This is a genomic window from Pandoraea commovens (genome assembly GCF_902459615.1).
Classification (GTDB): Bacteria; Pseudomonadota; Gammaproteobacteria; order Burkholderiales; family Burkholderiaceae; genus Pandoraea; species Pandoraea commovens.
In genome coordinates, this window is record NZ_CABPSA010000002.1 from 288,358 (window position 1) to 346,028 (window position 57,671).

Consider the following 57,671-nt stretch of genomic DNA (forward strand, 5'->3'; position numbering starts at 1 on the left):
TGGGCAGTGTTCCATACCGTACTGCGGGACCACCCCCTTCTACGACGCGTATTCACAATTACGCTTTGCCAGGCATTCGTTTTGGGCTTTTACGACGCTTTGCTAGCCCTGTTTCTCAAGGCGAGGGGTTATCCCGACGGCACTTTTGGCAGCATCGTGGGATGTACCGCAGCGGGTGCCATCATTGGCTCACTGGCCTTCAAAAGCGCAATCAAGAGATGTTCTCCGACCACTCTGTTAACTGTGTCGTCGATACTCTTCGGCTTAACCGTACTGACGCCCGCAGCAATGGTGTTCGCACAAACCGAAGTGCCCGTCTTTGCGATGTTCTCGTTATGGATCGGCAACGGATTCGGGTATGGACTGGGGGTTATGTTGGTGATGCTCATGTTCCAACAATATTGTCCGCGCGAAGTATTGGGAACGGTCACGTCTACGGGCAGAAGCCTCCAATTGCTTCTGATGATCGTCGCGCCTCTGCTCGGGGGCGCTCTATCAAACGTGACTAGCGTTGAGTTTGTTTTCTTGTGCTCAGGCATGACCGCCATTGGCCTTGGGATATTTGCACGAATGGTCCCGGTCTCACGCTCTCCGTCGATCCACTGAGCCGCTTCCCTAAACTCGCCGATTGTCACTGGAGTAAGCGGCGCGACCAACAAAAAAACGACGGTGGAACAGCGAATCGTATCGCTTGCTCCACCGTCGTTTTCGTCTCAAACCAAATCATTCCTGCTGCGAACAGCGAAAAAAATTCTGCTACTTACCGCGACGTCACCACCGGAATGCCCTTAAGCGACTTCCCGCTGCTGCGCGCGTGAGCGAGGGCCTGTTCGACGGCGTCGCCGGTGGCCGGCGTCACGCCCAGACGGCCCGCAATCGTCGCTTCCACGCGCTTGGCCATCGCCAGGTTCGCCAGCTTCACGTGCCCGTAACCACGGATCTTCGCCGGGGCTTCGGCCAGCGCAATCGCGTCGGCCAGCGTGTCGGCCGAGAGACCGGCCAGCACGCGCTCCATCGTCGTGCGATAGTCGGCGATCAGCTGACGCTCCATGCGACGCTCCAGCGTGTAGCCGAAGACGTCGAGCGCGCCGCCGCGCAGACCACGCAGCTTCGCCATGCCGCGCAGCACCGGCCAGAGCCACGGTCCGATCGTCACCTTCTTCGGTACACCGCCGTCCTTGCCACGCGCGATGAGCGGCGGCGCCATGTGGAATTCCAGACGGAAGTCGCTGCCCGGCTTGCCTTCGAACGCCTCACCCAACGCATCGGTGAACGTCGTGGCAGCGTACAGACGCGCCACTTCATACTCGTCCTTGTAGGCCATGAGACGCGAGAGCTGCTGAGCTACGGCACGCGACAGACGTCCCGGCGCACCGGCCACACGCGTTTCCGCATCGACCACCTGCTTCACGAACCCCGTGAATTGCGAGGCGTATGCCGCGCTCTGGTACTGCGTCAGCAAGTCCACACGATGTGCGACGAGCGCGTCGAACGTCATGTCGTCGGCAACCGGTGCATGCATCGGCGCGTGCGTCGCCTTGGCGGTCGTTTCCGTCAGCGCAGCAGGATCGCCTGCGGCAAGACGACCGATCGCCAGCGCCAGATGGTTCATCGGCACAGCCACGTTGTTCAGTTCGATGGCGCGTTGCAGCGCATGCAGCGAGACCGGCACCAGACCCAGTTGCCACGCATAGCCGAGCATGATGATGTTCGAACCCATCGTGTCGCCGAGGAAGCGCTGTGCGAGGGCTTGCGCGTCGCAAGCGTCGAGCTTGTCGTTGCCTGCCGCGTGACGCATCTTCTCCAGCAGCGCCCCCGCGTGTAGATTCGCGTCCGGGTTCTGCACGAAGGTCGCATTCGGAATGGCGTGCGTGTTGACGACCACGCGCGTGCGGTCGCGGCGCACCGTCTGCAACGCATCGGCACTCGCGCCCACCACCATGTCGCACGCGAGCAGCACGTCGGCCTGCTGCGTGTCGATACGCACCTGATTGAGCGCTTGCGGCGTGTTCGCGAATCGCACGAACGACAGCACAGCACCGCCCTTCTGCGCGAAGCCCATGAAGTCGAGCACCGACGCGCTCTTGCCTTCCAGATGCGCGGCCATCGTAATCAGCGCGCCGATCGTCACCACGCCCGTGCCGCCCACGCCCGTGACCATGATGTCGAACGGGGCATCGCCCGCGAGCGCCACCGGCTGCGGCAGCGCGTTCAGACGTCCCTCGAAAGCGGCCTGATCGAATGCTGCGGCCAGCGCCTTCTTCAACTGCGCGCCCTTGACCGAAACAAAGCTCGGGCAGAAGCCGTTCACGCAGGAGAAGTCCTTGTTGCACGACGACTGATCGATGCGACGCTTGCGCCCCATCGCCGTTTCCACCGGTTCGACCGACAGGCAGTTCGACGCCACGCCGCAATCGCCGCAGCCCTCACAAACGGCTTCGTTGATGAACAGACGTCGATCCGGATTCGGGAATTCGTTTTTCTTGCGACGGCGACGCTTCTCGGCCGCACACGTCTGGTCGTAGATCAGCACGGTCGCGCCGGGAATCTCGCGCAGTTCGCGCTGCACGGCGTCGAGTTCGCTGCGGTGATGGAACGTCGTGCCCTTCGGGAATTGCCCTTCGTGGCCGATGTACTTCTCCGGCTCGTCGCTCACCACGACCAGCTTGGCAATGCCTTCGGCTTCCACCTGACGCGCGATCTGCGGCACGGAAATGGAGCCGTCGACCGGCTGTCCACCCGTCATCGCCACGGCATCGTTGTAGAGGATCTTGTAGGTGATGTTCGCCTTCGACGCGACCGCCTGACGAATCGCCAGCAGCCCCGAGTGGAAGTACGTGCCGTCGCCCAGATTCTGGAAGACGTGCGCACGCTTCGTAAAGTGCGAATGCGCCGCCCAGTCCACGCCCTCGCCACCCATCTGGATCAGCCCGGTTGTGTCGCGATCCATCCACGACGCCATGAAGTGACAGCCGATGCCCGCCTGCGCGATGGACCCCTCGGGCACCTTCGTCGACGTGTTGTGCGGGCAGCCCGAACAGAAGTACGGCACGCGACGCACGCCGTCGGCCGCATTCGACAGGATGTCGTGCGCGACGAGATCGACCACGCGCGCGCGTCGGTCCAGCGTCGGACGATGCTTCGCCAGCCAGTCGGCAAACACCGGCAGCACGCGCGACGGACGCAGCTCGCCCAGCGCGGAGAGCAACGTACGGCCTTCGGCGTCGGTCTTGCCGAGCACGACGGGACGCGTGCCCGTGGTGCGGTTGTACAGGTACTGCTTGATCTGCTGCTCGACGACCGGGCCCTTCTCCTCGATCACGAGGATTTCCTTCAGTCCGGCGACGAAGGTGTCCAGACGAGACATGTCCAGCGGGAACGACTGCCCCACCTTGTAAATGCGCACACCGGCCGCCGCGAGGTCGTCGACGGTGATGTCCAGACGGCGCAGCGTCTCCATCAGATCCAGATGCGCCTTGCCGCAGGTCACGATGCCGATGTCGGCGTCGGGTGCCGGAGCAATCCACTTGTCGATGCTGTTCACGCGCGAGAAGGCGCGCACGGCGTCGAGCTTGTCCGCAAGACGCGCTTCGAGCGCCAGACTCGGCAGATCGGGCCAGCGATTGTGCAGACCGCCCGCCGGTGCCACGTAGTCGAGCGGCTCGGCCCAGTCGGTGCGGATCTTGTCCAGATCGACGGTGCCACGCGACTCGACCGTCTCGGAGATGGCCTTGAGGCCCGCCCAAGCACCGGAGAATCGCGACAGCGCGTAGCCGTACAGACCGAACTCGACCAGTTCGCCGATATCGGCCGGATTGAGCACCGGCATGCTCCACGACATCATCGTGAAGTCGCTCTGGTGCGGCATAGACGACGACACGCAACCGTGATCGTCGCCCGCCACCACGAGCACGCCGCCATGACGCGATGCGCCGTATGCGTTGCCGTGCTTGAGCGCATCGCCCGCGCGGTCCACGCCGGGGCCCTTGCCGTACCACATGCCGAACACGCCTTCGACGGTGCGCTCGGGGTCCGCTTCGACGCGCTGCGTGCCCATCACGGCCGTGCCACCCAGTTCCTCGTTGATCGCAGGCAGGAACTTGACGCTCGCCGCGTCGAGCAGCTTCTTCGCCTTCCACAGTTGCTGGTCCACACCGCCCAGCGGCGAGCCGCGATAGCCGCTGATAAAGCCAGCCGTGTTCAGGCCGCGTGCGGCGTCGAGCTGGTGTTGCATCAGCAGGATGCGCACCAGCGCCTGCGTACCGGTCAGGAAAATCTGACCGCTACGCGCGGTAAGCGCGTCGGAGAGCTGGTATTCGGGATGGGCCAGAGGGTTGGCCGTGGGCGTCGCAAGAGCGGCGCGCATGGGGGCATTCATCGGGTATCTCCTGATCCCCGCGTCCGGCTGGCAACGTCATCGGTGTACCGACTCGCCAGCGGTGCTTCGGGGTTATTTGTTCTGTTCGTCTCGACGCCTTTGCGCATAGCGCGTGAACGCGTCGGTTATGGAAGCAGTGTATGGGGAGGCCCGAGAAAGATTTTTACTATTTCACTCCTTTCGGCGCACAATAAGAAACGTTCATTTCGCAAAAGGCGATTTAGGGAAATGGAATTACTCGACAACTTTGCGCGGCAGATCCTGCGTCTGCTGCAGATCGACTCGCGCCGTTCGGCACAGGAACTGTCTGAAAACGTCGGCCTGTCGGCGACGCCTTGCTGGCGACGCATCAAGGACATGGAGCAAAGTGGCGTGATCCAGCGGTACACGGTGCTGCTCGACCGGGAAAAGCTCGGTCTGCATGTGTGCGCCCTCGCCCATGTGCAACTCACGCGTCACACGGAAGGCGGCACGGAGCAGTTCGAGCGCGAGATCCGCACCTGCCCCGAAGTCACCGAGTGCTACAGCACCACCGGCGAGGCGGATTACATCCTCAAGATCGTGGCACCGGACATCAAGGCGTACGACGCCTTTCTGCATGAGCACATCTTCCGTCTTCCTGCGGTTTCTAACGTTAAAACCAGCGTTGTACTGCGTGAAATCAAGTTCGACACAAGTCTGCCCATCTGACGTCCGGCAATTTCCGTAGGCTTTCCGCAACTTCCCATACGTTGACATTGCGCAACATCCCCTCTTGACGGACCGGAGGATCTTCGCTAAAAATGCAAATGATTCTCATTTAAGTCTTTATCCAAGCTCTTCGTCTCAAGGCCGAACAATGCGGCCGGGTGGCGTGAGATTTTTTCGCCAGCCGCGCCTGCCAGCGTGTAGTGAAGCGTCGAGAGACGCCGCTCACACGCCGATTGCCACGAGCGCTCGCCAGCCAGCAACGGGTTTTTTTGCACTGGGAGCCAGCAGTGAAGCAGTCGTCTTGCGGCGGGGGCCGCGCCTTTGTCATGTCCATGCGTCGGGAACACGGCGCCAACGGTTCAACCAGCGCCATGCATGGCGCACGAACCGAAGCCTCGCGACGCCAACCGGCGTCCGAGTCACGTCGGCGTCTGCATCCGCTCGCAGGCGCGGTGCTTGCCGCGTTCTGGCTGCCTGCCGCTTTCGCGCAACAGGCCCCGGCCGACGGTTCGGCGCAGCCCGCCAAACCCGTCCAGTCCGCCCAGACGATTCAACTCGCGCAGGCATCGCCCAACGCACCGATTCAGCTCGCCGAAGCCAATCTGCGAGAGGTGAACGTGACGGCAACGCGCACACCGACGGCCAGCGAACGCACGCCGGCCTCGATCTCGGTCATCACCGATCAGGACATCGAGGAACAGCAGGCGCAGGACATCAAGGAAGCGCTGCGCTACGAGCCCGGCGTGACCGTGCGTCGTGCACCGTACCGTCCCGCCTCCGCTGCCGCAGGTGGCGGTCGCGATGGCAACTCCAGCATCAACATCCGTGGCCTCGAAGGTAATCGCGTCGCGCTGTTCGAAGACGGCATCCGCATGCCCTCCTCGTACTCGTTCGGTCCGCTGGAAGCCGGTCGTGGCGACTACATGGGCATGGATCTGCTGCGTCGCATCGAAATCCTGCGCGGCCCGGCATCGTCGCTGTACGGCAGCGACGGCCTGACCGGCGTCGTCAACTTCCTCACCAAGGATCCGCAAGACCTGCTCGATGTGTTCGGCAAGTCCACCTACTTCTCGCTGCGTCCGTACTACAACTCGATGGATCGCAGCTTCGGCATGACCGCGCAGGCCGCATGGGGTGGCGAACAGTGGCAAGGCATGTTGATCGTGGACGGCAACAAGGGCCACGAACTCGACGGCAAGGGCTCGAACAATTCTGCGAGCACCGCGCGTACGACGGCGAATCCGCAGGACACCAACGGCGACTCCGTCCTCGGCAAGCTCGTCTTCAAGGCCACGCCCTTCTCCACGTTCAAGCTCACCGCCGAAAACGTGCGCCGTCGCACCGATTCGGACGTGCTGTCCGCCGTCAATCCGCCCACGACGCTCGGCCTGCATACGAGCGATCGTCTGGAGCGCAACCGCGTCAGCCTCGATTACGACTTCAACGACGCCTCGCAGGCATACGTCCAGAACGCACATGCGCTGGTGTACTTCCAGGACGCGAAGAACAGCCAGTACTCGTACGAAAAACGCACGGCGGGCGACCGTACGCGCGACAACACGTACAAGGAACGCACCGTGGGCGGCTCGCTGCAAGCGGAAAGCAACTTCACCACCGGCCCGCTCGCGCACAAGCTGGTGTACGGCACCGATGCGAGCCTGGCCTACATCACGAGCTACCGTAACGGCACCGTGCCTGGCGTGGGCGAGTCGTTCCCGAACAAGGCCTTCCCGGACACGAACTACACGCTCTTCGGCGCGTTCCTTCAGGACGAAATCCGCTACGGCGCGCTGACCGTCACGCCGGGTATCCGTTACGACGCCTACTGGCTCTCGCCCAAGCAGAATGACCCGCTGTACGTCTCGCAGACGGCATCGGGCGCACGCGTGCAGCCGACGTCGTCGAACGACTCCGCCTTCTCGCCGCGCATCGCGGTGATGTACGAGATCGCGCCATCGCTGATTCCGTACGTGCAATACGCGCGCGGCTTCCGCACGCCGACGCCCGACCAGGTGAACAACGGCTTCTCGAATCCGATCTTCGGTTACATGTCGATCGCGAACCCGAACCTCAAGCCCGAGACGAGCGACACCATCGAGCTGGGTTTGCGCGGCCGTCTGGCGACCACCCTCGGCCCGGTGACGTACAGCACCGCCGTGTTCGCGGGTAAATACCGTAACTTCATCTCGCAGCAGAACATCAGCGGCTCGGGCCGTCCGAACGATCCGCTCATCTATCAGTACGTCAACTTCAGCCGCGCCAACATCCAGGGTTGGGAAGGCCGTGCGACGTGGGCGCTCAAGGGCGGCATTACGTTGCGCACCGCCATGGCGTACGCGCACGGCACGACGGAAGACAACGGCGCGGCGAGCCAGCCGCTCAACACCATCAACCCGTTCTCGATGGTTCTGGGTGTGCGCTACGAGCCGAACAGCACGTGGTTCGCGCAGGCCGACCTGATGTTCCAGGCCGCGAAGTCGCAAAGCCAGATCGCGAAGACGTGCACGGCCGGTACGCAGCAGAACCAGAACTGCTGGGCGCCGCCGACCTCCATCGTGTTCGACTTGTCCGGCGGCTATCACATCAACAAGCACGCCACGGTGTACGCCGGGATCTACAACGTGTTCGACCGCAAGTACTGGAACTGGTCGGACGTTCGCAACCTCGCCGACAACTCCAACGTCAAGGACGCCTATTCGGCACCGGGTCGCAGCGTGGCTGTGAGCCTGAAGCTTCAGTACTGATCCTTCGGGATCGGTCGTCAGAACCGCGCCGACGCAAGTCGCTCAACGTGTGAGCTTCACCCCGTCGGCGCATGCCAGCCATCCGCTATCGCCAGCAAACACGCTATTCAAGGAATCGCCATGATGAACGCTCAAAACGCCACTTCCACCGCCCGCCCGGCATTCCCCGCGCTCGCCGACGTCACCCGTCTGCGCAGCGAATTCCAACGAGTGAAGACGGAACAGAACCTGCGCGATCGCGACGCCGCCGCCGCGCTCGGTGTGTCCGAAGGGGAGACAGTCGCGGCATTCGTCGGCGAGCACGTCGTGCGCCTGCGTCCGGAATTCGTCGAGATCGTCGAGGCGCTGCCTGCGCTCGGACGCGTCATGGCGCTCACGCGCAATAACGCCGCCGTCCACGAGAAGGACGGTCAGTACGAAAAGCTCTCGCATCAGGGCACCATCGGTCTCGGTCTGGGCAAAGACCTCGACCTGCGCATCTTCTATCACCAATGGGCCTACGGTTACGCCGTCGAAACACCGGCGGAAAACGGCCCGCGCCGCTCGCTGCAATTCTTCGACAAGTCGGGCACCGCCGTGCACAAGATGTTCCTGCGCGATCACAGCGACGTCGCCGCCTTCGAAGCGCTCGTCGCCCGTTTCCGCGCGGACGATCAGACGCCGGGTCAGCACGTTGTCGCTGCCGACGCCCCGAAGGCCGAGACCCCCGACGCCGATATCGACGCCGACGCCTTCCAGCGCGACTGGCTTGCGATGACCGACACGCATCAGTTCTTCGACATGCTCAAGCGCCACGGTGTGTCGCGCGCGCAGGCATTGCGCCTCGCGCCCGCCGGTCATGCACAGCGCGTGTCGTCCGCCTCCGTGCGTACGCTGCTCGAAGATGCCGCCGGTACCGATCTGCCGATCATGGTGTTCGTCGGCAATGCGGGCATGATCCAGATCCACACCGGCCCGGTGAAGAACATTCGCATGATGGGCCCGTGGGTCAACATCCTCGATCCGGGCTTCAATCTGCACCTGCGCGAAGACATCGTCGACACCGCGTGGATCGTGCGCAAGCCGACGGCGGACGGCATCGTCTCGTCGCTCGAACTGCTCGACGCCTCGGGCATGGTGATCGCCATGTTCTTCGGCGAGCGCAAGCCGGGGCAGGCAGAACGCGAAGACTGGCGCGCGACGCTGGTGCGTGTGGAGGGTTCGCAAGGGGTCGCGGAGGCATCAGCGTGAAACCCGGCGTGAACAAACCTAACGACGCACGCGGCGCGCTTCGCCTCTCGCGTCGCACCCTGCTCGGCGGTGGCGCGACGCTCGCCGCCGGCGCATGGCTCGGCGCGCTGCTCCCGCATGCCCTCGTTGGCGCAGCGCATGCGGCGACGGATGCCTCCGTCGCCAAGGACGGCCCGAAGCGCGTGATCGTCGCCGGTGGCGCGCTGACGGAAATCGTCTACGCGCTCGGCGCGCAGAATCGCGTGATCGCCAACGATCTGACGAGCCTGTATCCGGAAGCGGCGACCAAGCTGCCCAAGATCGGCTACCTGCGCACGCTCTCGGCCGAGGGTGTGCTCTCGCTGCATCCCGATCTGTTGCTCGCGGGGGCCGAAGCCGGGCCGCCCAACGTGCTCTCGCAGATTGCGGCCGCAGGCGTGACCGTGCAGCACTTCAAGCACGGTTATACGGCTGAGCTGGTGCGCGACAACATTCGCGGTGTCGCGAGCGCAATGAAACTGAACGACGAAGGCATACGCGTGGCAGGCCGCTTCATGTCCGACTGGATTCAGGTGCGGGGCAAGGTCGAGGAGATGTACGGCATTCAGAAGCGTCCGCGCGTGCTGTTCATCCTCGGTCATACAGGCAATCAGGTCATGGTCGCGGGGCAGGACACCGCCGCCGATGCGATGCTGGCTTACGCCGGTGCCGAGAACGCGCTGCGCGGGTTCAACGGCTACCGTCCGCTGACCGCCGAAGCCGCTGTCGCGGCGCAGCCCGACGTGCTGCTCACGACCACGACGGGACCGTCGCCCGCCGACCCGGCCGCAGCGCTGCTCGCGCAGCCGGGACTCGCCAACACACCGGCGGGTCGTGCCAGACGCGTCGTCAGTTTCGACGCTCTGTATCTGCTCGGCTTTGGCCCGCGTCTGCCTCAGGCGGTCGCGGAGCTTGCCAGGCGCGTGCATACCGCCTGAGGGCCGCTGCGTGAGCGTGGCGTGACGTTGTGAGCGACTTCGTGACGTCACGCCAATCCCGGTCCTCCAGCCCCGAACCCGTCATTCGCCAGCCACTCGCCAGTCATCGTTGCCATGTCAGCCGCTCCTCCGATTCCGAAGCCCATGTCGTCACACACGTCGAGTTCTTCGAGCGCGTCCAGCCGCAGCCGTGCAGCGACGCCGAATGTCTCGACCGACCGTCCTGATGTGCCGCGCCACACCGGTGCTGCACGTCGGCGTCCGCCGCGCTGGATCGTCATGACGGTACTCGTCGGCCTGCTCGCCGCCGCCGTGCTGGCCGCGTTGTGTGGCGGCGCATATCGTATCGCTCCCGCCGACGCCATCACCGCCTTGTTCCGCGGCGCGACGGGCGACTTTGCGCAGGATCAGGCGCGCAACGTGATGTTGCAGATCCGTTTGCCGCGCATCGTGCTGGGCGTTCTTGTCGGCGCAGGCTTCGGCGCGGCCGGTGCCGCGTTGCAGGCGCTCTTTCGCAATCCGCTGGCCGACCCGGGGCTGATCGGCGTGGCGAGCGGCGCGGCGCTCGGTGCGGCTGGCGTGATCGTGCTCGGCGGCGTGTTGCTGCCTGCCGCGCTCGCGGCCTCGCTCGGCTTGTGGATGCTGCCGCTGGCGGCGTTCGTGGGTGCGCTGGGGGTTACGGCACTCGTCTATCGTCTGGCCGCCGGACGCGGCCGTCTCGCCCTGCCGTTGCTCTTGCTCGCAGGTATCGCAATCAATGCTGTCTCCGGGGCCGCCATCGGCTTGCTGACGTATCTCGCAAACGATACGCAATTGCGCACGCTCACCTTCTGGACGCTGGGCAGTCTCGGCGGCGCGCAATGGTCGATGCTCGCGGTGATCGTGTGGCCGGTCGCGCTGGGCATCGTCGCCCTCGCCTCGCAGTGCCGCTCGCTCAATGCGTTGCTGCTCGGGGAAGCCGAAGCGCTGCACCTCGGCGTGGCGGTGCAATCGGTCAAGCGGCGCGTGATGGTGGCGTGCGCGTTGTGCGTGGGCGCGTTGGTGGCGTCAAGCGGCATGATCGGTTTCATCGGTCTGATCGCGCCGCACATCGTGCGTCTGGTGGTCGGCCCTGACCCGCGCGCGGTGCTGCCTGCGGCGGCCCTCTTCGGCGCGATTCTGACGTTGCTCGCCGACCTCGTTGCCCGCACATGGGTCGCGCCTGCCGAATTGCCGTTGGGCATTCTGACGGCGCTGCTCGGCGCCCCCTTCTTCCTCATGCTGCTGTGGCGACGCCGCGGGCAGTTCGGTCTGTGACCGCCGACGACATCAGCCAACATCAGGACATCGCCATGCTCAGTGCCTACGACCTCACCATCGCCCACTCGGATTCGCCCGTGCTCGACGGCCTTTCGCTCGACGTCCGTCCCGGCGAGTTGCTTGTGTTGCTCGGCCGGAACGGTGCGGGTAAAAGCACCCTGCTCAAGGCGCTGGCGGGCGAGCCGTTGCCGCCGCGCACGCACATGAGCGGCGCGATCATGCTCAACGGTGCGCTGCTCTCGCAATACTCGACGGCGGCGCTCGCACGTCTGCGCGCCGTGCTGCCGCAAACGGCGCAGTTGTCGTTTCCCTTCAGTGCGCTGGAGATCGTAACGATGGGTCGTCTGCCGTTTCCGAAGGCGAGCCGCAGCGACACGGAGATTGCCGCACTCGCCCTCGAACAGGCCGGTGCGCTGTCGCTGATGCATCGCGACGTGATGACGCTCTCAGGCGGGGAATGGGCACGCGTGCAGTTCGCGCGGGTGCTCGCGCAGTTATGGCCCGACGGTCCGAACGAGAGCGCGTCGGCCCCGTCGGTGCCGCGCTACCTGCTGCTCGACGAACCGACGGCGGCGCTCGACCTCGCCCATCAGCATCATCTGCTGTCGCTTACGCGAACGTTGGCAAAGTCGTGGGGATTCGGTGCGATGGCCATCGTGCACGACGTGAATCTCGCGGCGCGTCACGCCGACCGTATGGCGTTGCTGGCCGACGGACGCATTCTCGCCACCGGCACGCCGCGCGAAGTGATGCGTGCCGATCTGATCGAAACGACGCTGGGCCTGCCGGTGCATGTGATTACACCGGAGACGGCAGCGGGATACCCGGTGCCGACGGGGACATCCGCCGGTGTGCCGTTCGCGTTGCCCGCTTAATGGCTTAGGCAATCAAGCGGCAGGCACACCATCCTTCGCAAGATTCGCGCGCGCGCACAGCACCGCCGCGAGATCCCACAGCGCATAGCCCACACTCTTGAAGAGCACCGGCCCGCTCGATCGAAAACGGTCGGGTGTGATGATGGCATCCATCAAGGGCGCGGCGCGTCCCCAGTCGATGGCGGCGTGCAGCAGATCGCCCGCCTCGTGCTTCACTTCCCACGTATCGACCACCAGCGTGCCGCGCACGGCGGCGTCGCGGCATAACTGCGGCGGCAACTCGCGCATGTCCGGGCGAAACGCGCCCACGCCCGCGACGAAAATGTCGTCGCGCCAGCGCGTCACGTCGCTGTCCGGCAGAACCGGTTCGCTGCTGGTCGTCGCCGTGATCACGATGCTGACGGTATTGAGTACAGGTTCGATGGCGTCGACCACGGTCGCTTCCACACCGAGCGTCGCGGCGTGATCGGCCAGCGCATGCGCACGCTCCGGACTGCGCGAGAAGATCATGAAATGACGCGTGCCCATGCCTGCCGCGAAGGCCTCCAGATGCGCCCTCGCCTGCACGCCCGCACCGACGATCAGCACCGGCCCCTTCGGGCGTGGCGCAAACTTTCTCGCAGCAAAGAGCGTGACGGCGGCAGTACGACGCCCGGTGACGGTCGGTCCGTCGAGCAGCATCTGGCGCTCGCCCGTGTGCGGGTCGAACACCATCACCTCGCCGATGATCGACGGTTTGCCCGCACGGCAATTCTCGGGATGCACGGTGATGTGCTTGGTCATCGCGACATCCCGATTGACGGCAGGCATCACCAGCAGCACGCCGGTGCGGCGGCCGCGTTCGGGTTCGGTCAAGGGAAAGTGCAGACGCTCCGGGGCGCGCGCGGTGCCCGAGCGCATCTCCATGAGCATGGCCTCGATGCCGTCGGCCAATTGAGGATAGGGCAACAACTGCGCGGTTTGATGCGCATCCAGCGTGATCATCGATTGTCTCCGCTTCGGGGCGTACGCCTTCGGGCGGCGGAGTTCGCACTCGTCGTCGTCACATTGCGTCACGCTTTGCCAAGTCTGATTTCAGTGTAGCGCGCATCGCGTGAACGCGTCTGCCACATCAAAATTTAATCGTGACATTTCGTGTCGTCGCGACGCGTCAGACCGTGCGCGATGTCAATGCATCATCGCGCACATGCGCTCAGCGGCTCGCATTGCGCATGCGTTTGCCGTCGTTGACGGTCGCACCGCGTACCTCGAAGCGAACACTGTCGCGCACCGCACCAGACGCGTCGATCAGCTCAAGCGTGTGACGTCCCGGCCACGGCAACCACCCCACACGCGACGTACCGGATAACGGCTTTCCGTCGAGTCGCCACGCCGCGCCTTTGGGCCACGCGGCGGCCACCTGAAACCACAGTCGCTGGTTGGCGGGCGGGATATCGGGATCGAGTGCGACGATGGTCCCGTCCGTCGGCCCGGCAATGCGCCAGAGCGGGCCGCTCGGGGCCTTCGTGGCGAGTGCGGACAACGCAATCGTGCTCTGCGACGTCCCTGGCAAAAACCACTCCTCGCGCGCGGGTTCGACGTGCTCGGCGTACTGCACTGCGACATGCTCTACACCGGGTGGAGGCACGGGCGGCAGGCTGGCGGTTCTACGATGCAGATAGTCCATCACGCGATGCCAGATCGGGGCGGCACCGGAGACACCGGAGACGTCCCACATCGGCGCGCCGTCTGCGTTGCCGACCCAGACACCCACGGTATAGCGACGCGAATACCCGACGGCCCAGTTGTCGCGCATATCCTTGCTGGTGCCTGTCTTCACGGCGGTCCAGTAGCGTGTCGAGAGCGGACTGTCGAGGCCGAACGTGCGCGTTCTCGCCTGCCGGTCTGCGATCATGTCGGACACAATGAAGCTCACCTGCGGCGAGAAGACCGGCGTGCCTGCCGCCGGGTGCGTGCGGTTGTCGTCCTTAGCCTTCTTACCCGCCGGTTTATCGTCCGTTCGCGCGCGCGACGTCGATGCGACACGCTCAGGCATGCGTTCGCGAATGCCGCTCGCCGTGCCGCCGTTCGCCAGCGCTCGATATGCGTTCGTGAGTGAGAGCAACGTCACGTCGGCACTGCCGAGCGCCAGGCTGAAGCCGTAGTAATCACCGCTTTGCGTGAGCGGCAAACCGAGCGAGACGAGCGTCTGCGCAAACCGGCGCGGTGTGACCATCACGAGCGTGCGCACGGCGGGCACGTTGAGCGACGAGCCGAGCGCGGTGCGCGCACTGACCCATCCCTTGAAGTGACGATCGTAGTTCTGAGGGATGTACAGACCACCGCCCGTAGGCAGATCGATGGGCGAATCGTCCAGCAGCGACGCCGCCGTCAGACGCTGCTCGGCAATCGCCTGCGCGTAGAGAAATGGCTTGAGCGTGGAGCCCGCCTGACGCAACGATGTCGCGCCATCCACCTGTGCCGCAGACGACAGCGCACCGGACGAGCCGACCCACGCGAGGATGTCGCCGCTCGCGTTGTCGATCACGACAATCGCCCCGTCCTGGACGTTGCGCGCACGTCCCGGCGTGCTCAGCTCGCGCAGCGTCTGCCCCAGCGTGTTCACCGCCATGCGCTGAAGATTCGCGTCCAGCGTGCTGGTGATGCGTGTGCCCGCTGGCGGACGGCTTTCGCTGAAAACGCGGCGTGCGAAATGCGGTGCGAGACTCACGGCGTCGCGCGTCGTCATCACGCTCGCGGGACGCGAAAATACCAACTGCGTATAACCTTCCAACCCGCTGCAATCCGCCCCTTGCCCCATGTCCTTCAGAATGCCGCAGGCGCGCTGGGAGACGCGCCCGGCAGGCGCATTGGGGGCGCGCAGCAACGCGACGGCAATCGCTGCCTCACGCGCGTCGAGACCGATGGGCAGCTTGCCGAACAGCGTTTGCGAGACGGCCGAGATGCCGACGAGTTCGCCGCGAAACGGCACGAGATTCAGATAGGCTTCGAGAATCTGGTCCTTGCGCCAGCGCTGCTCCAGCCAGAGCGCCGTTGCGGCCTGCCCGATCTTCTGCGTTACCGACCGGTTGCGCGCACTGGGGCGCAGGTCGTCGTCAATCAGGCCCGCCAGCTGCATCGTCAGGGTGGACGCGCCACGCGTGCGTGAATGCCAGAGATTGCCCCACGCGGCAGCGGCAACACCCCGCCAGTCGACCCCGCTATGCTCGTAGAAGCGTTTGTCTTCCGAGACGATCAGCGCCTCACGGAACGCGGGCGACACGTCGGCCAGCGTCACCCAATCGCCGCGTTGCGCCTGCATATCGGCGCGCAAGCGCTGCAACGGCTCGCCACGACGGTCCAGCAGAATCCAGTCGGATGCACGCCAATCCTGACGCACCTCTTCGAACGACGGCACCGCGTGTGCGACGACCGGTGCCTGAAGCAACCCGAGCGCCATCGCGACGCTCAGTACGACTCGACGCGCAACACCTCCACGACGCCCATCAGGCACTGCGCACATTGACTTCATCCTTTCTCATTCGACGACGGTGCCTGTCCGGGCGTGCGGATGGCCATGATGCCCGCCACGAGCAGCAACTGCGCGAGCGCATACAGAATCCAGATCGCGTACTCCTGCGCGGGCACCGAGCCAACGAAGCGGGTGGTACCGATGAGCGCATCCGATACGGCGAACAGCAGCACACCGACAGGCGCCCATTCGCCTCGGACGTCAGCCAGTAGCGCCGCCGAGGCCATCATGGCGAGCACGACGACATAGCACGCGACCGGTGCCTTCAACTCCCCCATGCCAGGCCAATACAGCGCGTACAGAAGCGCCGCTGCAATCCACACCAGGACGATGGCGACGCGATGCCAGCGCGGCACCTGCGCCCACGGCCGACGCACGCGCCAGAACAGCATGAAGTACGCGAGGTGCGCCACCAGAAATGCGCCCAGTCCGAACACGAAGCCCTGCGCAAGCGCCGGGAGCGCGAGCAGCACATCGCCCGCCCCCGAGAAGACGAGCGCCGCACAGAGCCAGACCCGCTCGCGTGGCACCCGGTGATACAGCGCCGCAAACAGCAGCAGCGCGCATAGGAACACTTTCGCGATGGCCTGATCCGCATACGGCGTGCCGCGCAACGAGACAGCATAGGCGGCCCCCGCCACTGCGGCGAGCCACCAGAAGCGGCGAGCCTCGCGCGGCAGCGCCGCCGCTGGCGCAAAGAAGTTCGACGTCATTGCAATCGGTCTCCCGTGCGTTATTGCTTGGCTGGCACAACCTGCACCGGCGCGTTCGGCGTCTCGCCATACATCGCCGGTTCGTACATCGCTTCTACGCGCGTCGGCGGCGTGGCGAACTTGCCGACGTTGTTCAGACGCACGGTGTACTCGATGCGATGCTGCCCCTTCGGCAGATAGTCGTAGTACGCGCGGTAGGCGTCCTGCGCGCGCTCTTCAAACGCGGGCATCGCGCCTTCGCTCTTCTCGCCTTGCGTCGCAATGACCGAGTCGCGTCCAAGTCCTCCACCCAGTACCGACGCCCCGCCCGGTAGCGGATCGCTCACCACGACCCAGCGCATGTCGGCCTGTGCATCGATATCGAGTCGCACGCGCAACACGGCACCTCGCACGAAGCTGTCGCCGGACTTGTCCGCCGCATCCTGCACCTGAACGCTGCGCGTGACGCGATAGCCCGCCGCAAACGGCGCTTTTAGCGGCACCGCCGCGACACTTTGAATCGTCGCCCACGGTTTGCCCGCACCGGCCTGCTCAAGGCGCAACACATCGCGCGCGTTGTCGGTACCGGCGGCCGCGTTGCTCAGCCACGGCAGCGACACGGTCGGCGGCACGGTGCCTGCCTTGAGCTTGTCCCAGTCGACGCTCTGCACCCCGCCACTCGTCTGGTTGTCGCGCTGCCACTGGACCGTGGTCTGCCCGGTCGGCGTATCACGCTCGAAGCGCGCCGAGAAGCGGTCTACCGCCAGTCCACCCCAGACGTTGGCCGTCGTCGTCGACCATGCACCGCGCGACTGAAGGCCCAGCAAGCCGATCACGAGACGCGGCATGTCGTCCTTCCATGCCGGGTTCGCGTTCATCAGCAACGCCAGCCGCGCCGCGTTGGTCTCCGGACCGACCATGAGCCACCAAAGTCCGTCGGTGCCCTGCGTCGAGAACCCCACCCGCGTGCCCTGATACGACAGGCGCGCCCGCAGAATCTGCTCGGCCTGCGCCATGCGTTCGGCCCGTTGCGGCGCATCGGGCAGACGTTGCAAGATCGCGTACCAGTCGATCACGGCGGACGTCGGCCAGTCGTTCGGCGCAATCGTCAACGAACCGAGCATGCGGGCGTTGGCGCGACCGTAGCGCGAGAGCGCTTCGATCGCACTGAGCTTGCGCAGCGTCAGGTCATCGCGCGGTGCCCAGAAGCGTCGCGTGAGACGGCCTTCCACGAACGCCGTCAGTCCGTCCTCCATGCGCGCGAGCGCGTCGTCCGGCAGACCGTAAGCGGGATCCAACGCTTTCGCCTCGTTGCTCATGGCGAGCAGATAGGCCGTCAGCGTATCGCTGCCCTGATTGGCGAAGCCCTCCTGCGGCGGGAAGTAGCTCGCGAGGCCATCTTCGTCGAGATACGACGGCAGCGTGCCCATCACGCGCTTCCACTGCGCAACGTCGCGCAAGCCGAGCGCCTTTGACGCCTGCTGCTCCAGACACGCATACGGATACAGCTCAAACCAGCGCTTCACCCCCGGCAGCCCCTGCGACAGACGGGGCTGCAGGTTGACGCGCACGCCGCCCCGCAGCTTGCCCGTGCTATCCGCCACCGCCCCTGCGGGCGGCGCCATCGGCAGCGTGAGGCTGCCTTCTACCTGCGTGAGCACCGACTGCTGCACCGTCGCTGGCAGGGACGGCTGAATGTCCTGCCCGACCTTGATGGCGTCGCTCGCAGCCGGCGCACCGCCCGCTGCCGGTGCCTGCGCACTGACCTCCCAAAGCACCCGCTGCGCACGCGTGTCGGCCAGCCCCGTCGGCGCGGTGACTTCCCACATCACCTCACGCGACTCCCCGGCCGGTACGTCAATGCGTTGCGGTGCGAGCGTGAGTTGCGTCGCACGCGCGGTTAGTTGCACCTGCATGGTGTGCTGCGTTGTATTACGGACGGTGAACTGCGCACGGTAGTTATCACCTTCGCGAACCAGCGGCGGCAATCCCGAGATCAGTTGCAGGTCCTGCGTCGAGCGGATCGTCGCCGAGCCGGTACCGAACCAGCCAAGCGCCTGCGTACCGGGCTTGCCCTCATCCGCCACTGCCACGATCCGGAAACTCGACAGCGAGTCGTTGAGCGGCACGTCGACCGTCGCTTCGCCCTTGTCGTCGAGCACCACGCGCGGCTGCCACAGCAATAGCGTGTCGAAGAGCTCCCGAGTCGGACTCTTGCCCCCGCCGCCACCGGCAGGCACCGCCTTGCGCCCGTAGTGACGACGACCAATGATCTCCATTTGCGCCGTCGCCGTCGTCACCGTGTAGCTGCGACGTTGCCACATGGCATCGAGCAGATTCCAGCTTGTGTTGGGTGCAAGTTCAAGCAAGGCCTCGTCCACTGCGGCGACGGCGACCTCGGACCCTGCTGCGACCGGCTTCCCGTCCGGCTGTGTGACCTTGATGCGGACCTTCGCGTGGCCGCGCACGGGATACGTCGCCGCGTCAGGCTTCACTTCCACAGCGAGGCGCTGACCCGCCGTCCCCACGCGCAACTCGGTCAGACCGAAGCGGTATGCGGGCTTGCCCAGGTCGACCAGACCGGTCGGGGCCTGATATTCGCGCCCCTCGTACCAGAACGCACGGAACCACTCCAGGGGCTGTTTCCATCCCCACTGGAAGAAGGAGTACCACGGCACTTCGTGGATACGACCACGTACCGCGAGCACCGAGACATAGACGTTCGGTCCCCATGTCGGATCGACCTTCAGGGAGATGTTCGGATCCTTGCCCGAAATCTCCACCGTGCGCGTCTCTATCACGCCTTCGCGTTCGATGGCCACCAGCGCCATTGCCGAACGGAACGGCATGCGCACCTGCAACTTGGCCGTCTCGCCCGGCTCGTAAGCGCGACGCTCCGGCAGCACGTCCATCCGGTCGGTGTTGTCGCCGCCAAACCAGACTTCGCCCCGGCCCGTGACCCACACACCGGTCGTCGACGTGCTCAGGTTGCCCTTGTCGTCCTTCGCCTGCGCGACCAGCGTGATCTCGCCCGGCTGGGAGAGCGATACGTCGCACGACAACTCGCCACGCTCATCCGTCTTGCCGCTGCACACCTTGCCGAGATCCTTGACTTCGGTGCGGTTGTCGTAGGCATAGAAGCCGCCCACCATCCGCTTGCGGCTGCTCGTGGTGATACGCGCCTCCGCGCGCACCTCCATCGCCACGCCGGACTTCGGCTTGCCCTGCAAATCCAGGGCCAGTGCCTTGACCGGCAGCTTGTTGGTCACCGACACCCAGCTTTCGCTGCGCACGCCGGTAATCAGATTGGCCGGCCACAAGGTGGCATTACCGCGAAGCGTCTGAATCTCGCCGTTCGGATCGGCAAAGCTCGCTTCGAGCACCAGATCGCTCGGACGGTCGACCTTCGGCAGATCCTTAAGCGTCAGCGTGCCCGCCCCGTTGCGGTCGAGCACGAGACGTTGCTTGTCGGCCACCAGCTTCTGGTCGCTCGATCCCGAACTTTCGTCGTTACCCTGATCGTCATCGTCGCCGCCCGATTGGGCAGACGGCGGGCGATAAGGCGTGAAGCTGTAGTCGTCGTACCCGTCGAACGTGAGATCGCGCACACGCATCAAGGCCGACACGCGCACCGGCAGGTTGCCCGCCGGTCCTCCGGCGACGTAGTTCACCTGCACATTCACCGGCGCTTCGGTCTTGTTGATCAGCGGCGACTTCACTGCATCGCGTACGCCAATCGATCCGGCCAGCACCGGCAGGCGGAAGGCCTCCACGCGGAAGTGCCCGGCGTCGAGCGACTGCGGGTAGGTCTTCGGCCGCGAATCGTTGTCCGTGTAGTCCAGCGTCACCGCGTATTCACCCAGCTTCGCGCCCTGAGGAATCTGGAAGGTGTTCTCGGCCAGCCGTCCGTTGCGCCACGTGACGGGCTGCGTGTACGTCTGTCCGGAACCCTCGTGCGTGATTGTCATTTGCGACGGCAGGCTCGCAGGCAATGCCAGCCCCTGCATCGTCTCCTGACGGATGAAGTGCTTCATCGACACCGTCTCGCCCACACGGAACAGCATGCGATCGAACACCGTCTGCGCACGCACGGTCGGGCTGTTACCGCCGTCGGTCGGCACATGGAAGCGCCACGGCTCGATGCCGCGATCCCAATCGGACGACACGAACGCCATATCGGGATCGTTGCCCTGCGTGCGGGCCACCACGAAGTACCCCGAGCGGCTCGTCTTCTGACAGTACTTGTAACGTTCGAGCGCCTTGTCGATCTTCGCCACGCCCGTCTTGTCGGTGACGGCCGTCGCAACTTCGCTGCCGTCACAGTCGAGCACGCGTACCTTCGCGTTGGCGACCGGCTGCCCCTTGTCGAGCGTCGTCACCCATGCGACCGCGTTCTCGCGGCCCATCTTGAAGTGCACGCCGAGATTCGTCACCAGCACCGTGGTGCGCACGTACATCGGCAACGACTTGCCCAACAGCGCCGCCCCGAGCGAGGGGGACGCCAGTTCCACGACGTAGAAACCGGGCTTCTGGAACGGAATACCGACCACTTCGAACGGCCGGGGATCCTTCTCCTTCGGCACGGGCAGGGTCAGCGCCTGAACGCCTTGCAGCCCCGAGAGCAGGGACAGACTGCGAGTGTCGTATCGCGTGACCTTCTCTTCGACGATGGCCGCTGCGTTGGGTCCGAACGCTTCCTTCGCCGCTGGTGCCGTCAGGATCGATGGCATTTCCTGCGCGATCTGCTTGCGCGTCATCGTCGTCTCGTCGAAGCGACGCACGCGCGACATCCACGTCAGCACTTCGGCATCATCGTCGACACGCAATTGCAACGTCCGCCCCGCGTCACCCACTTTCGCCGCTTCGCCAGCCACGCCGAGACCGTTGATTTGCAGCGCAGGCTCAACCTTGCGCAACGTCACCGGCAACATCGGCGGCATGCCCGGCTCCGCGAACCGCTCCACGATGCCGAAAGGTGCCGCAGCAAATTTGGCCAACGGCGGCATCGTTGCCGTCTTCGTCTTCAACGGAAATTCGCTGGCGTTCTCGAGCGCACGGCCACTGTCATCCGTAAAGCCTTTCGGCAGGGTGATCGTCAGCTCGGCCTTCTCTGGGAACGGCGCATCGAAGGTAACCTCGCTCACGCTCGACGAGCGGTCCGAATCGCTAGCCTTCGGCGACCGTTCGGCCCCTGCCCCCTGCAGGCGAATCTTCGCGGCCATGTCTCGCGCTACATGTGAACTGAACGACAGACGCAGCGGACGCAACGGTGTGCACGGCGCATTGGCATTCTCGCGCTCGCAACTGAAGCTCGCAGTGAATGGCTCACGTACTTCGTATTCGAAACGGCGTGCCTGTTTGGTCGGCACCCCGGACGGCGTGGCAATCCCCGCCCCCCAGACCAGATGCATCTTCGCACCGGCCGCAAGCATGCGATTGCATTGCAACATGACGACGCGCGCCGACTGCTTGTCGAGATTGAATCGCTTGAGCAACGCGGTGCGCGTGTCGCCCTCGATCCACTTGACACCGATACGCTCGCCAACGCCCTCGGTTTCACACCAGGCGTTTTGGCGCACGCTGGCAGGCGCAGCCGCCCCGTTGAGCGTAAGGATGAAAATCTGGTTTTCGTCGATAACACCGTACGACGGACGGATGGACGAGACGGCCGGACCGCCCGTGTTGAATGCGTATTTCGTGGTGCCGGAGAGTGCCGTGCCCGAGACGGCGGACAGACCGCTGCGCATCTCGACGGAACACTTCGCGCCCGGCGGCAAATCGCTCTTGAAGTCGAAGACCCAGATCTTGGGTTCGAGCCAGTGACCATCACCGGTCAGCGACGTATCCGTACACCGCACGGCAGCGGGCGCGGTCGCCCGGGGATCGCCTGCGGGCACCATCGCTTCGTCGAACTTGACGACGACCTGATTCACACTCGCGACCTCGCCCTGCGGGCTGACGCTTACGACGCGAGCGGCCTGTGCCGGCGACGCCACGATCATTCCAAGACTCAGCGCCGCCCACGCCAACGGCGCGGTCGGCCAGACGCGTTGCGTTCGGCTATGCATGCCGGACTCCTCCCGGGTTCTGGTGAGGCGATTCTAACCCGCAGTCATTGGCATATCGAACCGTTTCCCAACAGAACTTGGACGGAAAACGATATTTGGGATGGGATCCCCGACCGGGTCGGAATCGTCCGGACAGTCGTTCGGAATTCGCTTCGAAAGTCTTGCGAATAGGCAAACAGGAAGGCGGCCTATGTCACACTGACGCTTCCCGCATTCGTCACCCGCGCTGCCCATGTCCGTTGCCTTTCTGCACCCGAAGAAGAACGCGCTGGTCTATCTCGTGAAGATTCTTAGCGGGTCGCTGATCGTCTGGTTCGGCCTGCGCGCCGCAGGCTTTCCCGAACCGTACTGGGCGATGATCTCGCTCATCATCGTGACCGAGCCCGATCCGTTGCAGGCCCGCAGCAACTTCAAGGCGCGCTCGATCAACACGATCACCGGGGCGGTCGTGGCGTGTATCGTGCTGTTGGTGATGGGGCCGGGTCTGGCGGCGATGCTAGTGGGCATTACGATCGCGACGCTTGCGGCCATGCTGGTGCAGAACTATCCGGCGAACTGGCGACTTGGACCGGCCACGGTGGTGATTCTGATGTCGGCGGCGCTCAGCGGACAGGGGCAAGGACTGCACGAAGAGCTCAGCCTCGCCATGCTGCGCGTGATCGAAGTGTTGATCGGCTCCACCGTTGCGCTTATCCAGTCATTGATCTACGGACGCTACGTGAAGCCGTGGCTAATGCCGGAGGATTGAGCCCCGTGCGCAGGCACCGCGGCGGCCGATGCCGCGCAGCGTCACCATCGTGCAGACATCGCCAGCGATCAGCGTGACGCCGGACGGTTGTTCGACAGATAGCTCAGTGGCAACGCGTTGCTGCGCTTGAAAGCGCTCAGCACGATATTCGAGCGCACATTCTCCACGCCCGGCACCTGCATCAGCCGCTTCATCACGAACGCCGACAAGGCGTTCAGATCAGGCACCACGATCCTCAGCAGGTAATCGGCCTCGCCCACCACGGCGTGGCACTCCAGCACTTCGGGCAGCAAATCGATCTCCGCCTGAAACCGTTCGATGACCTGATCGCCGTGATGTTGCAGGCGCAGGGTCGTGAACGCCGTCACCGCCAGGCCTAACGCCTCGGGGCGCAACACCACGCGATACCCCTCGATCACGCCCGCGGCTTCGAGCCGTTGCAGGCGTCGACCGATCTGCGACGCTGACAACGCCACATGCTCTGCCAACTGGTGATGGGTGGCCCGGCCTTCCTTCTGCAAGGCGTCCAAAAGGGCCAAATCGAAGCTATCCAGATCAAGCATGACGATTCTCCGCAATAAATCACATTTTTATGCGAAATTTATGCAAACGACTTTCACCACAGGCGCATTATGCGCCCATTTCGCATGCCATGCGCAATACACTTTCAATCATTGTCACTGCTTAATTGAGTCGTTCGCATCATGTCCCTTACTGCCATGCTCCAGGAGCAATTCGACGCAGGTCTCACGACCCGCTCCGACTTCACCATCGATCAACCCGTCGAGCAATACGGCGCGGTCGATCACGCGGTGTGGCAGCAGCTGTACGAACGTCAGACGGCGATGTTGCCCGGTCGTGTCTGCGATGCCTTCATGGAAGGCATTCGTGCTCTCGACATGGACGCGCGTCGCGTGCCGGAGTTCGAACGTCTGAACGAAAAGCTGATGGCAGCCACCGGCTGGCAGGTCGTGGCGGTGCCCGGTCTCGTGCCGGACGAAGTCTTCTTCGACCACCTCGCCAATCGCCGTTTCCCGGCGACCTGGTGGATGCGCCGTCCGGACCAGCTCGACTACCTTCAGGAACCCGATTGCTTTCACGATGTGTTCGGTCACGTGCCGCTGCTCGCCAATCCCGTGTTCGCCGACTTCATGCAGGCCTACGGGAAGGCAGGCACGGTTGCACAATCGCTCGGCGCGCTGCCGCTGCTGGCACGTCTGTACTGGTACACGGTTGAATTCGGTTTGATGCGTGACGGCGACGGACTGCGCATCTACGGCGCGGGCATCGTGTCGAGCCGTGGTGAAACGGAATTCTCGCTGACCTCGCGTGAGCCGAATCGCATCGGCTTTTCGCTTGAGCGCGTACTGCGCACGCAATACCGCATCGATACGTTTCAACAGACATACTTCGTCATCGACGACTTCGCCCAGCTGTTCGACGCCATGCGCGCGGACCTCCCGGCGCTGTTCAAGGCGTTCTCCGAACAGCCGTCGTTCGAAGCCAACGCACGCCGCCCGGAAGACACGCAGATTCTGCTGCCGGCATGATGGCACGGCCCGGGGCGACCCGGGCGCTTTCCTCCCAAACCCCTTGGAGCGCTATCAGACAGCGCTTACACACGTGCGCCGCCCGCCTGTGAAACAATAGGCCAAATGAACCGGCGAACCAGCCGTTCATGGTTGCAAGCAACGTTTTGAAAGGAATGCCATGACAACACGACTCTCATCCGAGGCACGCGCCAGCCTGGCCGAAGTGCTGCCCGAGTGGCACCAGGTGGTCGGACGCGACGCCATCCAGCGTAGCTTCACGTTTCACGACTTCAACGAAGCCTTCGGCTTCATGACGCAAGTCGCGCTCAAGGCGGAAAAGATGGACCATCACCCGGAGTGGTTCAACGTCTACAACCGTGTGGACATCACGCTCTCGACGCACGACGCCGATGGTCTGACGCAACGCGACGTCGACCTGGCGCTGGCCATCGACCAGTTCGCCGGCGACCGCACGTCGCACTGACCGTCCCCTTCCTTCACGCGCTCAGCGCTTCGGCGCGAGCAGCGTGCCGCGACAGGCCTTGCTGCCGCAATGGCAAGCGTATTCGCGTTTGAGTTTCTTGGTATAGCGGGCGTCGATCACAAGACCGTAATCGTAGAAAAGCTCTTCGCCCGCATCGATATCGCGCATCGCATAAATATAGACGTGCTCGCCTTCCTCGCGCGCTTCGCAGTTCGGCGAGCAGGCGTGGTTGATCCAGCGAGCATTGTTCCCATCGACCTTGCCGTCGATGCAGCGACCGTCTTCCAGGCTGAAGTAGAACGTATGAGTCGGATGATCCGGATCGTGCGGATGGCGACGCAACGCTTCGCGCCACGAAATGATCTCGCCCTTGTACTCGATCACGCGATCCCCCTTCTTGAGGCGCTTGACCGCATACACACCTTTACCGTGGACGCCCGACTTCCTGACTTCGATTCTGCGCTTGGCTGCCATCTCTATGCGATGAGGTTTCGTGGATGCAAAAAAGCGCAGTGTACAGGCACGCGACGGTCATGTGCGTGACAACGTCCGACGAAAAAAAAACGTCACCCGGTCGCGGATGACGTTCTCCCCCTTGATTCGCCCAGCGCCGGGATCCCACCCGAGCGCAGCGAATACCGGCCCGGCGTTCAACTCTTGCTGTAAATCTTCCAGACCTTGTTGCGCGTCGCCAGGTCGGCTTCCTGGTGCGCATTGCAGTCGATCGCAAGACGCGAATCGTCGTACGTCGTATTGAAATAATTGCAGTGGTACATGCCCTTGCCGCGCGGCGCAGCTTCGAAGTGCTCGCACGTCAGGCACATGCGTTGCTGCGGCATGTCCCCGCGGCTCTCCATCGTGGACATGAGCTTGACGAGCATGCGGTAAAGCTGTGCCCGGTCTTTCTCGCTCAGCACGTCGGCAGCCGTCGTCACGAAGCTCGCCCATTGCGAAGCCCGTTTGGCGGACGTGCGGCCCTTGGTCGTCAGGCGCAAAGCCAGCGCGCGACCGTCGTTGGCATCGCGACGTTTCTCGACCAGGCCTTTGCTCTCAAGCGTACTCACGGCCTCGCTGACCGTGGCCGATGTGAGCGCGGCATCCTCCGCAATTTCGCCCAGTCGCATCGGCACGCCGCGCATGAGCAGGAGCGTGAGAATCTCACCCTGCGTCGGCGTCAATCCAGACAGTGCCGCGCCTTCCCAGGCGTGGCTCCGTAACGCAGTTCCCATGCGCAGCAAGCTTGCCGTGACGCGCTTGGAAAGCGGTTCATCAAGTGGGGTCGGGGTAGCCATGATTTTCGTTAGGATTTCTAAAAACTATACGTCGATAAAACAGCTTGTCAAATGAACTCACAGGCGGTGCATCACACGTCTCTGCCTATTGCTTCGTATATCTCGGCGCCCCGCCCGGGGGAAACCCTAAGCCACTTCCGTGTCGATACTCGACGGCGAGTCGCTGTTGAACCTGCCGCCCCACCACGATTCCATTGTGTGTTCTGAGTTTAATTTTGGCGTATCAGTTCTTGTACTGATCTCCCAAATCCTACTCATGATGTTTACAAAATATTGGTGTCCTGCGCACTTGTGCAGCGAAGCGTCGCATCGAAAAAAACGTTTCGCATCCCATGCGAATTACATCGCTTGCTGAATTGATGTAACGCGCGGCAGCGTGTCGAAGCACGTCGTACCCCAGACCAATTCTCCCCCCGCTCGCAAAGCCTCTCCAGACGTGGCTCGTAGACCGTAACGACGCGCAGCACGTGCGCAGCGTCCCTGTTACGTCCCCTTCCAAAATCACTAGATATTCGAGACAACGCCGTCTTGCTCGTGTCATGGCGCGCGCGCACAGACTCCCCTGCGTTTAGGACAGAACGCAAATGGTTTGAAACACAACCGTCGATCGTCAGTGGCCGAGAGTCGTGCTGCGCGAAAAAAAAGGGAAAGAACTGATCGGCGTGTCGGCAAGCGAACGCTGCGGAACACGCGAATTGAGAAATTTGGCGAAAAGTAGGCTGTCGCTCGTTACGGCCAGCAAAACCAACATCATTCACTTCTTACACCACGTACGGCAGGTCCGGGATTCGGCGTGGCGAGATTGTAGCCGCGAACCGACCAGCCCATGCGAGAACGTCAAAATTATCCACAAAACCGTGTTTTCGGGGGTGCTTTGCACAATATTTAAGCGCCTGTGGATAACTTTATGGATAAGTTATCGGACTAGTTGTGCATGGGTTCGGGATAAGTCGCGAATCTTTCCACAGGGGTCGAAAACTGTTCAGAGTTGTTCTCTGGATACCCGCTGTTTGTCCATCCAGTTCTCATTCCGGCAACTTCCTGTTTACTCAAGGTTTACTGTGGTTATCCACAGAAGTTGGCTGCCTTTGTTAACTACTACTATGTATACATACAGTAAACCTATTAAAACCTTAAAACCTTGCTGTGAGCCACGCGAAAACGGCAAAAAACCTGTTGGCCCAAACAGTGGAAAAAGTGGAGAGCGCAGCGCTTGCGATGCGTGATTCGACGGATTTCGGTCCTGCAGAGCGGCAAGGCGCAGAGACTCGCCTCTGAGTACGACACAAAGCCGCGGCTGAGCCCCTCTGCAAAACCGTCGGGCAAGAAAAAACCCCGCCAGGGCGGGGTTTCGTCAAACCGGTCGTCAGACAACCGACAGAGCTTGCAACAAGTGTTTCAGATCATGCGGCCCAGCGAAGACACTGCTGACGAACCATCTCGTTGAGCGACTTGGCGTCCGCATGGATCTCGCGCAGCCAGACAGCGTCGTTCTTTCCTGACGACACGAGCTGACGGATATCCTCGCAAGCCGCTTCAGCTTCCAGAACCGCTGCATGCGGTTTGATAAGCTCCAGGGTCTTCGCGATGTGGTCGCCCAGCATCGAGCGCTCACCCGTCTGCGGATCCACGTAAGCGCCTTCCAGACCGAAACGGCAGGCCTCGAAGCGATTGAACGTGTAGACCAGGTAATCGTCCTCGCTGAGATCGAACGGACGCTCGTTTAACAAATAATGGGCCAGAGACTGGATATAACAGGCGATAGCGGCCGCCCGGTCCACCGACAAGGGGGTATCCATCACCCGGACCTCAATCGTCCCAAAACCCGGTTTAGGACGAATATCCCAATAGAAGTCCTTCATGCTCTCGACCACGCCCGTCTTCACCATCTTGTCGAAGTAGGTTTCAAAGTCGGACCACTTCAGGACAAACGGCGCACGACCCGACAGCGGGAACGCGAAAACCGAGTTCAGACGGGCCGAATGAAAACCGGTGTCCACCCCCTGCACATAGGGCGACGAGGCCGACAGCGCGATGAAATGGGGGATGTAACGCGACATGGCGTGCAGGAGGTACAACGCGCTGTCCGGATCCGGGCAACCGATGTGGACGTGCTGACCGAACACCGTGAACTGCTTGGCCAGATAACCATAGAGTTCGGACAGAAAGTGAAAGCGCGGCGAGTCGTAGATCGTGCGCTCGCTCCAGCGCTGGAAGGCATGCGTGCCGCCGCCGCACAGGCCGACGTTGAGCTGGTCGCTGGCGGCTACCAGCACGTCGCGCACACGACGCAACTGGGTGACGGCATCGCTGTGGTGATGGCATATGTCCGTCGACAGCTCGATCATGCTTTCCGTCATCTCAGGCTTGATCTCGCCCGGATGCGTCTCCTTGGCGACGAGCCGCATCACGTCGGACGCGGCCTTGGTCAGATCGTAATCGTGACGATTGACGATCTGCATCTCCAGCTCCACCCCGAAGGTGCAGGGCTTCGAGGGAATGAATTCTTCTAATGACATGGCTTAATCCTTCCGTTCACCGACAAGGGCCAATGCCCAATAGACCACCAGCGGCCCGGCCAGTTGCAGCAATGCGATGGTGCACATCACCACGGCCTTCAGCATCGGATCGAACTGCGGGTAGATGTCGTACGTGTCGGCGACGAGTACGAACGCGAGACTGGCCATCGGGCACAACGACATCCCGAGCGCGACGGCCTGCTTGTAACTGATACCGGCCTGATGGGCGACCGCCACGGTGCCTACGACCTTGGCGACACCGCGCACGACGATGATCGCCAGCGCCGCCACCCCACCCAGCACGACGTATTCCCACTGGAACGCCAGCGAGGTCAGCACGAACAGCACTACGGCAAGCAACCAGCCGGCCGTGCCGAAGTACGCCGGCCAAAGCTGGGGACGCTCATCCAGATTCCGGAAAATGATCCCGGCAAGCAGCAACGTGAGCGAGTTCGGCAGCTTGAGCATGTGCACCAGCGCGACCATCAGCATGATCAGACCGATCAGCATCACGAAAGCGTGATGGTCCTGGCTGCCGAACTTGCGGAAGACCAGATTGCAGGCCTTCGCAAGCACGAACGCCAGCACGATCGAGCCGATCAGCAGATACAGCGGATGGAACAGCACCACCCAGAAGCTGGAGTGGTAGGCCTGGTGCATCCAGCCGTAGACGAGCTTGACCGCCACGACCGCGTAGACGCTGTTCAGAGCGGCCAGCGCCAGCAGACGCTCCGTCACTTGCCCCTCGGCCCGCAACTCGTTCTTGAGCTGGATGACCACCGCTGGCGAGGTCGCCATGCTGATGGATGCGATCAGGACCGCCGTGAGTGGCGAAACGCTGAACACGCGCAACACCACGTAGACCGCGATGAAGGTGAGCAAAGCTTCGAGCGCGCTGGTGACGATGATCCAGGGATTGGCCCGCATCCATTTCAGGTTAAGGCGGCTACCCAATTCGAACAGCAGCAGGCCCAGCGCCAGGTCGATCAGCAGCCGGATGGCCGCGCTTTGCTGCGCGTCCAGCATCGAGGAAAGACCCAGGGCGCCACCGACCAGCCCGACCACGGCGTAACCGGTGATGCGCGGCAGGCGCAATCTCCGGAAACAGATTTCCCCCGCGAGACCGGCAAATACCAATGCCAGCCCTGCGAAGAAAACGGGATCGGGCGCCGGCGGCCAGCCCGGAAAAAGGGACAGTTCCGACGTCATTAATGCTCGCTTTGCGCCGCTTGACGGCGCATCAAGTGGTGAAAAGGAAAGAAAGTCGCGCGCGGGGTTGCAGATGAAAGGACAAATGCGCGACGGACCCGAAGGGTTGGGGTCATTTTGCCACAGACGGTTTCCGAGGCTTTCAAACGGTCGTCTCGATGGCCACTGCCCCGCCGCACGGGCGTGTCCGGGCACTTCATCGACGACGACCGGATTTCTGCCAAGCGTTCAGGCAGACCGACCGACCTTCGGACGCCTGAGATCGTCGCTGAGACAGGAAAGTACGGGGGCAAGCGCCGACGGCGCGCCGCCCCCGCATGGGGCGGACGTTGAACCCCTATAGGGTCAGATTCGATTTATTGAGGGTGTCGGCAATTTCAGAGAACCGGCCCATGACGCAGCGAATTCGTGAGCGTCTAAGGGCGCGAATAACGGCTAGCGTTGGGTTTTGCCTGACGATTCGGGCGTCCCGTCGCTCCCATCACGCTTTGCGCAGCGCGTGCATCAGATATCGCGCCGGATCGATGGCGTCTGCCAGATCGCTGCCGATGGGCCACGGCTCGCCCTCGATCTGGCTGGCGACCAGCTCCGCACACAACGACGCGAATACTAGCCCCCGCGACCCGAAAGCGAAGCTCGCGTACAGGCCGTCGAGGCGTGGCAGATCCCGCAGATGCCCGCCGGTCAGACGCCGCCGCATCGGCTCGATGGCGCTCAGGTCCGGCAACTGCCCCGCCATCGGCAGACGGTCGGGGACCATCGCGCGAAACGCCGTGCGCCCGCCCAGTTCGGCGGCGGCGCTTTCATTGGATAGGCCCGTATCGCCAAAAAGCTCGGCATGGGCGGGAAGCATCGCAGCGAGACGTCGCAGGTTCGCCTGATGGTCAGCCAGACGCACTTCCTCAGCCGGATCGTCGAAACCGTAGGTCGCACCTGTGATGGGGCCAGCACCGCCCAGAGGAGACGGCGCGACATAGCCGTCGCCACAGACCGGCACGCGCAGGCCGGGCAAGACATCGGGCGGCAGAAAGGTGAGTTGCCCGCGCACCCGCCGTACGGGGAGGAACCCGGGTGCGAGAAAAGGCGAGAGCAGCGTTTGGGAGACGTCGGCCGCCGTCACGATGACGACATCCGCTTCGGCCAGCACACGACCCGCGTCGTCAAGCGCCGTCCAGCGGCCATCGTCACGGCGTTCCAGCCGCTCGACGCTCACACCGTAACGCGCATCGAGCGACGGCCCGGCAGCGACCAGCTCGGCGCGGCAGAGCATCGACGGTGCCAACCACCCGCCCTCCGGATACCAGACGCCGCCATACGCGAGCGTCTCCCCGGCGAGCGCCGAGGCCTGCTCGACGTCCACCCACTTCGCATACGACTCCGGATACGCGTGCGCATCCATGAGTTGCTGCAAGGATTGCGCTTCCGTGTCGGACGTGGCGACCTGAAGCAAACCGTCGGCGTGTCCGGGCAGACCACCGGGCAGCGTCCGCCACTGGGAGAGCGCGTAGAGAAAGCCGGCGCGCGTCAGTCGCGAGAGCACATTGTCGTCGGCCGATAATTGCGGATGGAAGACGCCTGCCGGGTTGCCCGAGGCGGCGGTACCTGGGGCCTGCGCTCGTTCGAAGAGACGCACGCGCCAGCCGCGCGCGACGAGCCGACGTGCCATCGCAGCGCCCGCCATGCCTGCGCCGACGACGATGGCTTCCCGCGCACGTGGCGCGGGTGCGGGCGGCGGATCGTAGCGTCGCATGCGATACGGCGGCATATACAGTCCGGTGAGCGGCCCGGCGGGCATCGAGCGCCTCGGCCCGTCGCCGTCATGCTGCCCGACCTGAAACCCGGCGGCCACGAGGTCGCGTCTGACCTGTTCCTCTGTGGTGTACGTCGCCAGCGTTGCGTCGTCGCGCGCAAGACGTCCGAGCGCCTTGAAGACCTCAAGTGTCCAGATATCGGGGTTCTTCGCCGGGGAGAACCCGTCGAGATAAAACGCGTCCGCCCCGACGCGCGCCGTAGGCAGCAGATCGGCGACATCGCCGAAGCCCACGCTCAGCACGACTCCCGGGGCCAGTTCCAATCGATGCCAACCCGCCACGGGGGCGGGCCACACGTCGCATAGTCGCTGCACGAGCGGCGCGAGTTCGGTCATACCCGGCTGCACGAGCATGGGTTCGAGCATGCGTCGCAGATCCACCGGCCGGAACGGAAACTTTTCGATCGAGACGAAGTGCAGCCGCGCGGGACGTTGCGGGTCTTCGCGCCAGGCGGCCCACGTCGCCAGAAAGTTAAGGCCCAGACCGAAGCCCGTCTCGACGATGACGAACTGATCGCGCTCGCGCCAGCGCCCGGGCAGGCCGTTGCCTTCCAGGAAGACATGGCGGGTCTGACCCAACGCGTCGTCGGCGCTGTGATAGACGTCCCCGAACACTTCCGAGTAAGGCGTGCCGTCTTCGGTCGTCGACGCCTGGGCGGGAACGAGCGGGCCAGTGCCCGGACGGTGGCTCATTCCCCGCCCCGCTCTTCGGTCACGATTTCAATCAGCCCGGGCAACGAGACCACGCCCAGCCACTTCCCTTCGACGTCCGTCACCGGCACCCAGTCGGCGTGCATCTTGCCGACGGAGCGAAGCGCGCTGACCAGCGCCATATCGCCGTCGAGCGCCTTGCACGGCGTGACGGTTTCCGTCCACAGTTCCGGTTTGCCGGTGGCCTGTCGACGCCACCAGCTTGCGGCATCGAGCGTGCCGATCAGGCGGCCGTCTTCCGCGCGTACGACGAGGTTGCGGTAGCCCGTCTCGACGAAGCGCTCGCCGATGGCGTCCGAGCTGTCGGCGGCGCTCACCACGGCGTCGTTATCCACCGCCAGCGACGACAGCCGCATCTCGCTGCCCTCTCCCGTCATCGAGAGCCAGCGGCCCGCGACCAGATTGCGCCGCAGCGACTTGGCATACACCGAGTCGGCGCGCAGCGTGTGCGCCGTCAGATAGGCCGTGACGCACGCGAGCATGAGCGGCAAGACGACCTGATAGCTCAGCGTCATCTCGAAGATCATCAGAATCGACATCAGCGGCGCGTACGTCGTGGCCGCCAGAAAGGCCCCCATGCCGACCACGGCGTAGCTGCTCGCGACCGATGCCGTCGACGGGGCCAGCGCGTTCATCGCCAGCCCGTAGAGGCTGCCGAGCGCGGCACCCACGAAGAGCGTCGGCGTGAAGACCCCGCCCACTGCGCCCGAACCGGCGGACGAAGCCGTCGCCAGCACCTTGAAGACCAGCACCATCGCGAGCGCCTGCCACGCCCAGTGCGTGTGCAGAATCGAGTTCACGACGCTGTATCCGTTCCCCCAGACCTGCGGCACCTGCAACGACAGCACGCCCACGATCAGGCCGCCAATCGCGAGACGCAGGAACAGCGGGACGGGCAAGGCGCCGAAGCGTTGTTTCGCGGTGTCGAGCAGGCGCAGGAACAGCGGCGCAAGCACACCGGCCAGCACGCCGAGACCGACGTAGAAAAAGACTTCCCAGCCGGAGACGAAGTCGAAGCGCGGCATCTGATAGACCGCGTCGTAACCGAGGAACTGGCGGATCACGATGTTGGCGATGACCGACGCCACGACCAGCGGCCCGAGTGTGGCCGTCGAAATCGAGCCGTAGACGATTTCCGAGATGAACAGCGCGCCCGCGATGGGGGCGTTGTAAGCGGACGTGATACCGGCCGTCGCACCGCACGCGACCAGCAGGCGCAGCCGCTCGGGCGGGAACGCGAGAATGCGACCCACGAGCGACGCGAACATCGCGGCGAGCTGCACCATCGGCCCTTCCCGGCCAATCGACGCCCCCGACGCCACCGAACACAGCGACGACAGGCTTTTGACGAGCGTCTGACGCAGACTCAGGACGCCCGTGCCGATGGCAATGGCTTCCATATAGTCGTCGGAACCCTTCTTGGGCACCCAGAGCGTGGCGTACTGGAGGATGAGCCCGGCGATCAGACCGCCTGCGGTGGGTAGCAGCAGGCGCTGCCACCAGTTGAAGTTCAGCGCCAGCTCGACCATGCCGCTGTGATGACCGGCGAGGAGAAATTGCAGACCGGAGAGTGCTTCACGAAACGCCACGGTCGCCAACGCCCCCAGCAGCCCGACGATGCCAGCGAGCAGCAACGTAATTTGCAGGGTGTTCGGTGCGAACTGACGCCGCACCCACACAACGACGGGCGATTTGGCCCAGGCGGACACTGCTGACACGGATAGAAGACAGTTGTGGTCGTAGTTGGGCCTCATGGTATCGATCGACGCCTTTTTTTGAAAGCGCACGGCCCGACGGGTGATTTTTGCCGCAAAAACTGAGGATTGCTCAGGTAACGTAGTTTTTGGACGGAATTTTGTCGGGGACGCGATACAGCGAGGCTCGCTGGGGCGAACCGGGCGAGATTTGGATGGAATGAATCCTAAGTGGATTTTTTCGAATCGAATTCCGACGCTTCATTTTGTTCGGCGCGATTTCGGGGCGAGTGATTTGCCTCCCCCGCCGTCCGCATGGATTTGGTGCCCACGGATTCCGGAGACGTCGATTTCCCGGCGGACATTTCACCGGTTAAATGAAAAACTGAGGGTTGCTCAGATAAGGCATTTTTCCGTGCCTCGTTTGCGCCGAATCGAGTGATTTCGCGGCGCAGCGCCGCGACCGGCGATTTCCCCCTCCCAAGCGTATTTGCCTCGATGCATTCCGATGGCTACCGCTCAGGCAGGGCATTTCTGAACCGTATTCAGATAAAGGTAATTTTCAGGGCTCGAACGCGATTCGGAGAGCGATTTCCGGACGTTTTCCGGCGTTGGTTTGCGGCCAGGCCCTGGGCAGACGGATGCCGCAATGGCTTCGGTCCTGATGCCTTCTCGGCCCTGTCGACCGGGAGCAAGACCAGGCCGTCGTTGCCCCTCCCTGCCAACGGGCGCAGCGGATGCGATGCGCCAGCGTCAACGTTTCCGGCCGCGCCAAACATGCCATCGTGCTTATCTCCCGACCGGTCTTGGTGCTGGTCACATTCCACGCGGTGAAATAGAATGGCGCGCAATTGAATTGGAACCGAAGCGTAATACCCGAATGGCAGTGAGCAAAAAAGCCGCACAAAAAACGCCCGTGCGTCTGGAAGATCAATTGGGCTTCGCGTTGTACTCCGCATCGCTGGCGATGACCAAAGCACACAAACCGATGCTCGACAGACTCGGTCTGACGTACTCGCAATATCTCGCGATGGTGGTGCTCTGGGAGCAGGACGATATCGCCGTCAATCAGTTGGGTGCACGTCTGGGACTCGACTCCGGCACGCTGACACCTTTGCTGAAAAGACTGGAAACCATGGGACTTTTGACGCGTCGTCGCGGTGAACTCGATGAGCGTCAGGTGTTCATCGATCTCACGCCGCGCGGCGTGAATCTGCGTCGCGAGGCGCGTCAGGTGCCCGCGCAGGTGCAGGCAGCAACAGGGCAATCCGACAGCGCGCAAAAGACATTGCGCAACCTGCTTCTGCAATTGCGCGACGCCCTCAACGACGCGTAATCAAAGCAAAACGCGCGCCTCCTTGCGGAAAAGCGCGCGTCATTCAGTTGTGCGCAATCGAATGCGCCGCTGTCGGATATCAGTGCGCAGGCACGAGCATTTCCATGCCGTCGATTTTCTCGACCGTGTAGCCCGCGTCACGCCATGCATCGAGCCCACCGAGCAGCGGACGCACCTCCGAAAATCCCTGTCGACGCAGTTCTTGCGCCAGCTTCGCCGCCGTCACTTCGTTGGGACATGCGCAGAACACCACGATCCGGCGATCGCGCGGGATGTCTTTTAGCTTGGCTGCGATCTCGTCCGGTTCGATGGCCAGTGCGCCCGGAATCGTGAATGGGTCCACGGCGCGGCGCGCGGCCGAGCGTACGTCGATCACGACCGGCGTGATGTCGTCCTTCATCCACGATTCGAGCGTTTGCACGCCGATGCGGGCCATGCGCAGCGAGCGCAGCAGCCGGTAACGGTTCAGCCAGCGGTTGAGCAGGTACAGCGCGAAGATCAGCACTACCAGCCAGAGCACACCGCGACCAAGCGTGTCGAAGGCGTCGAGCACCGCGACGATGTGCGAGGCGAAGCCGACGCCGAGCGCCACCGCCAGCCCTGACCAGAGCACGGCACCGATGGCGTCGTACATCAGAAACGTGCGCCACGAGATACCGAGCGCGCCGGCCATCGGCACCGACAATGCCGAGAGGCCCGGCACAAAGCGCGCGAACATCAGCACCCGCACCCCGTGACGTCCGATGGCCCCTTCGGTGCGGCTCACGCACGTGTCGGGCGAGATCGACAGTCGGCACATGAGGCGCAGAATGTGGTGGCCGTAGCGGCGTCCGGCGAGGAACCAGAGCGCGTCGCCCAGCAGTGCGGCAAAGACCGCCAGCGCGACAATCGTTACCGGCGGGAACAGGGACGTCGAGGCCGTCACGATGAGTGTGGGATAGGCGGGCAACGGCAGCCCCAGCGCCTGTCCGAAGATATTCAGAAAGACGAGCCAGAGCCCGAAGCGGGCGATGAGATCGAACAACATGCCGGGTACCTGTTGGCAGAGAAACGTTGCGGGGGGAACCAAAACGCAAATACGCCCAATCGGGCGCGATACCGCATGTTAACGCTGTGTCGTGACGCTCAGAAGCCGTGAAGTCGAAAAGTATTGTTGCGGATCTGGAACGATGGCCGTGATGTCCAGGGAACACACGGCCCTATCGCGCCAATAGTGCCCGGTGCGATTGGCCGACCGGGCGTCAGTGACCCATCGCTGCCGATGTCCCTTTTTTCGGTTTGGTCAGCCAAACCAGCGCCGCCATCGCTAAAAAGACATATCCCGACAGATGGAAGATGTCGTTCGTCGCCAGCATGAAGGATTGCCGCGTGACAAGGTCGTTCAGCACCCCAAGGTCCGCGCCGTTCGTGAGTCCGAGCCCCTGACGGAGCTGGTCGAGGTAGCTCGTCGTGGCGTCGGAGTATGGCGTGACGTGCTCGACGAGGCGCGCGTGATGGTAGATCGCACGATCCTCCCACATCGTCGTACTGACCGCCGTGCCGATGGCGCCTGAGAGCGTGCGGAAGAAGTTCGACAAGCCGGAAGCTGCGGCCAGACGATCATCGGAAATACTGGAAAGCGTAATCGTCGTGACCGGCACGAAGAAGCACGCGATGCCGATGCCCTGCACGAGTCGCGGCTCGATGACCTTCGCGAACGACAGATTCAGCGCGAAATGCGAGTTCCAGAACGACACCCCCGCGAACACGAAGAACGCAAACGACGCCACGGCGCGCAGATTCAGCCGGTTCATGTTCTGCCCGATGATGGGCGAGAGAACGAGCGCTAGCAGGCCCACCGGCGCTGTCGCAAGCCCTGCCTTGCCCGCGGTGTAGTCCATCACCGTTTGCAACCACAGTGGGAAGATGACGACCGACGCGAAGAACGTCATGAAGCCGAACGAAATCACCACCACACCCAGTGCAAAGTTTCGGTCCTTGAACAGGGTGAGGTCGACGATCGGTTTGTCGGATGTCAGCTCCCACAGGATCAGGAACGACAGACAGATCGCGGCGGTGAGCGCGAGGGTGACGATCAGGCTGTTGTTGAACCAGTCGCGATCCTTGCCGAGGTCGAGCATCATCTGCAACGAGCCGACGCCGATGGCCAGCAGCGCGAGACCGATCAGATCGATGGGCAGTTTCTGCGTCTTCGTTTCATGCCCGCGCAGCAGGATCCAACACGCTACGGCGGAGAAAATGCCGACCGGCACGTTGATGTAGAAGATCCACGGCCAGGTGTAGTTGTCGGTGATCCAGCCGCCGACGACGGGACCGAAGATCGGGGCGACGATGACGGTCATGGCCCACAGGCCCAGCGCAAGACCGCGTTTTTTCTCCGGGAAGCTGCGCAGCAGAATCGTTTGCGAGAGCGGCACCATCGGGCCGGAGACAAGGCCTTGCAGCAGACGGAAGAAGACCAGCGACTCCATGTTCGGGGCGAGGCCGCACAGCATCGATGCGATGGTGAAGGCTGCCACCGACATGACGAAGAGCTTCGCTTCGCCCACGCGCCGCGCGAGCCATCCTGTGAGCGGCACGGCGATGGCGGCGGCCACCGCGTACGAACTGATCACCCACGTGCCCTGGCTGTTCGACACACCGACGCTCCCGGCGATGGTCGGCACGGCAACGTTGGCGATGGACGTGTCGAGCACCTCCATGAACGTGCCCAATGCGAGGCCCACGGTAAGGATCGCAAGTCGTGCGCCGGTAAGCGGTGCGCCTTGCGGCGGGGCGGCGGAGGATGCCGTGGCGGCGTCTGCCATGTAAAACGTCTCCCTGTATCGGTGGCCGGACGATGTTGGCCCCGGTAGCGTCCGGCGTCCGTTACATCGCGGCGAAAGTGTTCCCCGGATGGTGCCGCACATCCCGCGCGCTGTGCGACGCAGGTTTGGAAGTGAGTCTCTAAATTGTCAGCTTGCGCTCGTAACTCTCTCGCAATTTAGCTCATCTTGCGTGAATCACGCGCCCTGCAAGGGTTTGCGACCGGCGCGGATCGGGGCGTTCGGGGCTGGCGCGGCGATTCACCGGTGGCGGCCGAACGTCGGACGTTTTTGCCCCTTGACGGCGTTCGGGCGGCGGGATTGAATCGCCGGTAGCGCCCGACGTTAGCGATGCAACGTCGCAGTCCCCGGGGCGCTGTCGTCGCTTTATCGATGTCGTGCAGGCTCAAATAAGAAACGCTCGTCCACCGCCTACCGGCGTCCCGGCGACAGCAAAATCACAGGATAAGCCCATGCAGCCAGGTAGCGTCGTTCCTCTTTATTACAGCGAATTCCTTGTCCTGCTTTCCTTCGTGATATCGGCGTTGGGGGCCTATGTCGCGCTGGTCGCGGCGTCGCGCATTCGTGACGAAGACGGACGCATCAGCCTTGGCTATCTCTCGGTGTCTGCACTGGCGCTTGGCGGCATCGGCATCTGGGGCATGCATTTCATCGGGATGGCGGCGCAGCGCATGCCGTTCCCTGTCTCCTATTCCCTCTGGCCTACCGTTGGCAGTCTGGTGCTTGCCGTCGTCGTCTCCGGGGCGGCGCTCTGGTTCGTGGCTCGTGCATCGTATCGCAACGTCCTCCAATGCACGATTGCGGGTGTTGGCGCGGGGCTGGGCGTGGCCGGTATGCACTATCTCGGCATGAGCGCGATGCGCACGCAAGCGTATTTCGAATGGGACACCACGATCATTGCGCTGTCCGTGCTGATCGCCATTGTGGCGGCGAGCGTGGCGCTGTGGCTGGCGTTCCATCTGGAAACGAGTCTGCAACGCGCACTGGCGGCGCTGGTGATGGCGGTCGCCGTGTGCGGCATGCACTACACGGGCATGCGCGCCGGGACGATCATCTGCACCGCCGAGACGCGCGCGCAGGTCAGCCTGCGACTCGGGGGCGATACGCTGCCGTACGGCGTGTTCGCCATTGCGTGCGTGGTGCTGCTGGGCATGGCGGTGCTGCTGTATCGCACGTCGCGCAGACGGCGTGAGCGCATGGCCGCGCGGCTCGATGCGCTCATGCGTCAGCGTGCGGGGCATGTCTGAGGCGCGCCTTCCGGACGTCCCGCCACATCCATTGAATCAATGAAAAACGCCGACCCGTCGAGAGACAGGTCGGCGTTTTTCATGTGTTGCCTATCAAGCGCCTCGCGGCGCAGCACGATATTCAGTGCAGGATCGGGCTTCCTCCGATAGGCATGACATCGCCTGTAGGGATCAGGTCGACGATATCGAACGGTTCAGTGTTGAGCTTGCGCGATGAACCGGGCTGCCCGGCATACCACTCAACCATCGCCATATGACCCAGCACACGGATCACGATGCCAATGGCACCACGCGGCACTGCGATGTGATTGGATTGGACGATCGTTCCGACTTTCACTTGAGCCTCCTACGAATGACGAGAAACCGACACGCCGACCGGACGGCCGGCACATCGTCATCCGACTATACCGTATTGCGTTGCGGGCATTGCCGATTTCTCGGCGGACGTCTCGAAAAAGCCGTCGGGTTGCCCGCCGGGCTGTCCGCTATGGTGCTCGGCCAGCAGGCGATAATGCGGCCCGCGCGGTGTGCGCACCGAATGCACGAGGACGTAGCCGTCGCAATGCCAGGTCAATGGAGGCGGATAGAGGTCCGACGGCGCGCGCCGCGCATGACGCAGCAGCGACACGTGGGGACGAAAGGACTGCGTCACGACCCGCGCACCGGTGGCGCGCCACTGAGAGAGCAGCGTGTCGCGGGTGGCGACGAGATTGTCAGGCACGCTTGGCGCACCCGCCCAGACGATCTTCCTGTCAGACCAATAGCCCAGATGATCGAAGGTCAGTGTGAACGGTTCGAGCGGCGTGCGCTGCATGAGTGCGAGCAACACGGGCAGACGCGCAGGATCGACCTCGTCGAGGAAGGCAAGCGTCAGATGCAACGTCTGGGCGCGGAGCACGCGTCCGCCGCATTCCGAATGCGCCGACAAGGCCCACTCGTGAAGCTGCGCGCGCACACCCGGCCCCGGCCAAAGCGCAAGGAAAAGTCGCATGGGAACACCAGGGAATGAATCCGACTGATGATTCTCATAGTAGGCGGGCGCTCAGGCGAATGCCAGGTGCATGCCCTGCCCGTTTCGGCACCCCGAGACGTGGCCCTTTCGTTCGATTCGGGCGATTCGTCCGATATCAGTTCGTGGAGATGCCCGGCGTGATGCCCCGGCGATTGCGGCGCGGCGTCTCGGGCGGCTTCTCCTCGGCCTTGGGCGCTGGCGGACGCGTGATGCTGTTCCAGTTGTTCTGGATAGCGGTGTCGGTGGTGTCGCGGGAGACAGCGCGCGAGATATCGGCGCTCGGATTGAACATGGACGAACCGCCTGCGGGGGCCGCGCTATTGGCGGGCGCAGGCGTGTTTTGCGCGTGTGCGTGCGGGGTGACGAACAATGCGGCGGCGATGGCCGCGGGCAGCGTCAGCCATAGCGCTTTATGAAGCGACTTACGGAGCGACTTATGCAGCACAGATGCGCTCGGTGTGCGGGAGTTAAAGCGGGACGTCGAGTCGTGGGCCATCGGATGTCTCGTGCGAGAACACGTACGACGGCCGACGTCTGTGCCCAGGTGGGCTAACGTCGGCTGACGGCTGTCTCCTCGCTATTGTCGATAGGGGTCAGTAGCTGCCGGGCGGCGGCTTCCAGCCCGGGGGCGGAGGCGGCGGCGGTGCATAGCGCTGAATCGGTTGCGACGATACCATGTCGCCGCGCACGGGAACGCGATTACCTGAGGCGTACATGCACTGAACGTAGGCCTGATCATAACGGCTTTGCGTCAGGTATGCAGACGACTGCGCACTGCCCGCGCCGACGGCGCCGCCCGCGAGCAGGCCGGCCCCGGCCCCGATGGCAGCACCCGATCCGCCGCCGATGGCTGCACCCGCTGCCGCGCCCAGCGCGGTGCCGAGCACGGCGCTACCGATGGCACTGGTGTTGGCGGCCGTGGTGGTGTCCACGCCACCGTTTTGTCCGGACGCGTATTGGCGGCAGTTGAAGTCGTCTTGCCGGAACTGATCGAACGACTTCCCGGTGCCGGGCAGCGCCATCATGCTCGGCCCGTTAGGGACCACGACGCAACCCGCAAGCGTTGCTGCTGCGATAACAGCGGCGACGGGGGCCGCAAGACGTTTCAGGCGAGGTTGCGAGTCGAATGACATCACGTGTTTCCCGATCAGTTCGATGCCGGTTGCGCGGGCACTTCGCGCCATCCGGCCGGACACGTTTTCACGTAGGGATAGTAGGCACCCGCCTTGTCGCAGTAGTACCAGGTGTCGCTGTTCGCGCCGGGCTGATCGTATTGCGCACCGGTTTGCGGTTGCTCGATGTACTGCTGCGGTTGGCTGGGCACGACGACGAGGGGCGGTGCGTAATACGGCGACGGCGCGGCGTACGGATAGGCGTAGGGGTATGGGTAATAGCCGGGACCGACCCAGACGCCGACGCGGCCATGCCAGGCGAAGGCGCTGCTGCTGGCCATAGCAGCGGCCACGGCGACGAAGCCGAGGACAACAGGAAGACGTTTCACGACACGGACCTCGAAGAACCCTGGAGCTGACGTCTCCGAGTCTAGGCCCGACGCCCCCGCGGAGCAATTACGATGCCTGTTAGAAGTGTTTCAAAGCATTACCTTTCGGGGGCTGGCGGGGGTGCGGAAGATGGCGTTGACTGTGTATCGAAGCGTGTACCGCAAGCGGTCAGCTACATGTGGTTACACGTGCGGTGATTGGGGGTAAGCGTCTTAAGATCCGCTTAAGCTTGGCTTCGCATACTGGGTTCGTCACTCGCACATCACTCGCATCGCAAGTGCCGCTCACAGAGGCCCATCATGAACTCGCAAGAAATGCAGACCCTTCAGAGCTTTCTGACCCAACTCACGCAAGCGCAGGCAGGCGTCAAGGACGAGCAAGCCGAGGCGTTGATCGCCGACGCCGTGCGCCGTCAGCCGGATGCCGCTTACCTCCTCGTGCAGCGTGCGTTGCTGCTCGACCATGCGCTGGTCTCGGCGCGCGCGCAGATTGCAACGTTGCAATCGCAATTGCAAGCAGCGCAGGCTGCTCAGGGCGCTCAGGGCGGTGCTCACGATTCGTTCCTTGGCGGGGGTAATGCGTGGGGGAGCGGTGGGAATGCTGCGGGCGCAACGGGCGCGGTGGGTTCTGCTGGCGTAGGTGGCTATAGCGGTGGCCCGGCGGCTGTGCAGGCTTCGTATCCGGCGCAGATGCAGGCACCGGCTCAGGCGTCGCCCCAACCTGCGGCACCGGCTCAGCGTTCCGGATGGCTGAGCGATGGCGCACGTGGCACGCTCGGCAGCATTGCGACGACCGCCGCTGGCGTAGCGGGCGGCGCTTTCCTCTTCCAGGGCATTGAGAGCCTGTTCCACCGCAACGGTGGCGGCGGCTTCTTCGGTCAACCGGCGATGGGTGGATTGGGCAGCGGCATGATGCCGTCAGAGACGATCATCAACAACACGATCTACGAAGACGGAAACGGTAGTGGCAACGGCGGCGTGAATGGCAATGGAAGCGACAACTTCATGGACACGTCGAACTCGGATTTTTCGAACATCGACGACGGCCTGATGGACACCGGCGACTACGACGACGATTCGAATTTCATTTGATGCGTGAGGCGGCGGGCGCGGTTGGAGCGCTCGCTGCCTCAGCGTAAATGTTGGCGAGCTAGCGCTTCTGATAGTGGTCGCCCGTTCCGGCGTTTTTATAAGTACCGCCCTTGTGAGACGATCCCTTGCCGCCCGCGTAGTGCCCACCTCGGCTGGCATGGCTGCCTCCGCCGCTACGACCGCCGCGAGCCTCCGAAAGGAGTGGTGCCCCAGCGAACACCAGCGCAAGCGCAACGATTAGAAGCGTCCTCATAAATCCCCTTTTCGATTTGATTTTCTTGTTGATTGAGCCAATCGCTTTGGATAACAAACGATTAGCCAAGCCATGCTATCACGGGGTAGTGGCGTGCAATGGCAGGGAGATTTGGGCGGGAAACTTCGGATTTAATCAGGGCAGTGCGGCTCACGTGTCGTTTGCATTTTCACGCAACACATCATTCGGGAGACCTCGCCGAGCAAGGGGAGGCCGATATCCCGGCCCCGTGCCTGGGCGTGGCGTCACGAACCAGCCGCCCGCATGTGAATGACGGGGGACGAGACCCACCCCTGTATGTGTGTACAGTCGAGCAAACCGTGCCGACATGACCCGTCAGGCTCGAGCCATCGCAACATCAAGATGTTGTGCAAGGCTATATCAAGATAATACTTATTGATGCCGGTTGTATGTGTTTGTAATCTAAGAACTTTGCTAGGTAAATTCAATATACTCGCCCGGGCGAGTCAAGAAGATGCAGCCACAATTTGCCCATCATGACCTCCGCCTGCTGAATCCTTCGTTCGACTCCCCGCTAGTCGATGTGCTGACGGAGCTTGAGCATCTTCGGCGTCTGGAGTTGGCAGGCGACACCCCGCCCCAGATATTCTTTCAGCTCAAGAGCATTTTCCATACGTTGGAGAGTCTAGGATCAGCTCGCATCGAGGGAAATCACACCACGCTTGCCGATTACATCGAAAGCAAGATGGAGGGGGCTCAGGACGCAAACGACCAGTTGCGCGAAATCTCGAACATCGAGCATGCGATGAATTACATCGACGAGTCGATGAATCCGGGAGATGCGCTCTCGGATATTTTCATTCGAGAGTTGCATGCCTTAGCCGTGAAGGACCTGGAGCGTGAGGGCGACAAGACGCCTGGCGCATATCGAACTGGGGGAGTGCTCATTAACGGTGCCGCTCACTTGCCACCTGATGCGATCCGGGTGCCGGAGTATATGGCGGCATTAGTCGAGTTCATCAACCGCCCCGACCAGCCAAAGTACGGCTTGATGAAAGTTGCGCTGGCCCATCATCGCTTTGGTTGGATACACCCATTTGGCAATGGGAATGGCCGGGTTGTTCGACTACTCACATACGCGCTACTGATCAAGTACGGGTTCAATGTTCGTGACGGAGGGCGCGTCTTGAATCCCGCAGCGGTTTTCTGTAACGATCGGGAAAAGTACTATCAAATGCTGTCGTTAGCAGACAGTGGGACCGAGGGTAGCCTGGAAGCTTGGTGCATTTATGTGCTTCAAGGGATTCTGGCAGAACTGAAAAAAGTCGATCAGCTCACTAATTTCAGGTTCTTAAGAGAAAGCATCCTGCTACCAGCACTTCGATATGCCGAGGAGCGGCACCAAATCACGGCGATGGAAGCAGCAATCCTTTCGAGAGCGCTTGGTCCCGCGCCGGTTAAGGCGGGGGATTTCTCTGACCTGTTCCAAGGCATGAGCGGAAATCAACGCACGTACCAAATCAAAAAGCTGGTTGACCGGAATATGCTGGAGCCGGTCGCATCTGGGGCACGGAGTTACGTTGCATGCTTTGCCAACAGTTTCCTGCTTCGCGGTGTCATGCGTGCGCTGGCACAGCATGGCTTTATTTCTGCTTCGCTGGCAGGCGCGTCGGCAGTGCGTAACGTGGTGGAGCCCCCGCAGGGCGAAATGGACTTTGACGACAGGCGAGCGTGAGGTGACGATCTTCGACTTGCGCGCCAGTTATTTTCCAATACAAAACCGACTGAAAATCACCCCCAGCAAATCGTCCGAGGTGAACTCGCCGGTGATCGTGCTGAGTTGTTCCTGGGCGAGACGCAATTCCTCGGCGAAGAGGTCGAGGGCACCGGCGTTCTGACGCGCATGAGCGTCCGCCATCTCGACGTGATCCCGTGCCGCGCGTAGCGCTGACAGGTGACGCTCCCGCGCCAGGAACACACCTTCGTTGCCCGCCTGCCATCCCGCGATCTTCAGTAATTCGGCACGCAGGAAATCGATCCCCTGCCCGCCCTTCGCCGACAAGCGAACACCCAGCGGCGCGGCGCCTTCCTTCGGCAGTACCGTCGCCGGTTCGCCTGCCAGATCCGTCTTGTTGTACACACGCACGATAGGCACGTGCTTCGGCAATTGCGTCGCGATGACTTCGTCTTCCGGGGTCATGCCGGTGCGCGTGTCGAGCAGATGCAGTACGGCATCCGCCTTTGCGATTTCGCTCCAGCTGCGCTCGATGCCGATGCGCTCGACCTCGTCCTCCGTCTCCCGCAATCCCGCCGTGTCGATGATGTGCAACGGAATGCCGTCGATCTGAATCGTCTGCTGCACTTTGTCGCGCGTGGTCCCGGCAATCGGCGTGACGATGGCCAACTCAGCGCCGGCCAGTGCATTGAGCAACGACGACTTGCCCACGTTCGGCTGACCTGCCAGCACGACGTTGATCCCCTCGCGCAGCAACGCGCCCTGCTTCGCCTGCGACAGCACTTGCGCCAACTGCGCGCGGATGCGTTCGAGTTGCCCGAAGGCGTCGGCAGCCTCCAGAAAATCGATCTCTTCTTCCGGGAAGTCGAGCGTCGCTTCCACCAGCATGCGCAGATGAATCACCAGATCCACCAGCGAATGAATTTCGCGCGAGAACGCACCGTCCAGCGACCGGCTCGCCGAGCGTGCCGCCGCCTCGGTGCTCGCCTCGATCAGGTCGGCCACCGCCTCGGCTTGCGCCAGATCGAGCTTGTCGTTCAGGAACGCGCGATGGGTGAATTCCCCCGGTTCCGCAAGACGCACGCCAAGCTCAGCCCCTTCGTCGATACAACGCTGCAACAGCAATTGCAGCACGATGGGACCGCCGTGGCCCTGCAGCTCCAGGACGTCCTCGCCGGTGTACGAATTCGGACCTGGGAAGTACAGCGCGATACCGCGATCGAGCGCGTCGCCCGCACCGTCCAGAAACGGCAGATACGATGCGTGACGCGGCTTGAGCGACTGACCGACCAGACGTGCGATGACACGCTGCACAGCTTCGCCGCGATGCTTGCCGAAGGAGACGCGCACCACGCCGATACCGCCGCGTCCGGGGGCGGTGGCAATGGCGGCAATCGGAACGGTGGAGACGGTAGCGCTCATGGAACGATTCGTTGAAAAACAGTGGCTTATTTTGACATGCACCAAACAAAACCGCCCGCGAGAGACTCGCGGGCGGCTATGTCAGTCAGACGGTCGGACCTGAATCGTCAGGCCGCCTTTTCCTTCTTTTTGGTACCGAGCATCCGGTTGATGGACCATTGCTGCGCAATCGACAACGTGTTGTTGACCACGTAGTACAGCACCAGACCCGACGGCAGGAAGAGGAACATGACCGAGAAAATCAGCGGCATGAACATCATCATCTTGGCCTGCATCGGATCCGGCGGCGTCGGGTTCAGCTTCGTCTGGATGAACATCGACACGGCCATCAGCACCGGCAGGATGTAATACGGATCCTGCGTCGAGAGGTCATGAATCCAGCCCAGCCACGGCGCGCCGCGCATTTCCACCGACGAGAGCAGCACCCAATACAGCGCAATGAACACCGGAATCTGAATCACGATCGGGATACAGCCGCCGAATGGATTGACCTTCTCGGTCTTGTACAGCTCCATGAGCGCCGCGTTCATCTTCTGCGGGTCGCTCTTGTAGCGCTCGCGCAGCGCTTGCATGCGCGGCGTGATTTCCTTCATGCGCGCCATCGACTTGTAGCTTGCGGCCGACAGCGGGAAGAACACCAGCTTGATGATCACGGTCACGGCGATGATCGCCCAACCCCAGTTACCAATCAGTGCGTGCAGCTTCGAGAGCAGCCAGAACAGCGGCTTGGCGAGGATCGTGAAGTAACCGTAGTCCTTCGTCAGTTCCAGGCCCGGCGCGATCTGCTCGAGCATGTGCTCTTCCTGCGGACCCGCGAACAGACGTGCATCGACCGTCGCGCTGCCATTCGCCGGAATGCTGGCGAGCGGCTCCTTCACGCCAACGCGGTACAGGCCGTTGTCGAGCTTGCCAATGTAGTTGTCGCGCGTCGCGCCTTCCTTCGGAATCCAGGCCGTGGCGAAGTAATGCTGCACCATGCCGATCCAGCCATCGCTCGACTGCTTGACGTACTTCGCCTTGTCCTTGTCGATATCGCTGAACGTGATCTTCTGGAATTTCTCGTCGCTGCTGTAGACCGTCGGGCCCGTGAACGTGTGCGAGAACTTCGCGCCGCTGATTTCACGACCGTCACGCACCAGTTCCATGTACAGCGTCGGCTTGATGGCGGCGTCGGTCTTGTTGACGATCGTGTTCGATACGTCGATCACATAGCTGCCGCGATGGAACGTGTAAGCACGCACCAACTGCAGGCCGCCCTTGACCGGCGATTCGAACTTCACGGTCAGCGTGTCGCCCGTCATCGTGGTCGGGCCCGGCACTTGCGTGAAGATGTCGTTGTGGTTCGGGAAGTCGCCGCCGATCAGACCCGTGCGAGCGTAGTACTGATGGCTCGGGGTGTTGTCGAACAGCACGACGTGCTTGTCGGCCTCGTCGGCGTCCGGCCACTTCGTGAGCGCGAGGAACGACAGCGTGCCGCCCTGCGTGCTGATGTCGGCTTCATAGACGTCGGTCGTGATGCGGACCTTTTGCGCGGTGGCCGTGGCGGGTGCATTACCCGGCGCGGCGCCTGCGGCGGCAGCGGCGTTGGCCGATTGCGGCAGGTCGTTCGCCGGCGTCTGGTTGTTACCCGTGGCGGCCGGGGCAGAAGCTTCTGGCGTCGGGAAGAACAACGACGAATGGCCATTGGCGCGTTGCCAGTTGTCGAAAAGCATCACGACAGACAGCGCGAAAATGACCCAGAGTACGGTGCGTTTGATGTCCATGCGGTAACTCGTGGTGGACGAAACTCAGAAATGGCCCGGCGCGCGGCGCGTAACTGCCGATGCGGCCGCGGGCCCGGACGAGACAGTCTGCTTAGCTCGCGACGTGTCGCTTCCGGCGGCCTTGTCGGCGCCATCGGCGGGGGTGTCGGGAACGTTACAGACGTGTCGAGCCGGCGGTACGGGATCGAAACCGCCGGGATGAAACGGATGACAGCGACATAGACGCCGGGCCGCGAGATAAGTGCCGTAACCGGCACCGTGCTCGACGATGGCGTCGCGTGCGTAGTCGGAGCAGCTCGGATGAAAGCGGCAACGGTTCCCCAGCCAGGGACTGATCACCAGCTTGTAACCGCGCAGGAGCAACAACAGCACGCTTCGCATCTCGATTCCGCCTGTCAGTCCGGTCACAGGGTGACCGGGTGGGCGGCGCATGCCCGGGGTCGGGCGCTACCGTGTGGGGACTAACTACCTTCCGTCTTGTCGTCGGACGCGCGGCGCTTGCGGGCAGCTTTCTCGGCTGCGTCGAAGAGCTGCGCGAACTCGGTCTGGCACAGTGTGTTCAACACTGGCGCAGCGGCCGCCGTATACGTCCCCTTGTCGAATCGCCGGGTCAGTCGCAGTACGAAGTCCCAGCCGGCCAGTGCCTCACGACGCTGACGGAACATCTCGCGAGCCTGACGTTTGATCAGATTGCGAGTGACCGCGCGCGGCGCATGCTTCTTACCGACGACAATGCCGATGCGGCCTTCATGAGGCGTGGCATCGGCAGGGGTGTCCGGCGCTTCTTCGCGCCAGCGCATATACAACACGAAGTGCGCGCTGCGACGCAGAGGGCGCAAACTAAAAACGGATGAAAACTCATCCGTTTTGAGAAGTCGCGCGGCTTTGGGAAACCCCAGTGCCGGGACTTCGCGTCTTGCGGATTTAACGCGCAAACCGCGGTACGACCGAGAACCGCGATTAGACGGCCAGGCGCTTACGGCCCTTGGCGCGACGAGCGGCGATGACCTTACGGCCGCCACGGGTCTTCATGCGAACCAGGAAGCCATGGGTGCGCTTGCGGCGCGTCACGGAAGGCTGAAAAGTACGTTTCATGATGCACTCACTGTGTGAAAAAATTCCCGCGCAGCAGCATCGTAAAACGCCACAAGGACACCGTGAAAACCTGCAAATTCAAGGACTTTCACGCGCGGCCCAGCCGTCGGGAGTTGGATAGGAATCCGGTTATCTTTCTAACGAACCCGCTATTTAATCGGCTTTTCCGTTGTGTGTCAATAGGTTAGCCATCGCCCCGATGGCATCCGCACACGATCGGTGCCGCCGTTGTCGCGGAACCGCCAGCCCGTGGGGCTGTGGCTGTGGATAATGGCGGAAATTGCCTGATGCTTCACTTTTTGCCGGTGGATAAATGGGAAATCGTGAAGATGTTCTGGCGGTCGCGGCAAATCGTCGCAATTGCCGGTCATTTGCGCAGCCATCGCGCGAAGTCAGACGGGTTAACGCGGTACGCCCGCCCGGAGATGCGCGTGCTGTGGGCATTCCTGTGGATAACTCGCTTTGCGGACGCTTTGGCGGTAAAATCCCCCATCAATTTTTTTCCCAGCAGAGTACCGGTGACGCCGCCATGTGGATAGCGCGCCGGGTTTTGTCGTCTGCGCGCGCCGGAGCGACCGGTTGCACGCGCGAGACCAAGCCCGAGCGCCGCGCCGTGGTTCGTCGAATGCCGGACGTCTGCAATGCGCCGCTGGTCCGACTCGATCCCGGCCGGTCATCCGTCCCCCAGCGTTGGCGGACGGATTTCCGGCTTGGTTTGGCGCGTTCTGCCCCCATATCTGATGTAACGGATAGTGGACGGCAAGAGCGCCAGACGAAGCAGTCGGATGGGCCCCGCGCCACCTGGACACACGCTGCATGAACGACTTCTGGCAACACTGCGCGACCCGTCTCGAACAAGAGCTCACGCCTCAGCAGTTCCGTACCTGGATCAAACCGCTGGCGCCGCTCGATTTCGACGAACAGGCGCGCACGCTCAAGATTGGTGCACCCAACCGCTTCAAGCTGGACTGGGTGAAGAGCCAATTCTCCGGGCGCATCCAGAGCATGGCGTCGGACTATTGGAATGCCCCGATCGAAGTGACGTTCGTCGTCGATCCGAAGGCCAGTTTGCGGGTGCCCTCTTCCACGACGGTGACCCCGCCGCCGACACCGAGTGCCGCGCCCGCCCCCGTGCCGACGACTGTCGCGCGCGCTAACCCGACCGCTGCCGCAGCCCACTCGGCTGTGGCAGGCGCGAATGGCAGCCATGCGGCAGATGCCGTAGCGCTCGACGGCGAACGTCCCAATCTGGAAGCGAGCGAAGCCGAAGCCGTGCGCCGCAACTGGCGCGTCACGCCGCAGGAGCCCGCACAAGTCGGCGAAGTTGAGTCGATCTACGAGCGCTCGAAGCTCAACCCGGTACTGACCTTCGACAACTTCGTGACGGGTAAGTCGAACCAGCTCGCCCGCGCGGCCGCGATTCAGGTGGCGAATAACCCGGGGACTTCGTATAACCCGCTGTTCCTGTACGGTGGTGTCGGTCTGGGTAAGACCCACTTGATCCACGCCATCGGCAACCAGTTGCTGGCCGAGAAGCAGAACCCGCGCATTCGTTACATCCACGCCGAGCAGTACGTATCCGACGTGGTGAAGGCGTATCAGCGCAAGGCATTTGACGAATTCAAGCGCTATTACCATTCGCTCGATCTGTTGCTGATCGACGATATTCAGTTCTTCTCCGGCAAGAGTCGTACTCAGGAAGAATTCTTCTATGCGTTCGAGGCGCTGATCGCGAACCGTGCGCAGGTGATTATCACGAGCGATACGTATCCGAAGGAAATCACCGGCATCGACGACCGGCTGATTTCGCGCTTCGATTCGGGGCTGACGGTGGCCATCGAGCCGCCCGAACTCGAAATGCGTGTGGCGATCCTGATCAAGAAGGCACAGGTCGAAGGCGTGGGATTGTCGGAGGACGTGGCGTTCTTCGTCGGTAAGCACCTGCGCTCGAATGTCCGTGAACTGGAAGGTGCGCTGCGCAAGATTCTGGCGTACTCGAAGTTCCACGGCCGCGAGATCACGATCGAGCTGACGAAGGAAGCGCTGAAGGATCTGTTGACGGTGCAGAATCGTCAGATTTCCGTCGAGAACATTCAGAAGACGGTCGCCGATTTTTACAATATCAAGGTCGCCGACATGTATTCGAAAAAGCGGCCTGCCAATATCGCACGGCCGCGGCAGATTGCCATGTATCTGGCGAAGGAACTGACGCAGAAGAGCTTGCCGGAAATCGGCGAACTGTTCGGTGGCCGCGACCATACGACGGTACTGCACGCGGTACGCAAGATTGCGGAAGAACGAGGCAAGGATGCGCAGCTCAACCACGAGTTGCACGTGCTGGAGCAGACGCTCAAGGGGTAACAGCCAGCGAAGGCGCAGGGGGACGGGCGGGGTTGCCTGCATCCCTGTGGATAAGCTGGGTGCGGTTTGGGGGGAACTGGTGTTTTCGGGCACAATAGCGGATCGGCGCACAATGCGTCCCCGGCTCGTCCACAGCGTTTTCCGCCCTGTTATCCCATCTGCAAGCGATTGATTGATAAGGGAATCTTCGGGTTTTCAGCAGAAACTGGCACCCGTTAACAGTTACTACGAAGGATAAATATGCAATTGGTCAAAACTCAACGAGACAATCTGCTGCGGCCGCTGCAAATTGTGAGTGGCATCGTCGAGCGTCGCCACACGTTGCCGATTCTGGCCAATTTGCTGATTCGCAAGCACGGACAGGACATTTCCTTCCTGTCGACCGACCTTGAGTTGCAGATCACCACGACCGCTGACTGCGGTGCCGGCGCCGATGATGTGGCGACGACCGTGGCGGCGCGCAAGCTGCTCGACATCCTTCGCAACATGCCGGACGCCGAAGTGGCGCTCTCGCTGTCGGACAAGCGTCTGACGGTGCAGGCAGGCAAGAGCCGTTTCCAGTTGCAGACGCTGGCGGCTGAAGATTTCCCGACGGTGGCCGAAGCCAACGACTACGCCGCGAGCTTCGCGCTTCCGCAGCGTGCGTTCCGCCAACTGCTGGGCATGGTGCACTTCGCGATGGCGCAGCAGGACATCCGTTACTACCTGAACGGTATGTTGCTGGTGGTCGAGGGCGAGAAGATAGAAGCGGTTGCGACGGACGGTCACCGTCTGGCGTACTGTAATACGACGATTGCCGGTGAGAAGTTTGCGCGTCAGGAAGTGATCATCCCGCGCAAGACGATTCTCGAGTTGCAGCGTCTGCTCGAAGACATCGACGATCCGGTACAGATCGACGTGGCGCCGAGCCAGGTCAAGTTCCGTTTCGCGAACGTCGAGCTGGTATCGAAGCTGGTCGAGGGCAAGTTCCCCGATTTCAATCGTGTGATCCCGAAGGGTTACAACAAGAGCTTCGTGATCAGCCGTGAAGAGCTGCATCGTTCGCTGCAACGTGCGGCGATCGTCACGTCGGACAAGTTCAAGGGTGTGCGTTTCCTGGTGAGCGAAAACCAGTTGAAGATCAGCGCGAACAACACCGAAAACGAAGAAGCGCAGGAAGAAATCGAGATCGATTACACGGGCGAGTCGGTGGACATCGGCTTTAACGTGACGTATCTGCTCGACGTGTTGTCGAACCTGAAGGTCGAGCAAGTGAAGGTGAGCCTTGGCGATGCCAATTCGAGCGCACTGATCACCCTGCCGGACAACGACGAATTCAAATACGTCGTCATGCCGATGCGCATCTGAGCGGATATTCCGCCATACGCGCCGTCACACATGCGCGAAGGGGCCGAGCGCCCCTTTGGCGTTTCTAGAGAATTATCCTTTTGCGGGATAAGCGGCCTTCGGAGCGCCAAAAGCGTGCGGGGGGCGGCAGGTCATGAAGCAGTAATTCGTCAGCAATGACGCAGTAACCGGAAGATTGTCATGAGCGAACAGCAAAAGCAGGCCGAAAACGGCTACGGCGCAGCCTCCATCCAGATCCTCGAAGGTCTGGAGGCTGTACGCAAGCGTCCCGGCATGTACATTGGCGACACGTCGGACGGCACGGGCCTGCATCACCTGGTTTTCGAGGTGTTGGATAACTCGATCGACGAGGCATTGGCGGGTTACTGCGACGACATTCACGTCGTCATTCACGCCGACAACTCCATTTCCGTGACGGACAACGGTCGCGGCATTCCCACGGGCATCAAGTTCGACGACAAGCACGAGCCGAAGCGTAGCGCGGCGGAAATCGTGATGACGGAACTGCACGCGGGCGGCAAGTTCGACCAGAACAGCTACAAGGTGTCGGGCGGTCTGCACGGCGTGGGTGTGTCGTGCGTGAACGCGCTGTCGACCTACCTGAAGCTGACCGTGCGTCGCGACGGCAAGAAGCACTTCATGGAGTTCCATCAGGGCGTGCCGCAGAACCGCGAGCTCGAGATGGTCGACGGCGTCGAGACGTCGCCGCTGAAGCTGCTGGGCGACACCGACAAGCGTGGTACGGAAGTGCACTTCCTGGCCGACGAAACGATCTTTGGCAAGGTCGAATACCACTACGACATTCTCGCCAAGCGCATGCGCGAGCTGTCCTTCCTGAACAACGGCGTTCGTATTCGTCTGACGGATCAGCGCACGGGCAAGGAAGACGATTTCGCCTTTGGCGGCGGCGTGAAGGGCTTCGTCGAATACATCAACAAGTCGAAGACGGTGCTGCACCCGACCGTGTTCCACGTGATGGGCGAGCGCGACGGTATCGGCGTGGAAGTCGCCATGCAGTGGAACGACAGCTACAACGAAACGGTGCTGTGCTTCACGAACAACATTCCGCAGCGTGACGGCGGTTCGCACTTGACCGGTCTGCGTGCGGCGATGACGCGCGTGATCAACAAGTACATCGCTGAGAGCGAGATTGCGAAGAAGGCGAAGGTCGAGACGACCGGCGACGACATGCGCGAGGGTCTGACCTGCGTGTTGTCGGTGAAGGTGCCGGAGCCGAAGTTCTCGTCGCAGACGAAGGACAAGCTGGTGTCGTCGGAAGTGCGTGCGCCGGTGGAAGAGTATGTGGCGAAGGCGCTTGAGGACTTCCTGCAAGAGACGCCGAACGACGCGAAGATCATCTGCACGAAGATCGTGGAAGCGGCGCGTGCGCGCGACGCGGCACGCAAGGCGCGTGAAATGACGCGTCGTAAGGGCGTGCTCGACGGCGTGGGCCTGCCGGGCAAGCTGGCAGACTGCCAGGAGAAGGATCCGGCGCTGTGCGAAATCTACGTGGTCGAGGGCGACTCGGCAGGTGGTTCGGCGAAGCAGGGCCGCGACCGTAAGTTCCAGGCGATTCTGCCGCTGCGCGGCAAGGTGCTGAACGTTGAGAAGGCGCGTTTCGACAAGCTGATTTCGAGCGAGCAGATCGTGACGCTGATCACGGCGCTGGGCTGCGGTATCGGGAAGGACGATTACAACATCGATAAGCTGCGTTACCACCGCATCATCATCATGACCGATGCTGACGTGGACGGCGCGCACATCCGCACGTTGTTGCTGACGTTCCTGTACCGTCAGGTGCCGGAGCTGATCGAGCGTGGTTACGTGTATATCGCGCAACCGCCGCTGTACAAGGTCAAGCACAATAAGGACGAGCGTTACATCAAGGACGAGAGCGAGCTGGCGCAGTACATGCTGAAGCTCGCGCTGAACAATGCCGAGCTGACGCCGTCGACGGGCGCTGCCCCGATCTCGGGCGACGCGCTGGGCGAGCTGACGCGCAGCTATCAGCTGTCGGATGGTGTGATCGAGCGTTTGAGCCGCTTGTACGAGCCGTCGGTGCTGACGGCCGTGACCGAAGGCGTCGAGATCAATCTGGACACTGAGGAAGCGGCAGCGAAGTCGGCGAAGGCGCTGGAAGCGGCACTCAGCAACGACCCGCTGGCCCCGGAGATCACGATCACGGCGGTGACGGAAGAAGTCGAGAACGCCGACCCGGTGGTCTCGCTGCGCGTGGATCGTCGTCATCATGGCAACGTGAAGGTGACGGTGCTCGATCCGGACTTCCTGCAGACGGCGGATTACGCGCAACTGCTAAAGACGGCGGAAACGTTCAAGGGTCTGATCGGCGAAGGTGCGACGATCAAGCGCGGCGAGCGCTCGCAACCGGTGACGAACTTCAAGTCGGCCATGAAGTGGCTGATGGCGGACGCCGAGAGCAAGCTCTCCAAGCAACGCTATAAGGGCCTGGGCGAGATGAACGCGGAACAGCTGTGGGAAACCACGATGGACCCGTCGGTGCGCCGCCTGCTGCGCGTGCAGATCGAAGACGCGATTGCTGCGGATGGCATCTTCACCACGCTGATGGGTGATGATGTCGAGCCGCGTCGTGCGTTTATTGAGAGCAATGCGCTGCGGGCTGGGAATATTGACGTTTGATTGCGTGTAGATCGCTCAATAGCGAAAAAGAGCCCGGAGATTCTCCGGGCTCTTTTCATTTCCACCGCCTTCACCCTGTTCACATCGAAATCGGAATTCTTCCAAGCGCCACGGCACAGGCGAGTAGCACGACAGAGAATCCCCAGACGGTCAGCAGTGAATAGCGGATGTGCCGTCCCATTTCGAGATTTGCTAACCCGAGGGCTAGCCATAGGGCGGGAGAGAATGGGCTGATGAAGGTGCCGACGATGTTGCCGATCGTCATCGCATAAAGGGTTGCCGAGGGTGACACACCGAAGCTCGATACCACCTCCTGAACGATGGGCAACAAGCCGAAGTAATACGCATCCGTGCTCAACACCAACTCCATCGGCGCACCGAAGAATCCCAGCACAAGGTGCAGATGGGGCGTCAGCGCGGTTGGCAAGACTCGCGTCAGATCGCCGGCCATCGATTTGAGCATGCCGCTACCGTCCATAATGCCCAGAAAGGCACCGGCAGCCATGATGATCGAACTCATCACCAGCGCGTTAGGGGCATGCATCTTGATGCGCTCGATCTGGTCGCGCGCGTTTGGGAAATTGATGGAGAGCGCCACGGCGAGGCCGATCATGAAGACATAGGTTGACGGCAGCGCGCCTGTGACAAGTCCCGCCAATACCATGACGAAGATCGCACCGTTGAGCCACATCAGTCTTCGATGCCCTAACCCCTTGCACACAACAACGTCATCGACAGAGCACGGCTCACCGCTCGATTCGCCAGCCCCGGCGTCTGCCGAACGCCAGTCGTCAAATCGTTCATCGTCCCCTCCCGACAACGACACACCAAGGGCGTTTAACGCACGTGCCCGCTTTGCCTCCCTGACGCCAAGCAGCACCGCCAGCATCACCAGCAACACCGCGCCGATCGCCTGAATCGCGATCAATGGCCGCCAAAGCTCGGTTGCCTCGATGCCAGATACGACCGCAGCCCGACCGAGAGGGCCCGCCCACGGCGTCATATTGAAAATTCCCGCACCAAGGGTGAGCAGCATGAGCATCAGGTACGGACTCATGTTCAATCGCCGATACAGCGGTAGCAGCGCCGGAATCGTGAGAAGAAACGTCGTAGCGCCCGCGCCATCGAGATGCGCGACCATGCCGAGCAACGCCGTCCCGACCGTGACCGCGATCACGTTGCCGCGCGTCGCCACCAACATTGCGCGCAATAGTGGGCGAAACAGGCCGGCGTCCTGCATCACGCCGAAGAAGACAATGGCGAACATGAACATCGCCGCCACCGGCATGACCTTCAGCAAACCCGAACTGAAGAACGCACCGATCTGATCGACGCCGAATCCGGCAAGGACGGCACCGATCAGAGGCACCAAGGTAAGGCCGACGATGGGATTACTTCTACGCGTGAGCAACAACCCAACTACGACAACGATGATTGCGACACCGACTGCTGTAAGCAAATCCGTCTCCTGTTATGAACGGTGTGGATGTGGAGCGGCATCAGGAAATGAGCCGTTGTTTGCATCGGATCGTGACGCGTGAGGCACCGTGTCGGAACCCTGACAGGCATTAGGCGGGAAGATGGCGGACGTTCAGCAGTCTATCGTCTGAAGCAACGGCGA

The 57,671-nt window shown here is 62.6% G+C and carries 43 protein-coding genes (1 of these 43 running past the window's edge); 17 read left to right on the top strand and 26 right to left on the bottom strand.

Annotated features, from left to right (window positions below; translation table 11 throughout):
- On the top strand, positions 1–606 hold the 3' portion of the coding sequence (locus tag PCO31010_RS07530; RefSeq protein ID WP_150663715.1) for an MFS transporter. 591 nt of this gene lie to the left of the window's left edge; only the last 606 of its 1,197 coding nucleotides appear in the window; the start codon falls outside the window, past its left edge; its stop codon occupies positions 604–606.
- 154 nt (positions 607–760) lie between these two features.
- On the opposite strand, the gene PCO31010_RS07535 is transcribed toward PCO31010_RS07530, so the two are convergent.
- A complete protein-coding gene (locus tag PCO31010_RS07535) occupies positions 761–4,378 on the bottom strand; it encodes an indolepyruvate ferredoxin oxidoreductase family protein (protein ID WP_150663716.1) in 3,618 nt (1,205 codons plus the stop codon).
- Between the two features lie 228 nt (positions 4,379–4,606).
- On the opposite strand from PCO31010_RS07535, the gene PCO31010_RS07540 reads away from it, so the two are divergent.
- The 4 genes from PCO31010_RS07540 to PCO31010_RS07555 all read left to right on the top strand — a co-directional run bounded on the left by PCO31010_RS07540 (position 4,607) and on the right by PCO31010_RS07555 (position 9,998).
- A complete protein-coding gene (locus tag PCO31010_RS07540) occupies positions 4,607–5,068 on the top strand; it encodes an Lrp/AsnC family transcriptional regulator (RefSeq protein ID WP_039394177.1) in 462 nt (153 codons plus the stop codon).
- Positions 5,069–5,394: 326 nt separating this feature from the next.
- The gene (locus tag PCO31010_RS07545; RefSeq protein WP_246184499.1) at positions 5,395–7,812 is read left to right on the top strand and encodes a TonB-dependent hemoglobin/transferrin/lactoferrin family receptor; all 2,418 of its coding nucleotides are present in this window, start codon (positions 5,395–5,397) and stop codon (positions 7,810–7,812) included.
- Between the two features lie 120 nt (positions 7,813–7,932).
- Positions 7,933–9,042 (top strand): hemin-degrading factor, encoded by a 1,110-nt coding sequence (locus PCO31010_RS07550; RefSeq protein ID WP_150663717.1) that lies wholly within the window; start codon positions 7,933–7,935, stop codon positions 9,040–9,042.
- An 8-nt stretch (positions 9,043–9,050) separates the two neighbouring features.
- On the top strand, positions 9,051–9,998 hold the full coding sequence (locus PCO31010_RS07555; protein WP_150663718.1) for a heme/hemin ABC transporter substrate-binding protein: 948 nt from the start codon (positions 9,051–9,053) through the stop codon (positions 9,996–9,998).
- A gap of 47 nt (positions 9,999–10,045) precedes the next feature.
- Here the strand turns inward: PCO31010_RS07555 and PCO31010_RS26930 are convergent, their stop codons facing one another.
- The gene (locus PCO31010_RS26930; protein ID WP_150663719.1) at positions 10,046–10,279 is read right to left on the bottom strand and encodes a hypothetical protein; all 234 of its coding nucleotides are present in this window, start codon (positions 10,277–10,279) and stop codon (positions 10,046–10,048) included.
- Between PCO31010_RS26930 and PCO31010_RS07565 the strand changes: the two genes are divergently transcribed.
- On the top strand, positions 10,278–11,294 hold the full coding sequence (locus tag PCO31010_RS07565) for a FecCD family ABC transporter permease (RefSeq protein WP_150663720.1): 1,017 nt from the start codon (positions 10,278–10,280) through the stop codon (positions 11,292–11,294). The genes PCO31010_RS26930 and PCO31010_RS07565 overlap by 2 nt on opposite strands.
- Positions 11,295–11,329: 35 nt before the next feature.
- The gene (locus tag PCO31010_RS07570; protein WP_150664176.1) at positions 11,330–12,172 is read left to right on the top strand and encodes a heme ABC transporter ATP-binding protein; all 843 of its coding nucleotides are present in this window, start codon (positions 11,330–11,332) and stop codon (positions 12,170–12,172) included.
- 12 nt (positions 12,173–12,184) lie between these two features.
- Here the strand turns inward: PCO31010_RS07570 and PCO31010_RS07575 are convergent, their stop codons facing one another.
- The 4 genes from PCO31010_RS07575 to PCO31010_RS07590 form a co-directional block, all read right to left on the bottom strand.
- The gene (locus PCO31010_RS07575) at positions 12,185–13,156 is read right to left on the bottom strand and encodes a delta(1)-pyrroline-2-carboxylate reductase family protein (RefSeq protein WP_039394193.1); all 972 of its coding nucleotides are present in this window, start codon (positions 13,154–13,156) and stop codon (positions 12,185–12,187) included.
- A gap of 208 nt (positions 13,157–13,364) precedes the next feature.
- Positions 13,365–15,674 (bottom strand): penicillin-binding protein 1C, encoded by a 2,310-nt coding sequence (gene pbpC, locus PCO31010_RS07580; RefSeq protein WP_150663721.1) that lies wholly within the window; start codon positions 15,672–15,674, stop codon positions 13,365–13,367.
- 5 nt (positions 15,675–15,679) lie between these two features.
- Positions 15,680–16,396 carry a lysoplasmalogenase gene (locus PCO31010_RS07585; RefSeq protein ID WP_150663722.1) on the bottom strand — a complete coding sequence of 239 codons (717 nt, stop codon included), beginning with the start codon at positions 16,394–16,396 and terminating at the stop codon, positions 15,680–15,682.
- 20 nt (positions 16,397–16,416) lie between these two features.
- Entirely contained in the window at positions 16,417–22,443 is a 6,027-nt protein-coding gene (locus PCO31010_RS07590) for an Ig-like domain-containing alpha-2-macroglobulin family protein (protein ID WP_150663723.1), read from the bottom strand.
- 232 nt (positions 22,444–22,675) lie between these two features.
- On the opposite strand from PCO31010_RS07590, the gene PCO31010_RS07595 reads away from it, so the two are divergent.
- A complete protein-coding gene (locus tag PCO31010_RS07595) occupies positions 22,676–23,191 on the top strand; it encodes an FUSC family protein (protein WP_150663724.1) in 516 nt (171 codons plus the stop codon).
- Between the two features lie 68 nt (positions 23,192–23,259).
- Here PCO31010_RS07595 and PCO31010_RS07600 read toward each other — a convergent pair whose 3' ends face one another.
- Complete coding sequence (locus tag PCO31010_RS07600; protein ID WP_039394205.1) at positions 23,260–23,754, bottom strand: Lrp/AsnC family transcriptional regulator; 495 nt, start codon at positions 23,752–23,754, stop codon at positions 23,260–23,262.
- A gap of 141 nt (positions 23,755–23,895) precedes the next feature.
- Here PCO31010_RS07600 and phhA point away from each other — a divergent pair, with 141 nt between their 5' ends.
- Both phhA and PCO31010_RS07610 read left to right on the top strand, forming a co-directional pair.
- On the top strand, positions 23,896–24,741 hold the full coding sequence (phhA, locus tag PCO31010_RS07605; protein ID WP_150663725.1) for a phenylalanine 4-monooxygenase: 846 nt from the start codon (positions 23,896–23,898) through the stop codon (positions 24,739–24,741).
- A 160-nt stretch (positions 24,742–24,901) separates the two neighbouring features.
- Positions 24,902–25,207 carry a 4a-hydroxytetrahydrobiopterin dehydratase gene (locus PCO31010_RS07610; RefSeq protein WP_150663726.1) on the top strand — a complete coding sequence of 102 codons (306 nt, stop codon included), beginning with the start codon at positions 24,902–24,904 and terminating at the stop codon, positions 25,205–25,207.
- A gap of 21 nt (positions 25,208–25,228) precedes the next feature.
- Here the strand turns inward: PCO31010_RS07610 and PCO31010_RS07615 are convergent, their stop codons facing one another.
- The 6 genes from PCO31010_RS07615 to PCO31010_RS07640 form a co-directional block, all read right to left on the bottom strand.
- Entirely contained in the window at positions 25,229–25,681 is a 453-nt protein-coding gene (locus PCO31010_RS07615; RefSeq protein ID WP_046290246.1) for an SET domain-containing protein, read from the bottom strand.
- A gap of 176 nt (positions 25,682–25,857) precedes the next feature.
- A complete protein-coding gene (locus PCO31010_RS07620) occupies positions 25,858–26,499 on the bottom strand; it encodes a MarR family winged helix-turn-helix transcriptional regulator (RefSeq protein WP_174984482.1) in 642 nt (213 codons plus the stop codon).
- Between the two features lie 1,403 nt (positions 26,500–27,902).
- Positions 27,903–29,018 (bottom strand): YbdK family carboxylate-amine ligase, encoded by a 1,116-nt coding sequence (locus tag PCO31010_RS07625; protein WP_150663727.1) that lies wholly within the window; start codon positions 29,016–29,018, stop codon positions 27,903–27,905.
- 3 nt (positions 29,019–29,021) lie between these two features.
- Positions 29,022–30,227 carry a cation:proton antiporter gene (locus PCO31010_RS07630; protein WP_150663728.1) on the bottom strand — a complete coding sequence of 402 codons (1,206 nt, stop codon included), beginning with the start codon at positions 30,225–30,227 and terminating at the stop codon, positions 29,022–29,024.
- 481 nt (positions 30,228–30,708) lie between these two features.
- Positions 30,709–32,730 carry a bifunctional tRNA (5-methylaminomethyl-2-thiouridine)(34)-methyltransferase MnmC2/FAD-dependent 5-carboxymethylaminomethyl-2-thiouridine(34) oxidoreductase MnmC1 gene (gene mnmC, locus PCO31010_RS07635; protein WP_150663729.1) on the bottom strand — a complete coding sequence of 674 codons (2,022 nt, stop codon included), beginning with the start codon at positions 32,728–32,730 and terminating at the stop codon, positions 30,709–30,711.
- Positions 32,727–34,427, bottom strand: a complete 1,701-nt coding sequence (locus PCO31010_RS07640; protein ID WP_150664178.1) for a ClcB-like voltage-gated chloride channel protein — start codon at positions 34,425–34,427, stop codon at positions 32,727–32,729. Before PCO31010_RS07640 ends, mnmC begins: the two co-directional genes overlap by 4 nt.
- Before the next feature lie 895 nt (positions 34,428–35,322).
- Here PCO31010_RS07640 and PCO31010_RS07645 point away from each other — a divergent pair.
- On the top strand, positions 35,323–35,778 hold the full coding sequence (locus PCO31010_RS07645) for a MarR family winged helix-turn-helix transcriptional regulator (protein WP_150663730.1): 456 nt from the start codon (positions 35,323–35,325) through the stop codon (positions 35,776–35,778).
- 79 nt (positions 35,779–35,857) lie between these two features.
- Here PCO31010_RS07645 and PCO31010_RS07650 read toward each other — a convergent pair whose 3' ends face one another.
- Together PCO31010_RS07650 and PCO31010_RS07655 are read right to left on the bottom strand one after the other, a co-directional pair.
- Positions 35,858–36,805, bottom strand: coding sequence for a DedA family protein/thiosulfate sulfurtransferase GlpE (locus PCO31010_RS07650; RefSeq protein ID WP_150663731.1), 948 nt, complete (start codon positions 36,803–36,805; stop codon positions 35,858–35,860).
- 214 nt (positions 36,806–37,019) lie between these two features.
- Complete coding sequence (locus PCO31010_RS07655) at positions 37,020–38,585, bottom strand: DHA2 family efflux MFS transporter permease subunit (RefSeq protein WP_150663732.1); 1,566 nt, start codon at positions 38,583–38,585, stop codon at positions 37,020–37,022.
- Between the two features lie 470 nt (positions 38,586–39,055).
- Here PCO31010_RS07655 and PCO31010_RS07660 point away from each other — a divergent pair, with 470 nt between their 5' ends.
- Complete coding sequence (locus PCO31010_RS07660) at positions 39,056–39,850, top strand: MHYT domain-containing protein (protein ID WP_150663733.1); 795 nt, start codon at positions 39,056–39,058, stop codon at positions 39,848–39,850.
- Between the two features lie 121 nt (positions 39,851–39,971).
- On the opposite strand, the gene PCO31010_RS07665 is transcribed toward PCO31010_RS07660, so the two are convergent.
- The 5 genes from PCO31010_RS07665 to PCO31010_RS07685 all read right to left on the bottom strand — a co-directional run bounded on the left by PCO31010_RS07665 (position 39,972) and on the right by PCO31010_RS07685 (position 42,363).
- Positions 39,972–40,187 (bottom strand): hypothetical protein, encoded by a 216-nt coding sequence (locus PCO31010_RS07665; protein WP_150663734.1) that lies wholly within the window; start codon positions 40,185–40,187, stop codon positions 39,972–39,974.
- Between the two features lie 57 nt (positions 40,188–40,244).
- Positions 40,245–40,841: an RNA 2',3'-cyclic phosphodiesterase gene (thpR, locus tag PCO31010_RS07670; RefSeq protein ID WP_150663735.1), complete on the bottom strand. Its 597-nt coding sequence runs from the start codon at positions 40,839–40,841 to the stop codon at positions 40,245–40,247.
- A 136-nt stretch (positions 40,842–40,977) separates the two neighbouring features.
- Positions 40,978–41,358 (bottom strand): hypothetical protein, encoded by a 381-nt coding sequence (locus PCO31010_RS07675; protein ID WP_150663736.1) that lies wholly within the window; start codon positions 41,356–41,358, stop codon positions 40,978–40,980.
- A gap of 97 nt (positions 41,359–41,455) precedes the next feature.
- Positions 41,456–41,995 carry a hypothetical protein gene (locus tag PCO31010_RS07680; RefSeq protein ID WP_150663737.1) on the bottom strand — a complete coding sequence of 180 codons (540 nt, stop codon included), beginning with the start codon at positions 41,993–41,995 and terminating at the stop codon, positions 41,456–41,458.
- Positions 41,996–42,009: 14 nt separating this feature from the next.
- The gene (locus PCO31010_RS07685) at positions 42,010–42,363 is read right to left on the bottom strand and encodes a hypothetical protein (protein WP_150663738.1); all 354 of its coding nucleotides are present in this window, start codon (positions 42,361–42,363) and stop codon (positions 42,010–42,012) included.
- Positions 42,364–42,663: 300 nt separating this feature from the next.
- Between PCO31010_RS07685 and PCO31010_RS07690 the strand changes: the two genes are divergently transcribed.
- Together PCO31010_RS07690 and PCO31010_RS07695 are read left to right on the top strand one after the other, a co-directional pair.
- Positions 42,664–43,455, top strand: a complete 792-nt coding sequence (locus PCO31010_RS07690) for a DUF2076 domain-containing protein (RefSeq protein WP_150663739.1) — start codon at positions 42,664–42,666, stop codon at positions 43,453–43,455.
- A gap of 728 nt (positions 43,456–44,183) precedes the next feature.
- Positions 44,184–45,404 (top strand): Fic family protein, encoded by a 1,221-nt coding sequence (locus tag PCO31010_RS07695; protein WP_150663740.1) that lies wholly within the window; start codon positions 44,184–44,186, stop codon positions 45,402–45,404.
- A 27-nt stretch (positions 45,405–45,431) separates the two neighbouring features.
- On the opposite strand, the gene mnmE is transcribed toward PCO31010_RS07695, so the two are convergent.
- The 5 genes from mnmE to rpmH form a co-directional block, all read right to left on the bottom strand.
- On the bottom strand, positions 45,432–46,826 hold the full coding sequence (gene mnmE / locus PCO31010_RS07700) for a tRNA uridine-5-carboxymethylaminomethyl(34) synthesis GTPase MnmE (RefSeq protein ID WP_150663741.1): 1,395 nt from the start codon (positions 46,824–46,826) through the stop codon (positions 45,432–45,434).
- A gap of 107 nt (positions 46,827–46,933) precedes the next feature.
- A complete protein-coding gene (gene yidC / locus PCO31010_RS07705) occupies positions 46,934–48,589 on the bottom strand; it encodes a membrane protein insertase YidC (protein WP_150663742.1) in 1,656 nt (551 codons plus the stop codon).
- A 24-nt stretch (positions 48,590–48,613) separates the two neighbouring features.
- A complete protein-coding gene (gene yidD / locus PCO31010_RS07710; RefSeq protein ID WP_150663743.1) occupies positions 48,614–48,970 on the bottom strand; it encodes a membrane protein insertion efficiency factor YidD in 357 nt (118 codons plus the stop codon).
- Positions 48,971–49,050: 80 nt separating this feature from the next.
- The gene (gene rnpA, locus PCO31010_RS07715; protein WP_174555937.1) at positions 49,051–49,488 is read right to left on the bottom strand and encodes a ribonuclease P protein component; all 438 of its coding nucleotides are present in this window, start codon (positions 49,486–49,488) and stop codon (positions 49,051–49,053) included.
- Positions 49,489–49,549: 61 nt separating this feature from the next.
- Complete coding sequence (gene rpmH, locus PCO31010_RS07720; protein WP_010806664.1) at positions 49,550–49,684, bottom strand: 50S ribosomal protein L34; 135 nt, start codon at positions 49,682–49,684, stop codon at positions 49,550–49,552.
- An 816-nt stretch (positions 49,685–50,500) separates the two neighbouring features.
- Here rpmH and dnaA point away from each other — a divergent pair.
- The 3 genes from dnaA (at position 50,501) to gyrB (ending at position 56,050) form a co-directional block, all read left to right on the top strand.
- Positions 50,501–52,045: a chromosomal replication initiator protein DnaA gene (dnaA, locus tag PCO31010_RS07725; RefSeq protein ID WP_150663744.1), complete on the top strand. Its 1,545-nt coding sequence runs from the start codon at positions 50,501–50,503 to the stop codon at positions 52,043–52,045.
- A gap of 240 nt (positions 52,046–52,285) precedes the next feature.
- Positions 52,286–53,392 (top strand): DNA polymerase III subunit beta, encoded by a 1,107-nt coding sequence (gene dnaN / locus PCO31010_RS07730; protein WP_046290265.1) that lies wholly within the window; start codon positions 52,286–52,288, stop codon positions 53,390–53,392.
- 180 nt (positions 53,393–53,572) lie between these two features.
- Positions 53,573–56,050, top strand: coding sequence for a DNA topoisomerase (ATP-hydrolyzing) subunit B (gyrB, locus tag PCO31010_RS07735; protein ID WP_150663745.1), 2,478 nt, complete (start codon positions 53,573–53,575; stop codon positions 56,048–56,050).
- 79 nt (positions 56,051–56,129) lie between these two features.
- Here the strand turns inward: gyrB and PCO31010_RS07740 are convergent, their stop codons facing one another.
- Positions 56,130–57,509: a CitMHS family transporter gene (locus PCO31010_RS07740; RefSeq protein WP_150663746.1), complete on the bottom strand. Its 1,380-nt coding sequence runs from the start codon at positions 57,507–57,509 to the stop codon at positions 56,130–56,132.
- Between the last annotated feature and the right edge of the window lie 162 nt (positions 57,510–57,671).

Bases quoted from the DNA above. Each gene is read 5' to 3' on its own strand.
- PCO31010_RS07550 (WP_150663717.1), top strand. From the start codon at position 7,933: ATGATGAACGCTCAAAACGCCACTTCCACCGCCCGCCCGGCATTCCCC.
- PCO31010_RS07575 (WP_039394193.1), bottom strand. From the start codon at position 13,156: ATGATCACGCTGGATGCGCATCAAACCGCGCAGTTGTTGCCCTATCCT.
- PCO31010_RS07620 (WP_174984482.1), bottom strand. From the start codon at position 26,499: ATGGCTACCCCGACCCCACTTGATGAACCGCTTTCCAAGCGCGTCACG.
- PCO31010_RS07615 (WP_046290246.1), bottom strand. From the start codon at position 25,681: ATGGCAGCCAAGCGCAGAATCGAAGTCAGGAAGTCGGGCGTCCACGGT.
- PCO31010_RS07610 (WP_150663726.1), top strand. From the start codon at position 24,902: ATGACAACACGACTCTCATCCGAGGCACGCGCCAGCCTGGCCGAAGTG.
- rpmH (WP_010806664.1), bottom strand. From the start codon at position 49,684: ATGAAACGTACTTTTCAGCCTTCCGTGACGCGCCGCAAGCGCACCCAT.
- PCO31010_RS07630 (WP_150663728.1), bottom strand. From the start codon at position 30,227: ATGACGTCGGAACTGTCCCTTTTTCCGGGCTGGCCGCCGGCGCCCGAT.
- PCO31010_RS07590 (WP_150663723.1), bottom strand. From the start codon at position 22,443: ATGCATAGCCGAACGCAACGCGTCTGGCCGACCGCGCCGTTGGCGTGG.
- dnaA (WP_150663744.1), top strand. From the start codon at position 50,501: ATGAACGACTTCTGGCAACACTGCGCGACCCGTCTCGAACAAGAGCTC.
- pbpC (WP_150663721.1), bottom strand. From the start codon at position 15,674: ATGTGCGCAGTGCCTGATGGGCGTCGTGGAGGTGTTGCGCGTCGAGTC.
- PCO31010_RS07675 (WP_150663736.1), bottom strand. From the start codon at position 41,358: ATGGCCCACGACTCGACGTCCCGCTTTAACTCCCGCACACCGAGCGCA.
- yidD (WP_150663743.1), bottom strand. From the start codon at position 48,970: ATGCGAAGCGTGCTGTTGTTGCTCCTGCGCGGTTACAAGCTGGTGATC.
- PCO31010_RS07645 (WP_150663730.1), top strand. From the start codon at position 35,323: ATGGCAGTGAGCAAAAAAGCCGCACAAAAAACGCCCGTGCGTCTGGAA.
- PCO31010_RS07600 (WP_039394205.1), bottom strand. From the start codon at position 23,754: ATGCTTGATCTGGATAGCTTCGATTTGGCCCTTTTGGACGCCTTGCAG.
- mnmC (WP_150663729.1), bottom strand. From the start codon at position 32,730: ATGAGCCACCGTCCGGGCACTGGCCCGCTCGTTCCCGCCCAGGCGTCG.
- PCO31010_RS07570 (WP_150664176.1), top strand. From the start codon at position 11,330: ATGCTCAGTGCCTACGACCTCACCATCGCCCACTCGGATTCGCCCGTG.
- PCO31010_RS07680 (WP_150663737.1), bottom strand. From the start codon at position 41,995: ATGTCATTCGACTCGCAACCTCGCCTGAAACGTCTTGCGGCCCCCGTC.
- mnmE (WP_150663741.1), bottom strand. From the start codon at position 46,826: ATGAGCGCTACCGTCTCCACCGTTCCGATTGCCGCCATTGCCACCGCC.
- PCO31010_RS26930 (WP_150663719.1), bottom strand. From the start codon at position 10,279: ATGACGATCCAGCGCGGCGGACGCCGACGTGCAGCACCGGTGTGGCGC.
- PCO31010_RS07595 (WP_150663724.1), top strand. From the start codon at position 22,676: ATGTCCGTTGCCTTTCTGCACCCGAAGAAGAACGCGCTGGTCTATCTC.
- thpR (WP_150663735.1), bottom strand. From the start codon at position 40,841: ATGCGACTTTTCCTTGCGCTTTGGCCGGGGCCGGGTGTGCGCGCGCAG.
- dnaN (WP_046290265.1), top strand. From the start codon at position 52,286: ATGCAATTGGTCAAAACTCAACGAGACAATCTGCTGCGGCCGCTGCAA.
- PCO31010_RS07545 (WP_246184499.1), top strand. From the start codon at position 5,395: ATGTCCATGCGTCGGGAACACGGCGCCAACGGTTCAACCAGCGCCATG.
- PCO31010_RS07540 (WP_039394177.1), top strand. From the start codon at position 4,607: ATGGAATTACTCGACAACTTTGCGCGGCAGATCCTGCGTCTGCTGCAG.
- PCO31010_RS07690 (WP_150663739.1), top strand. From the start codon at position 42,664: ATGAACTCGCAAGAAATGCAGACCCTTCAGAGCTTTCTGACCCAACTC.
- PCO31010_RS07625 (WP_150663727.1), bottom strand. From the start codon at position 29,018: ATGTCATTAGAAGAATTCATTCCCTCGAAGCCCTGCACCTTCGGGGTG.
- PCO31010_RS07655 (WP_150663732.1), bottom strand. From the start codon at position 38,585: ATGGCAGACGCCGCCACGGCATCCTCCGCCGCCCCGCCGCAAGGCGCA.
- PCO31010_RS07585 (WP_150663722.1), bottom strand. From the start codon at position 16,396: ATGACGTCGAACTTCTTTGCGCCAGCGGCGGCGCTGCCGCGCGAGGCT.
- gyrB (WP_150663745.1), top strand. From the start codon at position 53,573: ATGAGCGAACAGCAAAAGCAGGCCGAAAACGGCTACGGCGCAGCCTCC.
- PCO31010_RS07650 (WP_150663731.1), bottom strand. From the start codon at position 36,805: ATGTTGTTCGATCTCATCGCCCGCTTCGGGCTCTGGCTCGTCTTTCTG.
- PCO31010_RS07535 (WP_150663716.1), bottom strand. From the start codon at position 4,378: ATGAATGCCCCCATGCGCGCCGCTCTTGCGACGCCCACGGCCAACCCT.
- PCO31010_RS07660 (WP_150663733.1), top strand. From the start codon at position 39,056: ATGCAGCCAGGTAGCGTCGTTCCTCTTTATTACAGCGAATTCCTTGTC.
- PCO31010_RS07565 (WP_150663720.1), top strand. From the start codon at position 10,278: ATGACGGTACTCGTCGGCCTGCTCGCCGCCGCCGTGCTGGCCGCGTTG.
- yidC (WP_150663742.1), bottom strand. From the start codon at position 48,589: ATGGACATCAAACGCACCGTACTCTGGGTCATTTTCGCGCTGTCTGTC.
- PCO31010_RS07695 (WP_150663740.1), top strand. From the start codon at position 44,184: ATGCAGCCACAATTTGCCCATCATGACCTCCGCCTGCTGAATCCTTCG.
- phhA (WP_150663725.1), top strand. From the start codon at position 23,896: ATGTCCCTTACTGCCATGCTCCAGGAGCAATTCGACGCAGGTCTCACG.